Source organism: Glycomyces tritici (assembly GCF_030403505.1).
In genome coordinates, this window is sequence record NZ_JAUEMJ010000002.1 from 227291 (window position 1) to 284961 (window position 57671).

General features: G+C 70.5%; 47 protein-coding genes (2 of these 47 running past the window's edge). 14 read left to right on the top strand and 33 right to left on the bottom strand.

Translation table 11 applies throughout. The features are described 5' to 3' along the window. From QWI33_RS06310 to QWI33_RS06330, 5 genes are all read right to left on the bottom strand, one after another. Positions 1-279 carry the 5' portion of a DUF948 domain-containing protein gene (locus QWI33_RS06310; protein WP_289956010.1) on the bottom strand. 213 nt of this gene lie to the left of the window's left edge, so only the first 279 of its 492 coding nucleotides appear in the window; it begins with the start codon at positions 277-279; the stop codon falls past the left edge of the window. A 270-nt stretch (positions 280-549) separates the two neighbouring features. Next, on the bottom strand, positions 550-1104 hold the full coding sequence (locus QWI33_RS06315; protein ID WP_289956012.1) for a hypothetical protein: 555 nt from the start codon (positions 1102-1104) through the stop codon (positions 550-552). After that, complete coding sequence (locus QWI33_RS06320) at positions 1094-2512, bottom strand: replication-associated recombination protein A (RefSeq protein ID WP_289956014.1); 1419 nt, start codon at positions 2510-2512, stop codon at positions 1094-1096. Before QWI33_RS06320 ends, QWI33_RS06315 begins: the two co-directional genes overlap by 11 nt. Positions 2513-2654: 142 nt before the next feature. Continuing rightward, positions 2655-3545 (bottom strand): hypothetical protein, encoded by an 891-nt coding sequence (locus QWI33_RS06325; protein WP_289956017.1) that lies wholly within the window; start codon positions 3543-3545, stop codon positions 2655-2657. 95 nt (positions 3546-3640) lie between these two features. Further along, entirely contained in the window at positions 3641-5851 is a 2211-nt protein-coding gene (locus QWI33_RS06330) for an immunoglobulin-like domain-containing protein (protein ID WP_289956019.1), read from the bottom strand. Positions 5852-6107: 256 nt separating this feature from the next. On the opposite strand from QWI33_RS06330, the gene QWI33_RS06335 reads away from it, so the two are divergent. Then, positions 6108-7178, top strand: a complete 1071-nt coding sequence (locus QWI33_RS06335; RefSeq protein ID WP_289956022.1) for a PQQ-dependent sugar dehydrogenase — start codon at positions 6108-6110, stop codon at positions 7176-7178. 104 nt (positions 7179-7282) lie between these two features. Here QWI33_RS06335 and QWI33_RS06340 read toward each other — a convergent pair whose 3' ends face one another. The 6 genes from QWI33_RS06340 to metF form a co-directional block, all read right to left on the bottom strand. Next, positions 7283-8662 (bottom strand): protein kinase domain-containing protein, encoded by a 1380-nt coding sequence (locus tag QWI33_RS06340; protein ID WP_353895406.1) that lies wholly within the window; start codon positions 8660-8662, stop codon positions 7283-7285. Between the two features lie 184 nt (positions 8663-8846). Further along, positions 8847-10634: an aspartate--tRNA ligase gene (aspS, locus tag QWI33_RS06345; RefSeq protein WP_289956023.1), complete on the bottom strand. Its 1788-nt coding sequence runs from the start codon at positions 10632-10634 to the stop codon at positions 8847-8849. A gap of 458 nt (positions 10635-11092) precedes the next feature. Further along, positions 11093-11569: an SAV_6107 family HEPN domain-containing protein gene (locus QWI33_RS06350; protein WP_289956026.1), complete on the bottom strand. Its 477-nt coding sequence runs from the start codon at positions 11567-11569 to the stop codon at positions 11093-11095. Between the two features lie 330 nt (positions 11570-11899). Then, entirely contained in the window at positions 11900-12280 is a 381-nt protein-coding gene (locus tag QWI33_RS06355) for a tetratricopeptide repeat protein (protein ID WP_289956028.1), read from the bottom strand. Positions 12281-12522: 242 nt separating this feature from the next. Then, positions 12523-13131, bottom strand: coding sequence for a hypothetical protein (locus tag QWI33_RS06360; protein WP_289956030.1), 609 nt, complete (start codon positions 13129-13131; stop codon positions 12523-12525). Positions 13132-13252: 121 nt separating this feature from the next. Beyond that, complete coding sequence (gene metF / locus QWI33_RS06365; RefSeq protein ID WP_289956032.1) at positions 13253-14158, bottom strand: methylenetetrahydrofolate reductase [NAD(P)H]; 906 nt, start codon at positions 14156-14158, stop codon at positions 13253-13255. A gap of 96 nt (positions 14159-14254) precedes the next feature. Between metF and QWI33_RS06370 the strand changes: the two genes are divergently transcribed. Further along, complete coding sequence (locus QWI33_RS06370) at positions 14255-15307, top strand: polyprenyl synthetase family protein (protein WP_289956034.1); 1053 nt, start codon at positions 14255-14257, stop codon at positions 15305-15307. 148 nt (positions 15308-15455) lie between these two features. Beyond that, positions 15456-16142: a hypothetical protein gene (locus tag QWI33_RS06375; protein ID WP_289956036.1), complete on the top strand. Its 687-nt coding sequence runs from the start codon at positions 15456-15458 to the stop codon at positions 16140-16142. 130 nt (positions 16143-16272) lie between these two features. Here the strand turns inward: QWI33_RS06375 and QWI33_RS06380 are convergent, their stop codons facing one another. From QWI33_RS06380 to QWI33_RS06415, 8 genes are all read right to left on the bottom strand, one after another. Beyond that, a complete protein-coding gene (locus tag QWI33_RS06380) occupies positions 16273-17442 on the bottom strand; it encodes a PrsW family intramembrane metalloprotease (protein ID WP_289956038.1) in 1170 nt (389 codons plus the stop codon). Further along, positions 17439-18032: a hypothetical protein gene (locus QWI33_RS06385; protein WP_289956039.1), complete on the bottom strand. Its 594-nt coding sequence runs from the start codon at positions 18030-18032 to the stop codon at positions 17439-17441. The genes QWI33_RS06380 and QWI33_RS06385 overlap by 4 nt, the downstream gene beginning before the upstream one ends. Positions 18033-18150: 118 nt before the next feature. Continuing rightward, positions 18151-19248: a branched-chain amino acid aminotransferase gene (locus QWI33_RS06390; protein WP_289956041.1), complete on the bottom strand. Its 1098-nt coding sequence runs from the start codon at positions 19246-19248 to the stop codon at positions 18151-18153. Between the two features lie 181 nt (positions 19249-19429). Beyond that, on the bottom strand, positions 19430-20467 hold the full coding sequence (locus QWI33_RS06395; protein WP_289956043.1) for a 3-isopropylmalate dehydrogenase: 1038 nt from the start codon (positions 20465-20467) through the stop codon (positions 19430-19432). Between the two features lie 218 nt (positions 20468-20685). Next, on the bottom strand, positions 20686-22284 hold the full coding sequence (gene serA, locus QWI33_RS06400) for a phosphoglycerate dehydrogenase (RefSeq protein WP_289956045.1): 1599 nt from the start codon (positions 22282-22284) through the stop codon (positions 20686-20688). 248 nt (positions 22285-22532) lie between these two features. Further along, entirely contained in the window at positions 22533-23069 is a 537-nt protein-coding gene (locus tag QWI33_RS06405) for a regulatory protein RecX (protein ID WP_435367560.1), read from the bottom strand. Further along, positions 23044-24096: a recombinase RecA gene (recA, locus tag QWI33_RS06410; RefSeq protein WP_353895422.1), complete on the bottom strand. Its 1053-nt coding sequence runs from the start codon at positions 24094-24096 to the stop codon at positions 23044-23046. Before recA ends, QWI33_RS06405 begins: the two co-directional genes overlap by 26 nt. Before the next feature lie 162 nt (positions 24097-24258). After that, complete coding sequence (locus QWI33_RS06415; protein WP_289956048.1) at positions 24259-24462, bottom strand: DUF3046 domain-containing protein; 204 nt, start codon at positions 24460-24462, stop codon at positions 24259-24261. Positions 24463-24574: 112 nt separating this feature from the next. Here QWI33_RS06415 and QWI33_RS06420 point away from each other — a divergent pair, with 112 nt between their 5' ends. Continuing rightward, positions 24575-25147: a TetR/AcrR family transcriptional regulator gene (locus tag QWI33_RS06420; RefSeq protein ID WP_289956049.1), complete on the top strand. Its 573-nt coding sequence runs from the start codon at positions 24575-24577 to the stop codon at positions 25145-25147. 256 nt (positions 25148-25403) lie between these two features. Continuing rightward, entirely contained in the window at positions 25404-25862 is a 459-nt protein-coding gene (locus QWI33_RS06425) for a DoxX family protein (protein ID WP_289956050.1), read from the top strand. 75 nt (positions 25863-25937) lie between these two features. Here QWI33_RS06425 and QWI33_RS06430 read toward each other — a convergent pair whose 3' ends face one another. The 6 genes from QWI33_RS06430 to QWI33_RS06455 form a co-directional block, all read right to left on the bottom strand. Beyond that, on the bottom strand, positions 25938-27989 hold the full coding sequence (locus QWI33_RS06430) for an Hsp70 family protein (RefSeq protein WP_289956051.1): 2052 nt from the start codon (positions 27987-27989) through the stop codon (positions 25938-25940). 376 nt (positions 27990-28365) lie between these two features. Then, the gene (locus QWI33_RS06435) at positions 28366-30498 is read right to left on the bottom strand and encodes a DEAD/DEAH box helicase (RefSeq protein ID WP_289956052.1); all 2133 of its coding nucleotides are present in this window, start codon (positions 30496-30498) and stop codon (positions 28366-28368) included. A gap of 270 nt (positions 30499-30768) precedes the next feature. Continuing rightward, complete coding sequence (locus QWI33_RS06440) at positions 30769-31794, bottom strand: GNAT family N-acetyltransferase (RefSeq protein WP_289956053.1); 1026 nt, start codon at positions 31792-31794, stop codon at positions 30769-30771. Between the two features lie 68 nt (positions 31795-31862). Further along, positions 31863-32894, bottom strand: coding sequence for a GNAT family N-acetyltransferase (locus QWI33_RS06445; RefSeq protein ID WP_289956054.1), 1032 nt, complete (start codon positions 32892-32894; stop codon positions 31863-31865). 82 nt (positions 32895-32976) lie between these two features. After that, a complete protein-coding gene (locus tag QWI33_RS06450) occupies positions 32977-34014 on the bottom strand; it encodes a GNAT family N-acetyltransferase (protein ID WP_289956055.1) in 1038 nt (345 codons plus the stop codon). After that, on the bottom strand, positions 34011-35039 hold the full coding sequence (locus QWI33_RS06455) for a GNAT family N-acetyltransferase (protein ID WP_289956056.1): 1029 nt from the start codon (positions 35037-35039) through the stop codon (positions 34011-34013). The genes QWI33_RS06450 and QWI33_RS06455 overlap by 4 nt, the downstream gene beginning before the upstream one ends. A 171-nt stretch (positions 35040-35210) precedes the next feature. Here QWI33_RS06455 and QWI33_RS06460 point away from each other — a divergent pair, with 171 nt between their 5' ends. Both QWI33_RS06460 and QWI33_RS06465 read left to right on the top strand, forming a co-directional pair. Further along, positions 35211-35822 carry a SigE family RNA polymerase sigma factor gene (locus QWI33_RS06460; protein ID WP_289956057.1) on the top strand — a complete coding sequence of 204 codons (612 nt, stop codon included), beginning with the start codon at positions 35211-35213 and terminating at the stop codon, positions 35820-35822. Next, on the top strand, positions 35815-36984 hold the full coding sequence (locus QWI33_RS06465) for a TolB-like translocation protein (RefSeq protein ID WP_289956058.1): 1170 nt from the start codon (positions 35815-35817) through the stop codon (positions 36982-36984). Before QWI33_RS06460 ends, QWI33_RS06465 begins: the two co-directional genes overlap by 8 nt. A gap of 60 nt (positions 36985-37044) precedes the next feature. On the opposite strand, the gene QWI33_RS06470 is transcribed toward QWI33_RS06465, so the two are convergent. The 3 genes from QWI33_RS06470 to QWI33_RS06480 form a co-directional block, all read right to left on the bottom strand. After that, the gene (locus QWI33_RS06470; RefSeq protein WP_289956059.1) at positions 37045-37248 is read right to left on the bottom strand and encodes a cold-shock protein; all 204 of its coding nucleotides are present in this window, start codon (positions 37246-37248) and stop codon (positions 37045-37047) included. A 150-nt stretch (positions 37249-37398) separates the two neighbouring features. After that, the gene (locus QWI33_RS06475; protein WP_289956060.1) at positions 37399-39273 is read right to left on the bottom strand and encodes an ABC transporter ATP-binding protein; all 1875 of its coding nucleotides are present in this window, start codon (positions 39271-39273) and stop codon (positions 37399-37401) included. 141 nt (positions 39274-39414) lie between these two features. Next, positions 39415-39681, bottom strand: coding sequence for a helix-turn-helix domain-containing protein (locus tag QWI33_RS06480; RefSeq protein ID WP_289956061.1), 267 nt, complete (start codon positions 39679-39681; stop codon positions 39415-39417). A gap of 104 nt (positions 39682-39785) precedes the next feature. Between QWI33_RS06480 and QWI33_RS06485 the strand changes: the two genes are divergently transcribed. Beyond that, positions 39786-41039, top strand: coding sequence for a hypothetical protein (locus tag QWI33_RS06485; protein WP_289956062.1), 1254 nt, complete (start codon positions 39786-39788; stop codon positions 41037-41039). A 5-nt stretch (positions 41040-41044) separates the two neighbouring features. Here the strand turns inward: QWI33_RS06485 and QWI33_RS06490 are convergent, their stop codons facing one another. Further along, positions 41045-42664, bottom strand: coding sequence for an ABC-F family ATP-binding cassette domain-containing protein (locus QWI33_RS06490; RefSeq protein WP_289956063.1), 1620 nt, complete (start codon positions 42662-42664; stop codon positions 41045-41047). A 417-nt stretch (positions 42665-43081) separates the two neighbouring features. Here QWI33_RS06490 and QWI33_RS06495 point away from each other — a divergent pair, with 417 nt between their 5' ends. Then, a complete protein-coding gene (locus QWI33_RS06495) occupies positions 43082-43825 on the top strand; it encodes a M23 family metallopeptidase (protein ID WP_289956064.1) in 744 nt (247 codons plus the stop codon). An 84-nt stretch (positions 43826-43909) separates the two neighbouring features. Here QWI33_RS06495 and QWI33_RS06500 read toward each other — a convergent pair whose 3' ends face one another. From QWI33_RS06500 to QWI33_RS06510, 3 genes are all read right to left on the bottom strand, one after another. Then, positions 43910-44896, bottom strand: a complete 987-nt coding sequence (locus tag QWI33_RS06500) for a LacI family DNA-binding transcriptional regulator (RefSeq protein ID WP_289956065.1) — start codon at positions 44894-44896, stop codon at positions 43910-43912. Further along, positions 44896-47742 carry a glycoside hydrolase family 3 protein gene (locus QWI33_RS06505; RefSeq protein WP_289956068.1) on the bottom strand — a complete coding sequence of 949 codons (2847 nt, stop codon included), beginning with the start codon at positions 47740-47742 and terminating at the stop codon, positions 44896-44898. The genes QWI33_RS06500 and QWI33_RS06505 overlap by 1 nt, the downstream gene beginning before the upstream one ends. Positions 47743-48024: 282 nt before the next feature. Then, positions 48025-49269, bottom strand: coding sequence for an ROK family transcriptional regulator (locus tag QWI33_RS06510; RefSeq protein WP_289956070.1), 1245 nt, complete (start codon positions 49267-49269; stop codon positions 48025-48027). Between the two features lie 272 nt (positions 49270-49541). Between QWI33_RS06510 and QWI33_RS06515 the strand changes: the two genes are divergently transcribed. The 5 genes from QWI33_RS06515 (at position 49542) to QWI33_RS06535 (ending at position 55200) form a co-directional block, all read left to right on the top strand. Beyond that, positions 49542-51227, top strand: a complete 1686-nt coding sequence (locus QWI33_RS06515; RefSeq protein ID WP_289956071.1) for a type 2 periplasmic-binding domain-containing protein — start codon at positions 49542-49544, stop codon at positions 51225-51227. An 85-nt stretch (positions 51228-51312) separates the two neighbouring features. Then, a complete protein-coding gene (locus QWI33_RS06520; protein WP_289956074.1) occupies positions 51313-52296 on the top strand; it encodes an ABC transporter permease in 984 nt (327 codons plus the stop codon). Then, on the top strand, positions 52293-53225 hold the full coding sequence (locus tag QWI33_RS06525) for a carbohydrate ABC transporter permease (RefSeq protein ID WP_289956076.1): 933 nt from the start codon (positions 52293-52295) through the stop codon (positions 53223-53225). The genes QWI33_RS06520 and QWI33_RS06525 overlap by 4 nt, the downstream gene beginning before the upstream one ends. 185 nt (positions 53226-53410) lie before the next feature. Continuing rightward, positions 53411-54373 (top strand): ATP-binding cassette domain-containing protein, encoded by a 963-nt coding sequence (locus tag QWI33_RS06530; RefSeq protein ID WP_289956078.1) that lies wholly within the window; start codon positions 53411-53413, stop codon positions 54371-54373. Beyond that, entirely contained in the window at positions 54370-55200 is an 831-nt protein-coding gene (locus tag QWI33_RS06535) for an ABC transporter permease (RefSeq protein WP_289956081.1), read from the top strand. Before QWI33_RS06530 ends, QWI33_RS06535 begins: the two co-directional genes overlap by 4 nt. Positions 55201-55203: 3 nt before the next feature. Here the strand turns inward: QWI33_RS06535 and QWI33_RS06540 are convergent, their stop codons facing one another. Next, positions 55204-57671 carry the 3' portion of an ATP-binding protein gene (locus QWI33_RS06540; protein WP_289956084.1) on the bottom strand. It continues 415 nt past the right edge of the window, so the window shows 2468 of its 2883 coding nt (coding positions 416-2883); its start codon lies off the right edge, out of view; the stop codon is at positions 55204-55206.

Below are 57671 nucleotides of genomic sequence, written 5' to 3' on the forward strand. Positions count from 1 at the left end.
CGAGATGTGCGCGGCGTTCCCGGTGATCGTGCCGACCTTCTCCAGCTCGCCCTCGACCTGCGTGAGGGAGCCGTTGACGTTGTCGAGCGTCGTGTTCACGTTCCGCAGGATCGGCCCGATCTCGTGGTCCACCTTGTCGAGCGTCTTGTTGACGCGGTTGAGGGTGGCGGTGGCCTTGTTGATGAGGCGGAAGGCGAGCATCACGCACAGGAGGAAGAACCCGAGCCCCGCGAGCAGGACCCCCAGTTCCCAGACACTCCCGGTCCATCCTGCTGCCACGGTCTCCTCAGGCACGGTCTCCCCCTGTCGCCATCCGGTGGGCCCCACCGGCATTGCTGTGTGGTTGCGTGGTCCTCGCGGACCTGAACGCGCCAGCCGCGCGGTGCCTTCGGCCAGGCCGGGCTCTCGCGCAAAGAGCGGCGCGCTGTCGACCTTACCTTGCGGGACCGGACATCCGGCACAATGGGGCGGTCAGTCCACTCTCCAGTTACCGGGTGCGCCCGACTCGCGAAACCCGCAGGCCGTGCGTGGGGTCCGGTCAGCCGGTCGTCAGGCCGCGAGCCGCTCCTCAGCCAGACGCGGCAGGGCCGCCTGCGCCGCGACCACAGCCGTGACCTCGGCGCCGACGCACAGCTCGTACCGGTCCCCGCAGTCGACCGGCACGACCCACAACTCCAGGTACAGCTCGTCGCGTACGTAGCACCCCTCCTCGCCGACACCGCCCACGCACTGCTCCGGATCGGCCGGAATCCAGCCCGCGTTCAGGACCGCCTGCCAGTACTCGTTCGCCGTGTCGTCCACTGTGCCTTCGGAAGTCCAGGTGCGCATGCGGACCCGGCACTCCCCCACGCACCAGCGGCTGCCGTAGGTCTCGTCGTGCACGCTCACCGCCGCCCACCCGGGCACCGTCAACTCGTCGACCGCCCGGCGCGTCGGGTCCACGGTGAACGCCCGGCCCAGCCACAGGACCGCCGCGACCAGGAGCACCGCGAGGACCGCGATCACCGCCACGGTCATGCGCAGCCGCTCGATGCGCGCGCCCGACCGCTCCAGATCCGCCGTGAGGCGGCTCGACGCGCGCCCGGCGCGGCGGTCAGTGGCCATCGGCCGGCCTGCGCACGATCCGGCGCAGCTTCTCGAGCCGCTCGCCGATCTCGGCCTCGCGGCCGTGGCGGGTCGGCCGGTAGTAGTCGCGCCCGGCCACCACGTCCGGCGCGTACCGCTGCGGGACCACGCCGCGCGGATCGGCGTGCGGGTAGACGTACCCCTTGCCGTGGCCCAGGTTGCTCGCGCCCCCGTAGTGGGCGTCGCGCAGATCGGGCGGGACCGGGCCGATCTTCCCTTGGCGCACATCGCGCATCGCCTCGTCGATCGCGGTGATGACCGCATTCGACTTCGGCGCGGTGGCGAGGTGCGCGACCGCCTGGGCGAGGTTGATGCGGGCCTCGGGCAGGCCGATCCGCTCCACCGCGGTCGCCGCAGCGGTCGCGGTCAGCAGCGCGGTCGGGTCGGCCATCCCGATGTCCTCGGACGCGAATATGACCAGGCGGCGGGCGATGAACCGCGGGTCCTCCCCCGCGACGACCATCCGCGCGAGGTAGTGCATCGCCGCGTCGACGTCCGAGCCGCGCAGGCTCTTGATGAAGGCGCTGGCGACGTCGTAGTGGCCGTCGCCGTCCCGGTCGTAGCGGACCGCGGCCGTGTCGATGGCGGCTTCCACGATCGCGACGGTGATCTCATGCTCGGCACCCTCCGCGTCGCCTGCGGAACCGTGCATCGGCACCGTGCTGAGCGCGGCGGCCTCCAACGCGGTCAAGGCCTTCCGCGCGTCGCCGGCGGCCGTGCGCACGAGGTGGTCGCGGGCCTCCTTCTCCAAGGTGACCGCGCCGTCGAGGCCGCGCTCGTCCGCGACGGCGCGGTCGACGAGTTCACCGATGTCGGTGGCGTCCAGCTCCCTGAGGGTGAGGAGCACGCAGCGGCTCACGAGCGGGGCGACCACCGAGAAGTAGGGGTTCTCGGTGGTGGCGGCCAAGAGCGTGATGGTGCGGTCCTCGACCGCGCCGAGCAGGGAGTCCTGCTGGGTCTTCGTGAAGCGGTGCACCTCGTCGATGAAGAGGATCGTCTGCGGGCCGCCGGTGCGGCGGATGCGGCGGGCCTCGTCGATCGCGGCGCGCACGTCCTTCACCCCGGAGTTCAGGGCGGACATCGCGCGGAAGCGCCGGTCCCCGGACTGGGCGACGAGGTGCGCGATCGTGGTCTTGCCGGAGCCGGGCGGGCCCCACAGGATCACCGACAGCGGCTGGCGGCCCTCCACGACCTGTCGCAGCGGCGAACCGGCGCCGAGGAGGTGGTCCTGGCCCACGAGCTCGTCGAGCGTGCGCGGACGCATCCGCACCGCCAGCGGCTCGTCTCCCGAAGCCGAACCGGTGCCCAGAATGCCGCTGCCGGCGGCAGAGCCCTGCGGCTCAGGCCCCGTCGAACCGGGGGCGTCGAACAAACCTGGAGCGTCCATATCGCCATCAGCGTAAGGCATGAGCATGAGCGCTCCGCAGATCCGCGGCCGAACCGGGAGATTCATCGCGTACCGCCCCGGCGCCGGAACGCGAAAGGGCCGCCGCGCAGCAGCTGCGCGGCGGCCCTACTCGGTGCGGGAGTTACATGCCGCCGCCGAGCGCGGCGGTGAACTCCTCGAAGTCGTGCAGGTTCGTCGACTCGGGGGCCTTGATGTCGTAGGACCCGCCGATCTCCACGATCTCGCTGGTCATCTCCATGGTCATGCCCTCGATCTCGGGCATCGACATGGTCATCGTCTTGAGCAGGCCCTGGTCGTCGAGGGTCACGGTCACCTGGGTGCCGTCGACCATCGCGGCCGCGTCGGCGCCGCCCATCGCGGAACCGGACAGGGCCGACATCGCCTCGGAGTCACCGCTGAGCGTGCCGGTGTAGACGCCGTCGCCGGTCTCCTCGACGTCGGCGAGCTCGGTCAGGATGAGCTCGGTCTGCTGCGCCAGGTCCATGCCGCCGTACTGGGCGTAGGCCTGGGCCATCGCCTCGTCCGAGGTGAGGTCCATGGTGAACCAGGCGTCCTCGCCGTAGCTCTCGGCCATGGCGTCGAACATGCCGCCGGTGAACTGCATGTACATGACCTTGTCGAAGACGACGGTCTCGGTGTGCATGTCGTCGAGCATGCCGCCCATCATCGCCTCTTCCTCGGCGGTCATGGTCTCACCCGAGGCCTCCATCATGGCGCTCATGAAGATGTCGGCGCTGGCCTTGGAGTTCTCGCCTTCGTAGGCGCCGGTCATGGCCATGAACTCGGTGCCGTCGATGGTCATCGAGGCGTCCATCTGGTACGAGGAGGCGCTCAGGTTCTCGACGGAGGCGAGGATGGCGTCCTGGGGGCTGAGCGCGGCGACCGCGCCCTCCTCGGGGGCCTCGGAGGTTTCGGAGGCGGGCTTCTCCTCGGCGCCGCAGGCGGACAGGCCGAGCGCGAGGGCGGGCACGGCGAGGGCGCCGAGCAGACGGGTGGCGGTACGGGAAGACATGGGTGCTCCTGGTTTTCGGGGAGGTCGGTTCCGCTGCCGAGCATAAGGGACGGCCTCCACACCCGGGGTGCGGAGGCCGCCTCATGACCGGATCGTTACCAGGCCTTTTGCAGTCGTTCGTACTCGGCGGCAGTGATCGGCAGCACGGTGCCGTGGCGAGGACTCGACGGCAGGTCGTACGCCGCCACGGGCGTCCACTCGCCCGAGGCGAGGTCGGTGGTCTCGAACGGCACGTAGCCGCGGCCGCCGAACTCGTCGATGAAGAGGTACCACTTCTCCTCGGTGTTCGACTTGAAGACCAGCGGGCCCTCGCCGGCGCCGATGGCGCCCGAGCCGATGCAGTCGGCGAGGAACTGCCATTCGGCATCGGCGGCAAGTGAAGTGGCGGTCTCGGCGAGGATGAACTTGCCGCACGGCGTCGAGGCGGAGTTCGAGCGCTCGTCCTTCGTGAAGCGGTAGTACACGCCGTCGGACTCGATCATGGTCGAGTCGATCGTCGAGTAGCCCTGGTCGACCCAGACCTGCGCCTCCGAGAAGTTGACGAAGTCGCGGGTCGTCGCGTACATCATGCGGTGGTAGAAGCCCTCGGAGTGGTCCGCGGTCGCGAACAGCGGCGAGGCCCAGTAGACGACGTAGGCCTGCTGCTCGGCGTCCCAGTAGGCCTCGGGAGCCCATGTGGCGCCGGCGTTCTCGGGCGAGACCTCGACGAGGCGGCCCTCGGACCAGTTCACCAGGTCGTCGGATTCCCAGACCATGATGGACAGGCTGCCGTGGCGCTGGGCCCGGTTCCAGTCGCCGTTGCCGTTGATCTTGAGGTCGGTGGCGATGAGGAAGAACCGGTCGCCTTCGGGCGAGCGGATGAGGAACGGGTCGCGCACGCCCTGCTCGCCCTGGTCGGAGGTGAGGATCGGCTGGGCGTCATTGAGTTCCGTGAAGCTCAGCGGGTCGTTGCCGTCGCTCAGCGCGCCGTAGACCTGCTCGCCGGTGGGCGTGCCCTCGCCGGTGAAGTAGGTGAAGAAGTAGCCGGTGTAGTCGGCCTCGGCCGGGAGCGGCGGCACCGTCGCGGTGAAGTGCAGCTTCTCCTTCTCGCCGCCGCGCTGGACGGTGGCGGTGAGCTTGACCTTGCGGGTCTTGCCGCCGGGCTCGTCGCGGTTGACGATGCCGTCAGCGGCGATCACGTTCGGGTGGTTGGACTTCCACGTGATCTGGGAGCCGTTGGCGCCCGTGGTGGGCAGGTCGATCGCCGAGCGCACGTCGTCGAGGTTCGGGATCGCGAGGGCGGCGGCGTCGAGGGCGACCGCCTCCTCGTCGTCGTATTCGGCGAGCACGGTCGCCGTGAAGTCGCGTTGCTCTTGCACGGTCCCGAGGTTAACGGTTGCCGTGAGGGTGACCGTCGCGTCGTCGGCGTCCATGGCCGGGCGGGTGACCGTGCCGTCGGTGCCGATGACCTCGGGTTCGCTTGAGGCCCAGGTGATCTGGGAGCCGTTCGCGCCCCGGGTCGGGAGGTCGAGGTCGGCGGTGACGGCGCTCGTGTCGCCGAGGTCGAGCGCGGCGGCGTCCTCGGCGGCCTTCTCGGCGCCGATGCGGGCGGCCTGCTCGCCGATCTCGGACGGGGCGAGGGCCCCGTCGTAGATCCGGAAGTCCGCGAACCTGCCGTGGAGGTACCGGTCGCCGCGGTAGAGCGAGCGGCCGAGGTAGTTGGCGGCGGTCGAACCGGCGCCGATGTCGCCGGGGGCGATGGTGACGTCCTCGTTGCGGTCCACCTCCTGGCCGTTCAGGTAGAGGACGGCCGCGCCGCCCTCGAGGGTGTAGGCGAGGTGGTTCCAGGTGCCGCGCGCGAGGTTCTGGCCGGTCGAGGTGTTCTGCTCGCAGGTCCAGTGGCAGGTGGAGATGGAGGTCTTGTAGCCGTTGCCGGTGGTGAAGAGGTAGCCGTCGCCCCAATCGCCGCTCGAGTTGCCGAGGCCGTAGATGAAGTACGCGCCGGACTGGTCGGGCTCGATGTAGACCTCGGCGGTGACGGTGACCGCGTCGAGGCCGGCGAGGAGGTCGTCGGGCATGTCGACGTAGTCGTCCACGCCGTCGAGTCCCAGGCCGCCTCCCGCGCCGGACCCGTCGTCGAGCCAGGTCCCTCCCACGAGGGTGCCGTCATGGCCGTTGCCGGAGGCGTCGGCGACGACGGTGCCGCCCGCTTCGTCGAACTGGTACCAGAGCAGGGGGCCGTCGGCCGGGGCGGCGACCGCCGCGGCGGCGGGAACCGTCACCGCCGCAATCGCGACGACGGCTCCGATGAATCGCTTAGACGTCACTGTCCAACCTTCTTCACTCGATCGATCATGCAGGCCGGAGGCCGAGTGATCGGTAACCGGCAGGGGTTGCGGCCAGCTTATTCCAACCATCTACATAAGTGAACATGCGAATGTCACGATTCTCGATCGATTCCGGTGGAGCGCTCCGCCTGGACATCCGCCCGAACGGTGCTTACGATGGCAATTCAATTGATATTCGTCTATATCATGATTTCTTCGCTTTCTTACCCGGCACCAAGAGAGACAAGGAGCAGCCATGCGACGCAAGTTGACCGCCGTCGGCGCGATGATCGTCGGCACGGCCCTGGCCCTGGGGACGGCCAGCGCATCCGCAGAGGAAGGGCCCGGCGCCGGGCCCGCGCAGACCCCGGAGTTCGACTTCCGCACCGGCGACACGGTCGCCACCGGACTCACGATCCCCTGGGGGCTCGCGTTCCTCCCGGACGACTCCGTGCTCGTCGCCGAGCGCAACTCGGGCGACGTACTGCGGATCGGCATCGACGCCGACCCGGTGGTCCTCGGAAACCTCGAGGTCGTGTCCGGCGCGGGCCGGTTCGACGAGCGCGGGCTCCTGGGCCTGGCGGTCTCGCCCACGTTCACCACCGACGGGTGGGTGTACGCGTACGTGTCGACCCAGGAGGACAACCGGGTCGTCCGCTTCCACCTCGACACCTTCGACCCCGAACCCGTGCTCACCGGGATTCCCTCGGCGCTCAACCACAACGGCGGGCGCCTCGCGTTCGGGCCTGACGACAAGCTGTACATCACCACCGGCGACGCGAACGACACCGCGAACGCGCAGGACCTCGAGAGCCTCGGCGGGAAGATCCTGCGCGTCAACGCCGACGGGACCGTTCCCGAGGACAACCCGATCGAAGGCTCGCCGGTCTACACCTACGGGCACCGGAACGTGCAGGGCCTCTCGTGGGGACCGGACGGCGCGATGTACGCGACGGAGTTCGGCCAGAACACCTGGGACGAGCTCAACCACATCGAACCAGGGGCGAACTACGGCTGGCCCGAGGTCGAGGGGACGGGCGGCGACCCGGCGTTCGTCGACCCGCTGGTCACGTGGAGCACCGCGGAGGCCTCGCCCTCAGGAGGCGAGGTCGCCGGCGACACCATGTACATCGGAGCGCTGCGCGGCCAGCGCTTGTGGACGGTCCCCGTCGCAGGCGGCGAGGCGGGCGAGCCGGTCGCGGTGCTGGAAGGCGTGCTCGGTCGTGTCCGCACGGTCGAACTGGGTCCGGACGGCTGGCTGTGGGTGACCACTTCGAACGGCGACGGCCTGGACAAGGTGGTGCGGTACCGGCCGATCGGCGGTTAGGGCCGCTTTCGCTCAGCGGACATCGGCATACGTCGGGGTTCGCTGAGCGCAACTCGGAATGCGGAGCGGCCCGCGGCTTGATGCCGCGGGCCGTGTCGTCGCTTTCAGTTGCCTTGTTCCCCACCGCCGCCAGCGGCTTCGGTGGGCGTATCGCTCGGTTCGGGATCGGGCTCAGCGGAAGTCGTCGGGTCCGTGGGTTCCGGAGACTCAGGACTCGGCGATTCGCTCTGAGTTTCAGATGCGGTCTCCGAAGGCGTCTCGCTGGGTGACTCCGAGGTCTCTTCATCGTCGGACGGCTGCCAGTTGTCGTCGTCATCGTCGTCGTCGGAGGTGGTCTCGGCTTCGGAGGTCGGCGCCTCTTCGCTGGTCTCCGCACTCGACGACGTCTCGGAGGGTTCTTTGATCTCGGCGTCGCGGCCGTTGGTGTAGTCCCACCAGATGATCAGTCCGATGATGACCAGCACTGCGACCACGGCGGCGGTGATGAGCCAAGGCGTGGCGCTGCTCTTCTCCTCTTCCTGCGCCATCGCGCCGGTGGGCTGTTCGGCGGTGTTGGCGCCGACGCCGGCGCCGAGGAGCGCAGTCTGATCGGAGCCGAGGTACTGGGTCTGCTGGCCGTCGGGCGGGGTCGCGGGCGAGACGGGGATGCCGCCGGTGACGACGCGGCCTTCGCGGGCGGAGCGGGCCATCTCGGCGGCGGAGGTGTAGCGGGCGCGCGGGTCCTTCTGGAGGGACTGGAGCACGACCTGGGCGATGCCGGCGGGGATGTCGCGGGAGAGCGGCGGCGGGGCCTGGGTCATGTGGCCGTTCATGACCGCGACGGGCGTGTCGGAGACGAACGGCGGGCGGCCCATCAGGGCCTCGTAGGCGACGATGCCGAGCGAGTAGAGGTCGCTGGCGCCGGTCAGCTCCGCGCCGTTGAGCTGCTCGGGCGAGGCGTAGGCGAGGGTGCCCATGACGGTGCCGGTCTCGGTGAGGCCGGAGGCGCCGCGGGCGGCGGAGATGCCGAAGTCGACGATCTTGGTCGCGCCGGTCGCTTCGTCCACAAGGAGGTTGGCGGGCTTGATGTCGCGGTGGATGATGTCGTTGCGGTGGGCGGTTTCCAACGCGTCGGCGGCGGTCGCGACGATCTTCATGACTTCGTCGGGAGGCAGTGTGCCGCGGTCGCGCAGGATCTCGGAGAGCGAGCGGCCGCGCACGAGCTCCATGATCAGATAGGACACCAGGCCGTCGTCGTCGGTGGTCTCCTCGCCGTAGTCGTACAGTCCGACGATGCCGGGCGACTGGAGGGCCGCGACGGCCCTGGCTTCGAGCTGGAAGCGGGTGCGGAACTTGTCGTTGCCGGACAGTCCTGCGTGGAGTATCTTGATGGCTACTTCACGTTGCAGCCGGGTGTCGGTCCCTTTCCAGACCTCGCCCATGCCACCAGCGGCGATCCGCTCATCCAATCGATAGCGACCCGCCACCAAGGTCCCGCTCTGCACGTCGAACCCGCTCCTCTTACTCCTGCATCGGCCGGATGTTACATATAGCAGCCGTCAGCGGACCGCGGCCGCCGCCTTCACGGACTCCTGCCAGTCGGAATTGGCTGAGGGGCAACCGGGCACGCATCGAACGAAGACGGCGGCCCGGGCCGAGGCCCGGGCCGCCCACTACGACATCGTAGGGCTAACCGGCAACCGCTTCGGTACCCGCTTCCTCTTCCGGTACGAAGTCGATACCGGCTTCGGCGCGCTGCTCGGGCGTGATCGTGGTGGGAGCCGAGGTCAGCGGGTCCATGCCGCCGCCCGACTTGGGGAACGCGATCACGTCTCGGATCGAGTCGGACTTGGCGAGGATGCCGCAGACGCGGTCCCAGCCGAGCGCGATGCCGCCGTGCGGCGGGGTGCCGTACTTCAACCCCTCGAGGAGGAAGCCGAACTGCTCCTTGGCTTCTTCATGGGAGAGGCCGAGCAGGTCGAAGACGCGGCTCTGGAGTTTGGCGTCGTGGATACGGATCGAACCGCCGCCGAGCTCGTTGCCGTTGCAGACGATGTCGTACGCGTAGGTGAGCGCGTTCGCCGGGTCGGTCTCGAACTTGTCGACCCACTCCGGGTTCGGCGAGGTGAACGGGTGGTGGACCGCGGTCCAGCCGCCGTTCTCGGTGGGCTCGAACATCGGCGCGTCGACGACCCAGCAGAACGCCCAGGCGTCGGGGTCGATGAGGCCCACGCGTTTGCCGACCTCGAGGCGGGCCGCGCCGAGCAGCTCCTGGGTCTCGCGGCGGTCGGTGGCGGCGGCGAAGAACACGGCGTCGCCGGCCTTGGCGCCGACGGCGTCGGCGAGCCCGGCCAGGTGTTCCTCGGAGAGGTTCTTGGCGACGGGGCCCTTCGGCTCGCCGGTCTCGGCGTTGAAGGTGATGTAGGCGAGGCCCTTGGCGCCGCGCGCCTTGGCCCAGTCCTGCCAGCCGTCGAGCTCCTTGCGGGTCTGCGAGGCGCCGCCGGGCATGACGACCGCGCCGACGTACCCGCCGGCGTCGATCGCGCCGGCGAAGACGCGGAACTCGGTCCCGCGCAGGTAGTCGGTGAGCTCCACCAGCTCCTGGCCGAAGCGCAGGTCGGGCTTGTCGGAGCCGTAGCGGTCCATGGCGTCGCGCCAGGTCATGCGCGGGATCGGCAGCTGGATCTCGTGGTCGGCGAGTTCGGACCAGAGGGCCTTGACGACGCGCTCGCCCAGGTCGATGATGTCGTCCTGGTCGACGAAGGAGGCCTCGATGTCGAGCTGGGTGAACTCGGGCTGGCGGTCGGCGCGGAAGTCCTCGTCGCGGTAGCAGCGGGCGATCTGGAAGTACTTCTCGAAGCCGCCGACCATGAGGAGCTGCTTGAACAGCTGCGGGGACTGCGGGAGGGCGTACCAGGTGCCGGGCTGCAGGCGCACGGGGACGAGGAAGTCGCGGGCGCCCTCGGGGGTGGAGCGGGTCAGCGTCGGGGTCTCGATCTCGACGTAGCCGTCCTCGACCAGGAGGTTGCGCGCGATGTGGTTCGCCTTGGAGCGCAGGCGGATCGCGTTGTTGGGGCCGGTGCGGCGCAGGTCCAGGTAGCGGTGGCGCAGCCGGATGTCCTCGGAGACGTCCACGTGGTCGTCGATCTGGAACGGCAGCGGCGCGGCCTCGGAGAGGACCACGAGGTCGTTCGCGGTGATCTCGATCTGGCCGGTGGGCAGGTCGGGGTTCTCGTTGCCTTCGGGGCGGCGCGCGACGGTGCCGGTGATGGAGACGCAGTACTCGTTGCGCAGCTTCTGGGCGGACTCGGCGGCCGCCGAGTCGCGGAAGACGACCTGGACGACGCCCGAGGCGTCCCGCAGGTCCACGAACTCCACCCCGCCGTGATCGCGGCGACGCGCCACCCATCCGGCGAGGGTGACTTGCTGGTCGACGTCAGCGGCACTCAGCGTGCCGGCGAGGTGTGTCCGATACACGGGTTCAAAACTCCTCGAAGGAAACGGTTGGTCGATTGACCGGCGGAGCCGGTTCGCGGCCCGCAGGTCTCGCCCGGAGTGCCGCGCCGAGGCCCGCTTCGCGGGCCGGGGCCAATGGCATTCTCTCGGGAACCAGGTGCCGGCAGCAATCGTATAACCGCCCGTGCCGCAGCGAGTCGGCCGTGCCGTCCGCCACGGCGGACGTCACGCAGGTCACGCCGCAGCGTCTTCGAGGTGCACTGCGCGGAGCGATGCGCGGGCGCGGCCTGCTCGGCGTGTGAGCGCGCTATGGCGACTCGGCTTCATCGCGCAAGCGCGCCGCGTCGCTGGTTTCAGGGCGCAAGCGCTGCATCGCACCTACTTCGGCGCGCGAGCGCGCTACTGCGCTCCTGCTTTAACGCGCAAGCGCACTACTCAGCGTCTACTTCATCGCGCAAGCACGCTACTCAGCTTCTACTTCAGCGCGCGAGCGCACTGAAGCCGAGGAGCCTCACCACCACGTCGAGGAAGCGGCGGGCGTCGGCGACGATCGCGTCGGCCTCTTCCGGGGTGACGATGTCGGGGATGCCGGCCTGCGCGAGGACCCGCTTGCGGGCGGTGCGGGCGAAGTGCGCGGCCCACTCCTCCAGCTCCGGGGCCACGCCCCGCAGCAGCTCCCAGGTGCTCGACGGACGGCCGGGCCGCCGCCTGCCCGTGGCGTCGCCCGCCCGCACGGCGAGCACGGCCACGGCCACCCTGAGGGCGGCCAGGTGGGCTTCGGCGTAGCGCTCGCCGGGGCGGGTGCGCTCCGCCGCGTCGTCGAGATCGACGCGCGCGGTGGCGAGGAGTTGGAGCGGGGAGCGGTTGGGGAGCTGGTCCGCGGGAATGCGCAGGCGCGAGTTCTGCACGGTGCCCGCTTGCACCAGTCGGGGACCGTTCGCGCCGCGGGTTCCCACGGGTGAGCCCCCTCTGGGGACGGAAGGTCGTCCAGAGTTCATGCGAGATGTGTTCAGTCGAGAAGCTGCCATGACGTGGGCCTCCTTAACCTTGTTCGAACTTGCGTTCGAGAAACATGGAACCACATGGGTCCGACATTTCCAACCCCCATCGTCGCCCGAAATCAGCAAATGGCTACGGAGTGTCGCCCATCCGACAGCATTGTCATTGCACGGCAACAGAAAAGGGGCCGTGAACCATTGGGCTCACGACCCCTGATGTTCGCCTGAGGCACACCGGGTGTTCGAAAGAACGCGGGCGCCTGCGCTTCGCGGCCCGCGCTCGTCGGGCTACTCGGCGATCTCGTTGACCATGCGGAGGTGGCCGCGGGCCTCCTCGGCGCGGCCCAGCCGCTGGAGCGTGCGGCCGAGGAGCAGGCGGGCGTAGAAGTCCGCCGGGTTGGCCTCGACCATCTTCTCGGTGAGCTCGAGCGCCTTGTTCAGCTGCGCCGACTTGAAGTAGGCGCGCGCGGCGACGAGCATGACGTCCGGGTGGTCCGGGTGGTCGCGCAGCAGCGGCGCGAGGAACTGCAGGGCCCCGAGCGGGTCCTTGAGGGCGAGCATCTCCTCGGCGTCGCGCAGACGCCGAGTCTCCTCGGGGATCTGGCGCGGCCTCGAGTCGGAGTCGATGAAGGCGGCGATCTGGTCGTCGGTGATGTTCTCGTAGCGCATTTCGTGGACAACGCAAGTCCGGCTCGGATCATTCCCGGCCCCAACAAGCGCCGCATTTCCGGCGCCGACCTGCAAAACGGGCATCACAGGGCCTCCGATATCAAGGGTGACACCGGGGTACGACACCGGCGCGGCCGGAACCTCCGGTGCGCGCTATACCCGGCCGCGGCGGCTACGCCACCTCGCCATCGCGCGGACGACACTCCCCGCGCTTTGCCCGCGCCGGACGCGGAGAGCGCGCCTCAGTCGTGCCGCAGTGCCGTCGAGACCACGATGACCAGTTGGAGCAGTCCCAGTGCCGCCAGCAGCATCCAGGCCGTCACCGCGATCGTGATCGCGCCGCCGATCCACTGCTCGTACTGCCCGCCGCCCGCGACGGCGATCACGCCCGCCGCGCCGAAGCCGATGGCGACCACGAGTTCGCGGACCGACCGCTCCCCCATCGTCGTCATGCCGAGGTCGCGCAGGCCCACCTGCCGCGACCGGTTGCGGGTGAGCACGTACATCCAGCACAGCGCGCCCGTGACCGTGACGGCCCAGCCGGGCGCGCCGAGGAGCCACAGCGCGATGAGCCATGCCCCCTCCGAGAGGCGCGCAGCGAGCGGTTCGAACACCAGTACGCGCCTGGAGAGGCTCGTCGAGCGGGCCGCCAGGAGCGCGTAGGAGGAGTCGGCCAGCGCGGTGATCGCGATGAGCGGCAGGGAGACCAGGATGACCGGTCCGCCGAGGAGGATGCAGAAGGGGATGAGGAGGCTGGCGACGAGGCCGACGCCGACCACGGCGCCGGGCTGGAACCGGGTGGAGAGGATGACCCTGCCCACAAGGGAGTCGGCGGGCACACGCGTACGCATGGGTGTTGTTGTAGCAGACGGCACCAACCGCGCATTCGCAGCATCGAACATAGAAGAGGACTCTACGTGTTCGTTCGGTGACCGCAATCCCTTGATCGGGTAGCCGACACTCGCCCCACCGCTACGGGCGGAGGTTCTGCCAGACGCGACGGGTGGAGCGGGAGTGGTTCAAGGTGGTGAAGTGCAGTCCGGGGGCGCCTTCGGCGAGGAGCCGGGAGCCCATGTCGGTGGCGACTTCGACGCCGATGTCGCGGATGGCGTCCCGGTCGTCCTCGACCGCGCGCAGGCGCGCGGCGAGCGCTTCGGGGAAGACCATGCCGGTGAGGACCGCGAACCGCTCGATCTGCCTGATGTTGGTGACGGGCATGATGCCCGGCACGATCGGGATGTCGCAGCCGGCGGCGGCGACGGCGTCGCGCAGGCGCAGGTAGTCGTCGACGTCGTAGAAGATCTGGGTGATCGCGAAGTCGGCGCCGGCGCGGCACTTCTCGACGAAGTGGCGCACGCCGGTGTCCCAGTCGGCGTCGCGAGGGTGGCCTTCGGGGAAGGCGGCGACGCCCACGCTGAAGTCGCCGGACTCCTTGATGAGTTCGACGAGTTCGCGGGCGTGGAGGACGCCGTCGGGGTGCTTGACCCAGTCGGCACGCGGGTCGCCCGGCGGGTCGCCGCGCACGGCGAGGATGTTGCGCACGCCGACGTTGGCGAAGTGGCCGATGAGGTTGCGCAGCTCGGCGATGGAGTGGTTCACGGCCGTGCAGTGGGCCATGGTGAGCAGGGTGGTCTCGGAGTTGATCCGCTCGGTGGTCTCGACGGTCTTCTGCCGGGTCGAGCCGCCCGCGCCGTAGGTGACGGAGACGTAGTCGGCGTTCTGGCCTTCGAGGGCGCGGATGGTGCGCCACAGGACGGTGTCGGCGGCCTCGTCGCGGGGCGGGAACATCTCGAACGAGAACTTCGGGAGCCCTGAGCGCAGCAGATCGCCGATCTTGGCGGTCTTCTGCGGCATCACGCTGGGCACTCCGAGAGTCATGCCTGCAAATGTAACGGCATGGGCACACGTGTGCTGACCTGCACTGGCGACCACCCAATAGTTGGGATGGAACGGTGTGAGCCTAGGGTTCGATCCGTGGAGCTCAACGACCGCATCGACGCCGCCCTGACCGTCTTCCTGGACCGGCAGGCCGCCGTGATCTGCGGGATCGATCCAAGTCTCTCGGCGTATGCGGACGCGGTGCGCGACTTCGTGCTGCGCGGCGGCAAGCGCCTGCGGCCGGCGTTCGCGTACTGGGGCGCGCGGGGCGCGGGGCTCGAGGACTCGGATGAGCTGGTGGCGTGCGTGGCCTCGCTGGAACTGCTGCAGGCGTCGGCGCTGATGCACGACGACCTCATCGACGGCTCGGACACGCGGCGCGGGATGCCTTCGATCCACCGGCGGTTCGCGGCGCTGCACGAGAGCGAGGGCTGGTCGGGCCGGCCCGGCGGGTTCGGGGCGGCGGCGGCGATCCTGCTCGGGGACCTGTGCCTGGCGTGGTCGGACGAGCTGTTCTGCTCGGCGGGGATGCCGTTCGCCCTGGTGGCCGCCGCGCGGCACGACTTCGACCTGATGCGCACCGAGGTGAGCGCGGGGCAGTACCTCGACGTCCTGTCGGAGGTGCGCCGGGACGTCTCGGAGTCGACGGCGGCGAAGGTGGCGCGGTACAAGTCCGCGAAGTACACGATCGAGCGGCCGATGCTGATCGGGGCGTCGCTGGCGGGGGCGCCGGAGCGGGTCCGGGAGCACTACTCGGCGATCGGGCTGCCGCTGGGCGAGGCGTTCCAGCTGCGCGACGACGTGCTCGGGGTGTTCGGCGACCCGGCGCAGACGGGCAAGCCGGCCGGTGACGACCTGCGGGAGGGCAAGCACACGTTCCTCATCGCGCGGGCCTCGGCGGCTGCCGATGCGGCGCAGCGGGCGGCGTTGGACGCGGGGCTCGGCGACCCGGAGCTCGACGAGGCCGGAGTGCAGCGGCTGCGGGCGGTCCTGATGGACACCGGGGCACTGGCCGACACGGAGGAGCGCATCGCGTCGCTCGCGGCGGAAGCCGAAGCGGCACTGGAGGACTCGCGTGCCGATGTCGACCCGGCCGCGTTGCAGGTCTTCGCCGGACTGCTGGTCAAGGCCGTGAAGCGGGACTTCTAAGAATTCTCCACATTGGAATTAGGGCGTTCGGCTCGCATCGGTTCACCCGAATGGGCCGATTGACACCCGCACGGGTGACCCAACGGTTACCACCCGTCGCCTCGCTCGTTGATACGAGTGAAGGACATGAAACGGACGGTGGGACACAGTGGGACTCTTCGGCGCCATCGGGCGCGAGACCAGGGGCGCAATCCGTTCCCTCGGTTACGATCTGCGCCAGTCGCGGCGCTTCCGGCGGGCCGGTGCGATCGCGGTGGTGGCGGTCGCGGGCGGCATGATCGCGACCGGGGCGCTGCTCCGCGAGCCGGTGCCGGGCCTCCAGGGCCTGGCCGACGAGGGCTCGGACATCACCGAGGGCTGGTTCGGCCTGGGTGCGGACACGACCGGTCAGGACGCGGAGGCCTCCGAGGAGGAGGCGTCGCAGTCGCCTACGGCCGCAGGCGAAGCCGGCGATCGGGAAGCGTCGGACCCCACGTCGTCGAGTGAGGCGCGGAGCAGGAGCACGGGCGAGGCGCCCGGGCTGGTGCCGGTCGGCGGCGAGACCTCGGACCCGGTCGAGGAGGGCAGCGAGACGGCGACGCCCACGCAGGAGCCGACGGAGGAACCGACCGAGGAGCCGACCACGGACGCGCCGACCGAGACGCCCACCGAGGAGCCCACCACGGACGCGCCGACGACGGAGGAGCCGACGCCGAGCGCTTCGGTGCCGACGACCGACATGCCGACGTCGTCCCCGACCGCGGACCCGGGCGCCGAGCCGACCACCGAGTCGAGCGCCGATCTGGCCCCGCGCGGCTCCGTCGCGCCGATCCCCCGCAAGAGCCGTATCGGCTGAGGCGCCGCCGGCGAACGCCGCCCAGCGCACGGTCGGGCGCGACCGTGTCGAGGATCATGGCTGCGATTGGCAAGGTATCTCCTTGCGGCCCTTGGGTTTGAGGCGCTCCGCTGGACGGCTGCGGCTGCGGCTACGCTTTCGCTTCGGCGAGCTCAGCCCTGATCGCGGCGATGTTGCGCTTCACGGCGGCCACGTCGGGCCCGTCCTCGACCGCCTCACCGCGCCGCTGGTCGCGGGCGACGAGCGTCGCCAGGTTCACCAGCTCCCGATGCAGCTGCCCCATGAGGTGCGAGGCCTCCTTGCCCCACTGCCGGTGCGCGTGCTTCCGGGCCTTGCGCCTGCTGCGCAGCGACCGCATCTCGGTGAGGTCGTCGGCCGTGATGATCCCTTCGTCCTGATCGGACATCGTGGTCACGAACCAGTGCCATTCCGCGCGGGCCGCGAAATGGTAGAGCACGAAGAACAGTCCGAGGATGATCAGGCCCTTGCCGTAGCTCAGCGGGATCCCCAGCGCCGGCGGCATGCTCGAGGGCAGCGGCATGTTCCACAGGCCGTGCATCCCCAGGGCCAGCGCGTACAGGCCGACGGCGACGCCGAGGCGGGTGCTGAGGCGGCGCCGGGTCTGGGTCACGAAGAACGCGATGCCGAGCCCGGCCGCGCCGGTGTACAGCGGGTGGGACCAGGGCCCGGCGACCAGGACCCGCGTGAACGTGACCGTGAGCGCCCCGGTGAGGTCGGAGTTCGGGTTCATGACCGCGTACTTGATGGCGTACGTGAGGTTCTCCACGACCTGGAAGCCCAGGCCCACGAGCGCGCCGTAGATGAGGCCGTCGATGGAGCGGTCGAAGTGCTCGCGCACGATGAGGACGAGCATGACCACGCCCATGGCCTTGAGCCACTCCTCGTTGAGGGGGCCGACGATGGGCGGGCCCCAGGTGCGGGCCCACTGGGCGTCGGTGAACTCGGCGAGGACGACGAGCGCGGCGTCGTTGGCGAACATGGCGAACGCGACGGCCGCCAGGCCGCCCCAGCACATGGCGGCGGCCCGCACGGTGGGCGGTTCGCGCTCGAAGAGGTCGAGGCGGGCGAGGATGTCGAGGAAGAAGAACGCGAGCACGGCGTTCACGCCGATGGAGGCCCACAGGGCGGTCGCGATGTCGCCGTAGGCGGGCGAGAGGACGCGGCCGAGTTCGAGCAGGCCGTAGACGAGGCAGGCGACGAAGAGCCAGTAGGCGGGGCGCCTGATGCGGACGAACGCGCCCTGGCTCTCGACGACGACGCGTTCGGTCCGGACGTTCACTCGCCCTCCAGCCGGAACGCGTCGATGAACGGGTCGGGGTCGACGGTGGCGCTGCCGGGGTCGTCGCCGGGGGCGATGAGGATGAGGATCGCGGCCGCGCCGCCGTCCTTGCCGACGACGGTGATCGACCCGGCGGTGTCGAGGCCGACGATGTCGGCGCGGTAGCCCGAGAGGCCCGATGCGGCGTTCGTGTAGGGCTGCTCGTTGTTGTAGGCGTAGCCGCGTTCGGCGGTGATCGGGTCGGCGCGGCGCACCAGGAGCTTCTCGAGGCTCTCGACGTGGGTGTCGACCTCGACGGCGGCGGTCAGGGCGCCGTGGCGGAAGTTCTGGCGCTGGTCGGCCATGTGGATGCCCGGGGAGGTCCAGCCCTCGCCGGGGAGCTTGAACTCGAGGCTGGCTCCGGAGACGGGGTAGGACTGGAGGTAGAGGGTCTCGCCGGACTCGATCTCCAGCACGGAGTCGCCGAGGGCGCGTTCGATGCCGATCCAGAACGCCAGCGGCAGTGCGATGGCCAGTGCCGCGACCACGGCCTGCCACAGGCGGCCGCGTTCGACCCCGAACCGGTTCAAGTGGATGGTGACGTCGCCCAAAGTCCCCTCCCCGAGCCTTGACACGCGTGGATATCAAGGTACGGGAAGGGGACCGGGATTGGTCCCGGATTCCAGCGACCGGCAGGTGAGCGCCCCTGCCGCGGAAGGAAGGGCCCGGCTAGGCGACCTTGGTGGTCCAGCCGTGGGTGTCCTCGACGCGGCCGTGCTGGAGGTCGAGGATGGTCTGGCGCAGCTGCATGGTGAACTTGCCGGCCTCGCCGCCGTTGACCTTGAACTCGCCGCTGCGGCCCTTGACGGTGCCGACCGGGGTGATCACGGCGGCGGTGCCGCACGCGAAGGCCTCGGAGAGGGCGCCGTTCTCGGCGTCGTCGCGCCAGCGCGCGAGCGAGTAGTCCGTCTCGCGGACCTCCCAGCCGGCCTCGGTGGCGAGCGTGAAGATCGCGTCGCGGGTGATGCCGGGGAGGATCGTGCCGAGCTTCGGAGTGTACAGGACCCGCTCGTTCTCGTAGGCGAAGAACAGGTTCATGCCGCCGAGCTCGTCCACGTTCTCGTACTTGACGGCGTCGAGGAAGACCACCTGGTCGCAGCCGTGCTCGATGGCCTCGGCCTGCGGCAGGAGGCTCGCGGCGTAGTTGCCGCCGCACTTGGCCGCGCCGGTGCCGCCGGGTCCGGCCCGGTTGAACTCCTCGGAGACCCACAGGTTGAGCGGCTTGGGGCCGTTCTTGAAGTAGGCGGCCGCCGGGGAGGCGATGACCAGGTACGTGAACTCCTTGGCCGGGCGCACGCCGAGGAACGCCTCGGACGCGAACATGTACGGGCGCAGGTAGAGGCTGGCCTCCTCCTGGCTCGGCACCCAGTCGCCGTCGACGGCGAGGAGCTCGCGGATCGAGGCGAGGAACCACTCCTCGGGCAGGTGCGGCATGGCCATGCGCTGCGCCGAGAGGTTGAGGCGGCGGGCGTTGGCCTCGGCGCGGAACAGGCCGATGCCGCCGTCGGGGTACCGGTAGGCCTTCAGGCCCTCGAAGATCTCCTGGGCGTAGTGCAGGACCGCCGCGGCCGGGGAGAGCGTGAGCGGGCCGTAGGGCTTGACGGTGGCGCTGTGCCAGCCGCGTCCCTCGGTCCAGGTCATCTGGAACATGTGGTCGGTGAACACGGTGCCGAACACGGGGTCGGCGACGAGCGCTTTGCGCTCGGCGGCCGGGGTCGGGTTCGGGTGCGGCTCGTGCCGCAGGTCGGGAAGACCGTCGCTGGTCATTGATCTGTCCTTCAGTGCAAGTGGCTCGGGTGTGGTGCTGTATTTGGTCCTGATGCCTAACTTACCGCTCGTTCAGGTGGTCGGGCGGCGCGCGGCCCGGTCGGTCTCCGACACGGAAAAACGCCCGGCGAGTCGCTCTTGTCAGAGCGCTGGCCCGCCGGGCGTCGAAGCTGCTTGGGTGCTAGCTGAGCTGTCCGGCGACGTCGGCGGCTACTCGGTCGCCTACCTCGCCGGTGCGGATCTTGGTGCCGGCGTCGCGTCCGGCCAGTTCGCGCTCGACCGCGGCGTTCACCGCGGCGGCGGCGTCGGGGCGGCTCAGGTGCTCGAGCAGGAGCGCGGTGGAGGAGATCGCGGCGACCGGGTCGGCGATGCCCTGACCGGCGATGTCGGGCGCGGAGCCGTGCACGGGCTCGAACGTCGACGGGTGCGTGTGGTCGGGGTTGATCGAGCCGGTGGCGGCCAGGCCGATGCCGCCGGTCACCGCGGCCGCGATGTCGGTGAGGATGTCGCCGAACAGGTTGTCGGTGACGATCACGTCGAACGTGTGGGGCCGGTTCACCAGGAACATGGCGGCGGCGTCCACATGCTGGTACTCGGTGGTGATGTCCGGGTACTCGGCCGCGACCTCGTCGAAGGTGCGCTTCCAGAGGCCGCCGGCGTGCACGAGCACGTTGGTCTTGTGGACCAGCGTGAGGTGGCCGCGGCGGCGCTTGGCGCGCTCGAAGGCGTCGCGGATGACCCGCTCGGTGCCGTAGCGCGTGTTCAGGGACTCCTCGGTGGCGATCTCCGCCGCCGATCCGGTGTGGAGGTTGCCGCCGGCGCCGGTGTACAGCCCCTCGGTGCCCTCGCGGACGACCACGAAGTCGATGTCGCCGGGCTTGACGTCGGCCAGCGGCGTGGGCGCGCCCGGGTACAGGCGGCTGGGCCGCAGGTTCACGTACTGGTCGAACTCGAAGCGCAGCTTCAGGAGCAGCCCGCGCTCGAGGACGCCCGGCGGGACCGACGGGTCGCCGATGGCGCCCAGCAGGATCGCGTCGTGCTCGTCCAGTTCGGACAGGACGCTCTCGGGGAGGACCTCACCGGTGCGGTTGTACAGGCGGGCCCCCAGGTCGTACTCGGTCGACTCGTAGCCGGGAAGGGCCACGGCGAGCACCTTCTGCGCCTCGGCGATGACCTCTTGCCCGATCCCGTCGCCCGGGATGACCGCGATCCTGCTCATGCTGCCTCTCTGGTTTCGTCCTCAGTCGCTGACGCGAACTGGTGCCCCGCTTCCGGTCTGGGACCGGCCGGTTCCCCATCGGTCAGTACTTCCCGGGGAAACGCGGAATGCGGGCGAGTGCGTTCACCTTAACGCACCCGTCCCGCATTCCGACGAACGACTCTCAGCAGGTGGAACCGGTCCGGTGGACGCCGCGAAAGCGACGCACCGGACAGGCGCTAGTCCTGCAGGGTCACCGACTTGACGCCGCTCGCGCCGACCGACTCCTTGATGCGGCCGAGCAGCTCGGCCGGCACCGGGGCGTCGAGGGCCATCGCCATGACGGCCTCGCCGCCGGCGGCCTTGCGGGCCACCTGCATCGCGGCGATGTTGATGCCCAGGTCGCCGAGCGCGCCGCCGATGAGGCCGACGACGCCGGGACGGTCGGTGTAGCGCAGGAACAGCAGCGAGCCGTCCAGGTCGATGTCGAGCTCGAAGCCGTCGATCTCGGTCAGGCGCAGGCCGCCGTGCGGGCCGGGGCTGATCGTGCCCGAGACCGTGAGGCTCCGGCCGTCGACGAGCGCACCGCGCAGCGTCAGCAGCGTCTGGTACTCCGGCGACTCCTTCGAGGCGAACAGGCCGACCTCGACGCCGCGCTGGTCCGCCACGAGGGGCGCGTTCACGTAGGTGACGGAGTCGGCCACGTCCACGAACAGGCCCTTGGTGGCCGCGAGCTGGAGGACGGTGACGTCGTGGTCGACGACGTCACCGCGGACCTCGACGGTGAGCGACTGGACCGGGGCGCCGGTGAGCGCGTTGAACGTGCGGCCCAGGCGCTCGGCGAGCGGCAGGAGCGGGCGCACGTCCTCGTGGACGACACCCCCGGCCTGCACGTTCGCGGCGTCCGGTACGAACTCGCCGGAGAGGGCGAGGCGCACGCTCTTGGCGACGGCGAGGCCGGCGTTGTCCTGCGCCTCGCGCGTGGACGCGCCCAGGTGCGGGGCGGCGACCACGTTGTCGAGCGCGAACAGCGGCGAGTCGGTGCACGGCTCCTTGACGAACACGTCGAGGCCGGCGGCGGCCACGCGGCCGTCCTGCAGCGCGGCGGCGAGCGCCTCTTCGTCGATGAGGCCGCCGCGCGCGGCGTTGACGATCCGCACGCCCGGCTTGACCTTGTTGAACGCGTCCTCGCCGAGGATGCCCACGGTCTCGGGCGTCTTCGGCAGGTGGATCGTGATGAAGTCCGCGGCGGCCAGCAGCGTGTCGAGGTCGACGAGCTTCACGCCGAGCTTCGCGGCGATCGCGGGCTGGGCGTACGGGTCGTAGGCGACCACGTCCATGTCGAAGGCCTGCATGCGGGTGGTGACGAGCTGCCCGATCTTGCCGAAGCCGATGACGCCGAGGGTCTTGCCCTGGATCTCGACACCGGTGAACTTCTTGCGGTCCCAGCGCCCGGCGCGCAGCGAGGCGTCGGCGCGGGCGATGTGGCGGGCGCTGGCGAGCAGCAGCGTGATGGCCTGCTCGGCGGCGGAGACGATGTTGGAGGTCGGCGCGTTGACGACCATGACACCGCGCTCGGTGGCGGCGGGCAGGTCGACGTTGTCGAGCCCGACGCCGGCGCGCGCGATGACCTTGAGCTTCGGCGCGTGCTCGAGCGCCGCGGCGTTGATAGTGGTGGCGGAGCGGACGATCACGGCATCGGCCTCGACCAGTGCGGCGTGGAGGGACTCCACGTTCGTACCGTCGATCTCCCGGACGTCGAAGTCTCCGGAGAGCACTTCGACCGCGGCGGGAGCGAGCTGGTCGGCAATGACCACGACAGGTTTCGGTTCGGTCATGGATACCTCGCAAAGGTGGAGAGACGGAGGACCGGGCGCGGCGCTGCGTCGTCGCGGCCAATGGTATGTCCAACGCGTTAACGGCTCCTTACCGACCTGCCGCATTCCGAATCCTGGAACACCTCTCGCATGTCAGGCCCCACAGGTCACGGCCGAGGCGGCGCGCACCTCACGAGTCGCGTTCCGCTTCGTGAGACCCGGACGGGCGGGCGCCCGCCCACCGCTCCTCCGCGATCCGGGGAGCGCGGTCACTCGAAGTGGGCGTCCTCGTCCAGGAGCTCGGCCGCGTCGCTCTCGGCTTCGGCGAGCACCTGCTTGACGACCGGGATGGCCACGCCGGAGCCGTAGCCCTTGCGCGCGAGCATCCCCACGAGCTTGCGGAGCACGGCGTCGTCGGTCTGGCCCGCCAGGGACCGGTAGCGGCGCCTCGCCAGCTCCAGCGCGGCCTCGCGCTCGTCGTCGTCGCTCACCTGCTCCACGGCGGCGTCCACGAAATCGGGGTCGACGCCCTTGCGGCGCAGCTCCCCCGCGAGGCTCCGCTTCGAGAGGCCGCGGCTGCGGTGGCGGGACTCGACCCAGGCGCGGGCGAACACCGCGTCGTCGATGAGGCCGACCTCGGCGTAGCGCTCCAGGATGTCGGTGACGATCGACTCCTCGAAACCCTTGCGCCGCATCGAGTCACCGAGTTCGGAGCGCGTGCGGGGCCGGCCCGACAGCAGTTGGAGACAGTACTGCCGGGCCGCCTCGGGGTCGTCCGGCTTAGAAGTCGACCGGGGGTTCTTCAATCTCGACCTCGCTCGGGGCGTCGGCCGCGGCGGCGTCGACGCCGAGCTTCTCCTTGATCTTCTTCTCGATCTCCAGGGCCAGGTCCGGGTTCTCCTTGAGGTTGGTCCGGGACTTCTCCTTGCCCTGGCCGAGCTGGTCGCCCTCGTACGTGTACCAGGCGCCCGACTTCTTCACGATGCCGTGCTCGACGCCCATGTCGATGATCGAGCCCTCCTTGGACACGCCGTGCCCGTAGAGGATGTCGAACTCGGCCTGGCGGAACGGCGAGCCGACCTTGTTCTTGACGACCTTGACGCGGGTGCGGTTGCCGACGGCCTCGCCGCCGTCCTTGAGCGTCTCGATCCGGCGGATGTCCAGGCGCACGGAGGCGTAGAACTTGAGCGCTTTACCACCGGCGGTGGTCTCCGGCGAGCCGAACATGACGCCGATCTTCTCGCGCAGCTGGTTGATGAAGATCATCGTGGTGCCCGTGTTGTTCAGGCCGCCGGTGATCTTGCGCAGGGCCTGGCTCATGAGCCGGGCCTGGAGGCCCACGTGCGAGTCGCCCATCTCGCCCTCGATCTCGGCGCGCGGCACGAGCGCGGCCACCGAGTCGATGACGATGAGGTCGACCGCGCCGGAGCGGACCAGCATGTCCGCGATCTCCAGGGCCTGCTCGCCGTTGTCCGGCTGGCTGACCAGGAGGTCGTCGACGTTGACGCCGAGCTTCTCGGCGTAGATCGGGTCGAGCGCGTGCTCGGCGTCGATCATCGCCGCGACACCGCCTTCGGCCTGCACGTTCGCCATGGCGTGCAAGGCGATCGTGGTCTTACCGCTGGACTCGGGGCCGTAGATCTCGATGATGCGGCCCTGCGGCAGGCCGCCGACGCCGAGCGCCACGTCGAGCGCGATCGAGCCGGTCGAGATGGTCTTGATGTTCTGCTTGGGCTTCTCGCCCAGCCGCATGACCGAGCCCTTGCCGAACTGCTTGTCAATCTGGGCCAAGGCGAGATCGAGCGCCTTGGACTTGTCCTGAGCGGAGTTCATCCCGCCTCCCCTGGTTCCTGTCTGCTTAGCCATGGTGAACACGGTAGTCGCACCCACCGACAACCTAGGTCAACGGCTTGTTCGAACAGGGCACATCTGACAGAGATGAGGAGACCGCTGATCCCGGGGGCGGTGCGCCCGGGGCCGTCAGCCCACCGTCCGTCAACGGACGAGGCGGGAGGGAATCCGCTCGGGCCAGGCGCGGCAGACGGCCATCCACACGGCCTTGGCGTTCTCGCCCTCGGCGAGCGCCTGGTCGATCGTGCGGCCGCCGAGCTGTCCGAGGGAGTGGTCGGCGGCGACCGACCGGGCGTACGCGGCCCCGAAGGTCTCGTTCATCCGATCCCAGAAATCGCTCAGCTTCATGCGCCGCTCCCCCGCTTCCCGCACCTTCCGGTGCGCCGTACCCGCCGTTCCACAGGGACAACGGTAGGCGACTCCGTGGGTAGGGGCCGACCACGGGTGGCAAGATTGCCGGGTGCCTCGCGTCAGCCAAGAACACCTCGACTCCCGCCGTCAGCAGATCCTCGACGGCGCCCGCTCGTGCTTCGCCAAATACGGATACGAAGGGGCGACGGTGCGGCGGCTGGAGGAGGCGACGGGGCTCTCCCGCGGGGCGATCTTCCACCACTTCCGGGACAAGGACGCGCTGTTCCTGGCCGTGGCCTCCGTCGACGCGGCGGAGATGGCGGCGACGGTGGCCGAGCGGGGCCTGGTGGGCGTGATGCAGGACCTGACGACGGGCGCGGACAAGCCCGAGACCGCCGGCTGGCTCGGCACGCAGCTGGAGGTCGCGCGGCGGCTGCGCACGGACCCCGAGTTCGCCGAGGCGTGGGGGCGGCGGCGCGAGGCGATCGCCGAGGCGAGCCGGGAGCGGCTCGAGCACCAGCGCGAGATCGGGGTGCTGCGCACGGACGTCGACATCGAGGTCCTGGCCGGGTTCCTGCACCTGATGTACGACGGCCTGGTGCGCTACCTCGCGACCGGACGGGACGACCTCGACATCACCCGCATTCTCAGACTCGTCGAAGAGGCCGTGCGCCGCCACTGATCGGTCCTGCATCGACGGTGCCGGGGGTGCATTGTGCCCGCCTTCCCGGCGTTTGTCACTACTGCGCGGCGACGCAAAACGCGCACAGTATTCCTCGACGGCAGACATTTACATCCATCATTACATTTTGCTAAACTTCTCCCTTAGTTGAAAACTCAACCAATGTCGCTTCCGGACCGCGCCGCGCGGTCGGACGACCGCACCGCAGCGCCTCTCTCCGGCCGGTCGCGACTCCCACCCCTATTGGAGGACATACATGATCACCCGACTCCAACCGATCGGGCTCCTCATCGGACGCGTCGTCCTCGGCGTCGTCTTCATTGCACACGGCTGGCAGAAGTTCAACGAGAACGGCATGGAAGCGACCGCGCAGGGCTTCGAGGGCTTGGGCATCCCGGCACCCACACTCTCGGCCTACTTCACCGTGGGGGCCGAGATCATCGGCGGCGCGCTGCTTATTGTGGGAGCGCTCCTACCGCTGGCGGGGCTCTGGCTCGCCAGCGTCATGCTCGGCGCGATGTACTTCGTGCACCCGCTCGACGGCGCGTTCTTCTCCCAGGAGGGCGGCTACGAGTACGTGCTCCTGCTGACCGCGCTCTCCATCGCCATCGGCTTCTCCGGCGGCGGCGCGCTCGCGGTCGACTCGCTGTGGCTCAACAAGATCGGCGAGAAGAAAGAGGAGGACGAGCCGGTCCGCGCCGAGAGCATGGCCTGACCTCGCCCCACCTGACCCCGGAGCCTCCGAGCGGTGCCCGCTCGGAGGCTCCGGGCGCTCAGGAGCGCGAAGGGCTCAGCACGCCGCCAGTCCCCCGACGGAGTTCAGGTCCGCCGGGTCGATCACGAGCCACACGAACGGAATGTAACCGCGGCCTTCGGAGAGCTCCACCTCGATCATGAGGTCCGACGCGTCCTTGCCGGGGTGGTAGTCCCAGAAGCCCTCCCCGGCCTCCTCGCCCCTCGGGTCGATGACCTCGGCGGCCGTGTAGCAGGCGAGTTCGAACTGCTCGCCGACGTCGGCGTAGTCGACGGCCGCCGAACTCTCAGGGGTGCCGCGGATGCCCGGACTGCCGCCCTGGTTCCGGCAGTACGTGCGCGACTGCGGGCAGTCCCACTGCACGGTCCCCGTGACGACCGCCGTGTCGGCGACCCCCGTGACCGGTTCGCTGCCCTCCTGCGGACTGTGGATGGAGTAGAAGTAGGTGTCCGAGGCGTTGAGGCCCTCCAGGGTGAACTCGGCGCACGACAGGTCCTCCACCGAGCCTTGGGAGCTGGAGCCGGTGAAGTCGACGCGGCAGCCCGTCGAGTCCGGGTCGGCGTCGGTGGTGATGGTCAGCGTGGCGACCCCGGAGACGACTTCGGTGACCTCGCCCGGCCAGGCGGGGAGGGCCGTATCGCTCTGCGCGGCATCGGATTCGGGCTCGATGCGCGTGCCCTCGCCGCTGGCGCCGGTCGGGTCCTCCCCGCCGGTCCCGTCGCCGTCGCGGCTCATCAGCTCGGCGAGGACCGCTCCGGTGAGGACGGCGACGAGCAGCGCGATGACGAACACGGTGAACGGCCGCGGGGAGCGCCGATCCGGTTGCGGCGCAGGAGGCTGCGGCACGAACCCGCTCAGCGGCGCGGTCGGCGGGCCCTGCACCGCAGCCGGGTCCGAGGCGGGCGTCAGGACGCTCGGCGCGACCGGGACCTGCGGGACGGGAGTGTAAGGGGCCGCCGGGGTGACCGGCGGCAGCGGAGCCGCGGGCGTCGGCGTCGGCGCAGCGTGGATCGCCACGGCGCCTTCGCTGACGACCAGCTCGGGCTGCTCGATGAGGGTCGGAGCGATACCCAGCTCCTGATGGATCATGGTGGCGGCCAAAGGCATCCGGCTCGCGCCGCCGACCATGAAGAGCCCTGCGAGCTGCTCGGGTTCGAGTCCGGCCTCACGGATCACGGCCCGCGTGATCGCCACGGCCTGGGTGAGCAGCGGGCGGGCGAGGAGTTCGAGTTCGGCGCGGGTGAGCATTTCGTCGACCGCGAATCCGGGCACCGCGATCTCCGTGCTGGTGCGCCGCGACAGGCGCTCCTTCGCTTCGCGCACTTCGTCGTAGAGCGCGAAGCGCTGGCGGCGGCGCTCCGGTCCGGCGTCGGGGTCGAGGAGGCCGGCCCACTGCTCGGCGCGCTCCTCGGACCCGGCGAAGCGGCCGCCGAGGTATTCCACGAGGGCCTGGTCGAAGTAGTGCCCGCCGATGCGGTCCGAGCCGTCCACGGCGAGCACGTCGTAGCCGGTGCCGGTGCGCGCCACGGCGCTCGCGTCGAAGGTGCCCGCGCCGAGGTCGAAGACGACGAGGGTCTGACCGGGCGCGAGTTCGCGGCCGAGGACGTCGGCGAAGTAGCGGGCGGCGGCGACGGGCTCGGGCAGCAGGACCGGTGACACGGCACCGGCGCCGGCGGCGGCGTCGCCGATGACGTGGCGGCGGGCCGGGCCCCAGCCGGCGGGGACGGTCACGGTGACCGAGCGCGGCACGCCGGCGACGGTGCCGCAGTCCGCGATCACTCGGCGCAGGACCGCCGCGACCGCTTCGCGGACGGGGATCTCCTTGTCGCCCAGGAGGATCGTGGGGACGTCGAGGCGCAGCTTCGGGTTGCGCTCGTAGCGTTCGGGATGGCGGCGGCCCTCGCGGGCGGCGTCGCGCCCCACCGAGATTGATGCCTCGTTGTCGAGATATATCCCTGAAGGCAGCAAGGGCGTGCCCTCGAAGAGCAGCTGGTGGCGGCGACCGTCGTCGCGCAGCACCGTCGCGACCGTGTGGTGCGTGCCGAAATCGATGCCGAGCGCGGCAGCCGTGCGAGGGGCGGAGTCCATGCCGAGCTTTCTGGGGAGGCGGATCGGGACCGCACCAGCGTACTCGGGCCGCCCGACGAGCGCATCGGTCGTCTTCGGCGGCAAGGAGACCGGTGCGGCGGCCACGCGCCCCGGACCATGCCCGGCCCCCCGAACGGTCATGGAGGTCGCCACTCCCGTGCGTGGCCTGAGAGCGGACGGCGGGCGTCCACGTCCACCCGCCGCTGCGATCCCCCTGGACGCTCACCGCCTCGCAGTGCGCCGGCACCAGACCACGCGCACGGCGACGAGGCAGCGAGCGTTCGGGGCGGGCCTTCAAGAAAACGCGAAGCGGCCCTGAGGAAACGAATTTCCTCAGGGCCGCTCGCTCAGTCAGATCGCCGTGATGCGGTGCTGCTTACCAGCGGTCGCGACGCTCACGGTCGCCGCGGAAGCCGCCGCCTTCACGGCTGCCACGGTCGTCGCCGCGGAAACCGCTGCGGGTGCCGCGATCGTCGCTGCGGAAGCCGCCGCCACCGCGGTTGTCGCGGTCGCCGTAGCTGCGACGCTCGCCGCCGCCGGAGTAGCCGCCGCTGCGGTTGTCGCCGCCGCGGTAGCCGCCGCCGTCACGGTTGCCCTGGTAGCCGCCGCTGCTGCGGTTGCCCTGGTAGCCGCCTTCGCGGTTGCCCTGGTAACCGCCGCCGGAACCGCCCTCGCGGTTGCCGCGGTAGCCGCCTTCGCGGTTGCCCTGGTAACCGCCGCCGGAACCGCCTTCACGGTTCCCGCGGTAGCCGCCGCCGTCACGGTTGCCCTGGTAGCCCCCGCCGGAACCGCCCTCGCGGTTGCCGCGGTAGCCGCCGCCGGAGCCGCCTTCACGGTTGCCCCGGTAGCCCCCGCCACCGCTGCCGCCGCGGTTGCCCTGGTAGCCGCCGCTGCGACGCTCGCCGCCACCGCGGTCGTCACGCTCGCGGCGCGGGCCGCGGTCGTCGCGCTCGCGGCGCTTCGGCGGGTCGAGGATCTCGCGCTCGGCCTGCTCGCGCAGACGGGCCGCCTGGGCGCGCAGGCCCTCGGCGTCCTCCTTCAGGCGCTGGATCTGCTGCTCCAGGCGCGCGGCCTCGGCATCGTTCTGCGAGGCCTGGTGGTCCGCCGCCACCGCCCGGAGGTCGGTGAAGTTGCGGGCGCCCATGAGCGCGGCCAGCTCGGTGTCGAAGTTGTCGCCCACGTGGTGGCGCTGGGCCTCCACGCCCGCACGCTCGATCAGGCTGAACATGCTGCGGTTCTGGTGCGGCAGCACCAGGGTCGCGACGTGCCCGGACTGGCCGGCGCGGGCGGTGCGCCCGGCGCGGTGCAGGTAGTCCTTGTGGGTCTTCGGCGGGTCGACGTGGAGGACCATGTCGACACCGTCCACGTGGATGCCGCGGGCCGCGACGTCGGTGCAGACGAGGGCGTCGAGGCGCCCGTTCTTGAAGCGGTCCAGGACCTTGGAGCGGTCGACCTGCGACATGCCGCCGTGCAGGCCCTCGGCCTTGACGCCCTGCTCGCGCAGTTCCTCGGCGATCCGGTCGACGGCGAGCTGCGTGCGGACGAACACCATCGTCAGGCCCGGGCGGGCGGCGACGGCGGCCGTCATCGTGGCCTTGTCGCGCGGGCCGATGAGCAGCAGGTGGTGGGTCATGGTGGTGACCGAGCCGGCCGACGGGTCGACCGAGTGGGTGACCGGGTCCTGCAGGTACTTGCGCACCAGGACGTCGATCTCCTTCTCCAGGGTCGCGGAGAAGAGCATGCGCTGGCCGCCGACGGGGAGCATGTCGAACAGCTCCTCGACCTCGGGCAGGAAGCCCATGTCGGCCATCTGGTCGGCCTCGTCGAGGATGGCGAGCTCGACCGAGTCGAGCGAGCACTCGCCGCGGCGGATCAGGTCGCGCAGGCGGCCCGGGGTCGCGACGAGCATGTCGACGCCGGAGCGCAGCGCGTCGATCTGGCGGTTGAACGCCGTACCGCCGCAGACGACCTTCATGTCGATGCCGACGGCGTCGCCGAAGGTCTGGAGCGACTCGGCGACCTGGATCGCCAGTTCGCGGGTCGGGGTCAGGATGATCGCGCGGGGCCGCTTGGCCTTGGTGCGACCGCCCGCGGCGAGGCGGGCCAGGGTCGGCAGGCCGAAGGCCAGGGTCTTGCCCGAGCCGGTCTGGCCGCGGCCGAGGATGTCGCGCCCGGCGAGGGCGTCGGGGATCGTCGCGGCCTGGATCGGGAAGGGCGTGATGATGCCCTGCTCGGCCAGTGCGGCGGTGATCTTCTCGGGCAGGCCGAGCTCTTCGAAGGACGGGCCGGTGTAGACCGGGACCTCGTCGGCCTCGACGGTGAACTCCGCGTCAGGAGTCGCAACCGCTTCGGTGGTCTCGACGGCCGCAGCGGTCTCGACATCGGCGGCCTCGACGGCTTCGACGGTCTCGACGGCGGCTTCGACCGGGGCGGGGGCCTCGGTCGCGACAGCGGTCTCGACGGCCTGCGCGTCGGTGGTTTCGGGGGTTTCAAGAGTTTCGAGTGCCATGTCGGATTCCTTCATGGCAGCATCGGGCACAATTTGGTCAAGAGTCATGGTTCGCCTTCCGCGAGAACGACTTCGTAAAGTGACGCACGTTCCGCGGAGCTTTGGTTCACCATGAGCCGACGGTGATGGGGCGGGACGCGCCTGATCGGGCCACTAAGAGGGCCAGCTATTGACAATAGCGGACCGCGGAGGGGGCTCGCCACCTCCGCGGTCGTCTTGTGCCTAGAGACACCATTTCGCGGCCGTGTCCCCAGGCGTGTCCTACTCGGTTCAGGCCTCGAACTTGCGCTGGAACTCGCCGCCGGCGTCGACGATCTCGTACCCGAGGGTCACGTTGATGTCGATCATCGGGGCGTTGACGTCGGCGTTGTCCGTCCAGATCGCACGGACGTGCGGGAAGTTCTCGCGCACCAGCCGCACGTTGACGATCTTGAGGAGCAGGCCCAGGCGGTGGCCGCGGTGGTCCTTGTCGACGATCGTGATGCCCTGGTAGGCGTCCGGGAACTCGCCGTCGTCGTGAATGAACACGCACGTGTTGGCGACGACCTCGCCGGTGCCGCGGTAGCGGGCGACGGTCTGGACGGTCTTCATGCCCATGGCCTCGCTGCGGTCCTGCTTGGCGGTCTTCAGCTCCGCGTCGATGGTCTCGGGTTCGAGCGCGAGTTCGCCGAGCGGGACCTCCGCGAGGATCGTGGAGTCGATGCGCGCCATCGTCTCGATGAGCTCCGCGGGGGTGCGCCCGACCCACGAGATGATCTCGTAGTCGTCGCCCGCGGCGGCCTCGGCCTTCTCGAGGAGGGCCTGCTCGGTGGCGGCGTCGAGGGCGTCCACGGCGCAGCGGCGGTTGATCCAGGTGAGCGCGAGCTTGAAGCCGTGCTTCTCGTTGAACAGCTGCCCGGCCTTGGAGCGCTCGTGCCCGCCCTCCCAGCTCATATGGGTGTCGAGGGTGAGGTCGGTGCGGCCGCGCTCGCGGGCGTACGCGATGTACGTGTCGACCAGGGCCGAGCCGATGCCCTTGCGGCGGTGGTCGGGGTGGACGTTGATCCAGGCCCAGGCGAAGTGCAGGTTGCCGCGGTTGGGCATGCCGATGCCGAGGAGGCCGACGACCCGGCCGTCCTCGACGGCGACGAAGTGGGCCTCGTCCTCGTCCGGCGGCGGGTAGCTCAGTCCCGCGACGAAGGTGGCGCGGTGCGGGGAGGGGTTCTCGGGGTGGTCCGCCGCGTGGACGGCGCACATGACGTCGAATGCGCCGGAGACGAGATCGCCGTCAGCGGGGTCGAGTTCGATGATTTCCATCTCGTCAGTGTGGACACCGGCGGTGACCTGGGCAACCGAATTTCGGATTCGGCGCGCGAGGTCCCGGCTCAGACGTCGGGGCCGCCTCCGACGGCCCTCTGGTGGATCCCGATGCGCTCCACCGGCGCAAACCCGAGGCGCTCGTTGACGGCGATCATCGGGGCGTTGGAAGCGGCGTTGGCGGTCCACAGCTCGGTGACGTCCGGGTGGTGCTCGCGCAGGTGGCGGAGGTTGGCGAGTTTGGCGAGGAGGCCGAGGCGGTGGCCGCGGTGGGCCGGGTCGACGAGGGTGATGAGGACGTGGCCGTGCCGGGCGTCGGGGACGTCGTACACGTCGACGCGGGTGTGCGCGACGACCTCGCCGGTGGCGCGGTGGACGGCGACGGTGTGGACCGGGGTCATGCGGTGGGCGGCCAGGACGGCCTCCTTGGCGCGGAACCGCGCGGGGTCGACCCGCTCGGGCGCCATGTCGAGGTCGCCCATCGGCACCTGCGTGAGGATCATCGCGTCCATGCGGCACATGGCGTCGAGGAGCTCGTCCGGGACCGGGCCGGTCCAGCTCCGGACCTCGTAGTCGCCGGACGCGGCCAGCGCCTCGTCCCAGAGGCGCTGCTCGGCGGCGTCGTCGGGGGTGTGGACGGGGAGGCGGCGGCGCACGAGGTCGAGGGCGAGGGTGAAGCCGTGGCGTTCGAGGAAGCGGGTGCCGTCGCCGGAGCGCTGCGGGCCGTCGTCGAGGGCGTAGATGGTGCTGAAGGTGAGGGTGCGGCGGTCCTCGGCGCGGCAGACCGCGAGGGCGTGGTCGAGGAGGGCGGTGCCGTGGCCTTCGCCGCGGTGGGCGGGGTGGACGAGGAGTTCGCCGGAGGCGGTGCCGGGGTTCTCGGGTGCGACGTCGAGGCGCAGGTAGCCGATGACGCGGTCGTCGATGGCGGCGGTGTAGTGGTGCACGCGGTGGCCCGGCCGCGGGTGGGCGATGGCGGCCGCGAAGTGGGCGGCGATGATCGGCTGGCCGCCGGGGGCGTCGGCGGCCCTGACGGTGGCGGCGAGGCCGGCGGCTTCGGTCATGCGGGCGTGGTCGTCGGGTCCGATCTCGGCGATGTCCATCGGGCGAGTATAAGAGGACGATTGCGAACGATTGGGGTGCAATCGATGTCGGGCCGGACTCGCGCCCGGCCCGACGGGTCGGTCAGGCGAGCTTGCGCTGGTAGCTGACGCAGGCGTCGACGGGGCGGAAGCCGAGCAGCTCGTTGATGGCCGCCATGTGGACGTTGGTGTCGGCGTTGCCGGTCCAGACGGTGGTGACCTCCGGGCGGTGTTCGCGGAGCCGGCGGTGGTTGGCGAGTTTGGCGAGGAGGCCGAGGCGGTGGCCGCGGTGGGCCGGGTCGACGATGGTGATGGCCTGGCGGGCGTGCGCCTCGTCGCCGTGTATGTAGATGACGGTGTTGGCGGCGATCTCGCCAGTGGGCCGGTGGACGGCGACGGTGCGGATCACCGTGTCGCCCTGGGCTTCCGCGCGGTCGTCGCGGGCGATGACGTACGCGGTGTCGATGGTGCGGGGGCGGAGGTCGACCTCGCCCAGGGGGATCTCGGTGAAGATCTGGGAGTCGATGCGGCTGAGCCCTTCCAGGTACTGCTCGGGGGTGCGGCCGGTCCAGGAGACGAGTTCGTAGTCGGCGGCGGCGCCGATCGACTCGTCCCAGAGGCGGGTCTCGGCGGCGGGGTCGACCGTGTCGAGGCGGAGGCTGCGGTCGATCTCGGCGAGGGCGGCGGTGAAGCCGCGCTTTTCGAGGAACCGCGCGCCGGTCTCGATGCGGGCCGGGCCGCCCTCGACGGCGATGCGGGCCAGGACGACCACTTCCGTGCGGACCTCTTCGCGGGCGGTTTCGAGGAGGCGTTCGAGCAGGGCCGTGCCGACGCCGCGGCGGCGGTGGTCGGGGTGGACGGCCATCTCGGTCTCGGCGTAGTGCGCGTTCTCCTTGCCCAGCAGGTGCATGACGAGGACCCCGGCCGCGGTGCCGCCGATCTCGGCGAGGTAGCAGCGGACCTGCGTGTCCTGCGGCGGCTGGGCGAGGAATCCGCCGAACCTGCGCCGGCCCTCGGGCGCGGTCTCCGGGTGGTCGAAGGCGCGCGCGGCTTCCTGGACGGCGTGGGCGCGGTCGACCGCGGGCTCGTCGGCCGGGTCGACGAGGCGGATCTTCAGGTCCGCCGGTCCTTTCCGGTTCATCGTGCCTCCAGCTTGAGCTGGTACTCGGCGTTGGCGTCCATGGTGGTGTAGTTGAGGAGTTCGTTGATGGCGATCATCGGGGCGTTGACGTCGGCGTTGTCGGTCCAGATGTACTCGACGCGCGGGAAGCGGTCGCGGATCTGGCGGAGGTTCGCGAGTTTGAGGAGCAGGCCGAGGCGGTGGCCGCGGTGGCCGGGGTCGACGATGGTGATGGCCTGGTGGGCGTCGCGGTAGTCGCCTTCGTCGACGGCGACCTCGGTCCATGCCACGATCTCGCCGGTGGCGCGCTCGATGGCGACGGAGTGGGCGATGATCCGCCCTTCGGCGGCGTAGACGGCCTCGCGGCCGCGGAGCTTCTCGGGGGTGACCTGCTCGGGCTCCATCTCGATCTCCCCCAGGGGGATCTCGCTGATGATCATGGTCTCCATGCGGCACATGGTGTCGAGCAGGTCGTCGGGGACGGGGCCGATCCATTGGCGCACTTCGTAGGCGTCGCCGGCGGCGGCGAGCGCCTCGGCGTACTGCTCGGCTTCGCGGTCGGGTCCGAGGGGGTCGACGGGGCTGCGGCGGTTGACGGTGAGGAGGGCCTTGCCGTAGCCGCGGGATTCCAGGAGCCGTGCGAAGTCCTCATTGCGCGCGGGGCCGTCCTGCCAGTAGACGGGGGCGCTGGTGAGGACGGTGGTGCGGCCGTGCTCGGCGCTGAAGCGCTCGGCGTGGTCGAGGAGGGCGGTGCCGATGCCGCGGCCGCGGTGGTCGGGGTGGACGGCGCTGAAGCGCAGCATCGCGAGTTCGCGGTTCTCGTCGGTGAAGAAGGTGAGGCGGGTGTGGCCGAGGAGGGCGCCGTCCTCGACGCAGGCGAACCAGTGGTTCTCGCGGCCGGGGAAGGCGTGGGTGAAGAGGGTCTTGAAGAACCGCTCGACGGGGACGGGGTTCTCGGGGGTGTCCGCGCGGTGGGCGGCGGTGAGCACGGCGAACGCCTGTTCCACGAGCTCAGGGGATTCGGGGTTCATTTCGATGATTTCCACTGGGACAGTGTGCCGTGTACCTCCGACTGTCTCAATCCGATATCGGTGGACGCCCGCGTACTGTCCGTTCGGTCAGTTGTGGCTGACCGTTCGTACGATGCGGACTCGTGGCGGTTTTCCCGTCTCTACAGATATCTCCACCTGTTCTCCCTTATAGAAACGGAACCGACCGTGACCGGATCGTCTGTCCCCGCTGGGGAGCCGCCGGGTCCCCCACCTTCTGGGGCGCCCACGAGGCAGAGCGAGTTCGAGGATTTCGTGCGGGCGCGGTCAGGGGCGCTGTGCGCCTCGGCGTACCTGCTCACCGGCGACCGGGGCCTCGCCGAGGATCTGGTGCAGGACGCGCTCGCCCGCACGTGGCGGTCGTGGAAGCGCCTGCACCGCACCGCGAACGCCGAGGCGTACACGCGGCGCACCATGTACCACCTGCATGTGAGCATCTGGCGGCGGTCGAAGGTCGCCGAAGTCGCGACCGAGGCCGTGCCGGAGCGGGCGGACGAGGAGCCCGACACGGCGCTGCGGCTGGCGGTGCACGCGGCGCTGCTGTCGCTGCCGGCGACCCAGCGGGCCGCGATCGTGCTGCGGTACTTCGAGGACCAGACCGAGGCCTCGGCCGCGGCCATCCTGGACTGCCCGGTGACGACGCTGCGCGCCCGCGTGCAGCGGGGACTGCGGCGGCTGCGCAACGGGTTCCCCGAACTGGTGATCGGAGGCGATCCGGGCACGCACCTGGCGCGCTGGGAGTCTGAATTCGCGAACACGAGGGGAGAGGCCAATGCCTGACTCGATCCGCGAAGTGCTGCATGGCATCGCCGGCGACGAGGGTCCTTCCCGGGACCTGGCGGCGGGCGCGTACCGGAGGGCCCGGACGATCACGCGGCGGCGGCTCGCCGCGGTCGCGATCACCGTCGTCGCGGGACTGGCGATGGCGGGCGGCGCGACCGCCTCGATCATCGACCGCGACAGGGTCGAGACGCCGCCGGTGGACGACCCCACCAGGGAGGCGACCGGGGCGCCGACCGATCCAGAGACGACGCCCGAGGAGGTGGCGCCCACTGGGGAGGAGACCTCCGGGTGCGAGGTTCCCGAGGACTGGTCGGGTTGGGGCGCTTCGGAATCGATGGGTGATCTCGACACGCTGCCCGACGGGCTGGTGTTCGAGGTGCGCTCGGACGGCATGGAGGCGGAGCCGGTCTTCGTGCGCTTCGAAGGCGAGGAGCCCCTGCAGGTCCTGCAGGACGGCGAGTACGCCGTGGCGCCCGACGGGAACCGGTTCGCGGTCGGGAGCGCCGACGAGTGCACCGGGACGCTGGCGACCCTCACCGGCGAGAAGCTCGACGAGCTGCCGATATTCACCGTGCAGTGCGCCCCGTCCTGGTCCCCCGACTCGGACCGGGTGGTGCTGAACATGGCGGACGCAGCGAGCACCGGGGGGTACCTGCTCGACGTGTCGACCGGCGAGGCGTCGTTCGCGGTGCCCGACGAGGTCGGCTGCTCGCCCCGCTGGTCGGCGGACGGCGAGTACCTGGTGAACTCGCGCGGCGAGGTCGCGATGCGGCCCGACGGGAGCGGCCGGGTGGAACTGGCCGGCGCGGCGGTCTGGCAGGAGGACGCGGAGTTCACCGGCCTGTCGTCGATCTCGGCGGATCTGAGCCGGGCGTGCCTGCAGTACGACGACGCCGAGACCGCGGAGGCGGGCCACACCCAGGCGAGCCGCTGCGACCGGTACGTGGACACCGCGACGGGCGAAGAGCTGGACCTGCCCGTGGCGGCGCAGAACCCGAACGTGGTGTTCCTCGCGGACGGCTCGATGATCGTCTGCGACGACCAGTACGGCCAGATCGTGCTGACCCTTGTGGACGGCGACGGGAACGTCGCGGACACGCGGACGCTGCCGGGCCAGAGTTCGGGCGGGACGATCCTGCGGGGCTACTACACCGGCTGACCCCGGACACCACAGAAGCCGCTGTCCTTCAATGAAGGGCAGCGGCTTCGGCCAGTTGCGTTAGAGCGCTCGCAGGTTGGCCGCCTGCGGACCCTTGTTGCCTTGCTCCACGTCGAACTCGACCCGCTGGTTCTCCTCGAGCGAGCGGTAGCCGCTGCCGGTGATCGCGGTGAAGTGAACGAAGATGTCCGGTCCGTCGCCATCAGGAGCGATGAAGCCGAAGCCCTTTTCGGAGTTGAACCACTTGACAGTGCCTTGCGCCATTACTGCGTTTCCTTGCGATGTTGATTGTCAGACCCGCCGTTGCACCCGCGCCGCGGAACGGCGCGGCCTGCGGCGGCGAGGCCTGTGCGTGCTGCCATTGCTGGCCTTTCACCACTTCGGCGAAGAATACTCCGAAACAGTTGCTGCACTCTACAATACTCCGGCTCCCTCGAACTGGGTCCTGTACAGCTCCGCGTAGAGGCCGCCGCGCTCCACCAGCTGCTCGTGCGAGCCCGACTCGGCGACGCGCCCGTCATCGAGGACGATGATCGTGTCCGCCCGCCGCACGGTGGAGAGCCGGTGGGCGATGACCAGTGAGGTGCGGCCTTCGAGGGCCGAGTCGAGGGCGCGCTGGACGGCCGCCTCGGACTCGGAGTCGAGGTGGGCCGTGGCCTCGTCGAGGATGACGATCGGCGGGGCCTTGAGCAGGACTCGGGCGATCGCGAGGCGCTGCTTCTCGCCGCCGGAGAACCGGTAGCCGCGCTCGCCGACGACCGTGTCGAGCCCGGATTCGAGGCGGCGCACGGTGTCGCCGATCTGGGCCCGGTCGAGGGCCTCCCAGATCTGCTCGTCCTCGGCGTCCGGCCGGGCGTAGCGCAGGTTCTCGCGCACGGTGTCGTGGAACAGGTGCGCGTCCTGGGTGACCATGCCGATGTGCCCGGCCAGCGAGGCGGCGCTGAGGTCGCGCACGTCGACGCCGCCGACCTCGACCGCGCCCTCGGTGACGTCGTACAGGCGCGGGACCAGGGTCGCGGTGGTGGTCTTGCCGGCGCCGGAGGGGCCCACGAGGGCCACGAGCTCGCCGGGGGCGACCTCGAAGGAGACGCCGTCGAGGATCTGGCGGCCGTTGTCCGAGCGGTCCGGCCGGGCCAGGTCCTCCAGGCTCGCGAGCGAGACCTCGTCGGCGCCGGGGTAGCGGAACCGCACGTCGCGGAAGCGGATCGAGGCGGCGCCGGCAGGGAGCTCGCGGGCGTCCTCCTTCTCGCGGATGAGCGGCTGGAGGTCGAGGATCTCGAAGACGCGCTGGAAGCTCACGAGGGCGCTCATGACGTCGACGCGCACGTTCGACAGGGCGGTGAGCGGGCCGTACAGGCGCGTCAGCAGCAGTGCGAGGGTGACGACGGTGCCGGCGCTGAGCTCACCGGCGAACACGAGCGCGCCGCCGAGCCCGTACGCGAGGGCCTGCGAGAGCCCGGCGACGAGGGTGAGCGCGACGATGAACGTGCGCGCGTACATCGCGGTGGTGATGCCGATGCCGCGCACCCGGTCGGCTTTGTCGGCGAACTCGCCGGACTCGGTCTCGGGGCGGCCGAAGAGCTTCACGAGCATCGCGCCGCCCACGTTGAACCGCTCGGCCATCTGCGTGTTCATGGCCGCGTTGAGGTCGAAGCCCTCCTTGGTCAGGGCCGCGAGCTTGCGGCCGACCCACTTCGCCGGGATGATGAACACCGGGACGAGCACCAGCGAGAGCAGCGTGATCTGCCAGGACTGGAAGAACATGACGCCGATGATGAGCGCGACCGCGATGCCGTTCGAGACGAGCCCGGAGAGGGTGCTCGTGAACGCCCGCTGCGCCCCCATCACGTCGTTGTTCAGCCGCGAGACCAGCGCGCCGGTCTGCGAGCGGGTGAAGAACGCGACCGGCATCGACTGGACGTGGTCGAACACGGCCCGCCGCAGGTCGAAGATGATGCCCTCGCCGAGCTTCGCGCCGTGCCAGCGCATGGCGAGGTTGAGGACGCCCTCGACCGCGGCGAGCCCGGCGATGATCGCGGCGATCGTGACGACGCCGCGCTGGGTGCCGTTCGCGCCGGTCAGCTCGTTGACGATGTCACCGGCGAGCACCGGGGTGGCGACGCCGATCGCGGCGATGAGCGTCACGAGTCCGATGAAGAACCCGATGTCGCGCCGGTAGGGCCTCGCGAAGCGGAGGATGCGGCGCTTCACGCCGCGGGAGAGTGTGACGCCTTTGAGGTCGTCCGCGCGCCGCATGGAGCGCATGGCGTCCCATCCGGCAGGTCCCATCGATGACACTGGGCCTCCTGTGTTCAGGTGTGCCCAAGTGCGTTCGTCGGCCGCGCTCGTCGTCTGCCTGCAAGGCGGAGCGGGGGGGCTTGGGCTGAAGCTGGTTCCTAGTCGAACCCTCAACGCCGTGCCCGGCCCGTTTTATTTCCGCGGGCCCTTCCGGGCGCCTCCCCGGGTGCGCAGCTCGGTGCCGGACTCGGCGAGGAGCCGGTGCACGAAGCCGTAGGAGCGCCCTATGGTTGAGGCGATGTCCCGGATGCTCTGCCCTTTCTCGTACTCGACGCTCACGAACTCCGTGAGCTCGCGGCGTTCGATGCCCCGGACCTGCCGGTTCGGGTCGGTCCTGGTCGACTCGGCCGCGGGGAGGCCGGACGCACCACTGCTGCGGGGTGGAACCTCTGGTGCCATGTGTCCTTTCCTATGCACGGAGGGTAATGAAGGTGCGTTGTGAAGTTTGCCGGAGTTTTCTCGCCCGGCGGTCGCTTGTGTCGGATACCCGATAGTTTCGTAACGTGACCGCACCGCAGACCTCACTCACCGACCGGGTCGAAGCCCTCGCCCCGGCCCGGCACCGCCACGGCCGCGTGCGTGACACCGGCATCTGGATCACGCTGCTGGTGGCGACGCTGACGCTCGCGTCGGTCGCGGTCGAGACCTCCTCGGAAGTGGTCGGCCCCTCGACGCTCCCCTGGTGGCCCGCGCAGCACCTCCAGTTCCATGTCACCGCAGGCATGGTGGTCGCGCCGCTCACCGCCGCGGCCGTCCTCGCGATCGCCTCGCGGCCCATGGCGGCGCGCATGTCCTGGAACACGCTCCTGGTGCTCTCGTACCTGGCCTCCATCACCTGGTCGGCGGCCCTGCACACCAATGTGGACCCCACGACGATGACGACGGCCACCGCCGGCGCGCGGCGGGCGATCGCACTCCTGGTCTCCTACACCGGATCCCAGGCGGGCCTGGCGATCACGGTGATCGCGATCTCCTGCCTGGCGGTGCCGCTGACGCTCGTCGCCGTCAAATCGGTGGCCGGACCCGTCGCGGCGCGGTCGCTCTCACCGATCCTCATCCTCGGGCCCTGGGCGGCCTGGACCACCCTCGGCATCGACGGCATCTCGGCGGCCGCCTGCGCGGCCGTACTCGCCTGCGGCGCAGTGGTATCGGAGCGGAAGGTCCGCGGCTCGGACGCGTTCTGGGGCGCGGCGGCGGCCGGCGGCATGCTCGGCATCGCGGCGCTGCTCTCCTACGGCGCGGCCTGGTTCGCGGTCTCGCTGCTCTGCATCTTCTTCGCGCGGCGCCGGTCCGCGCAGATCCTCACCGCGGCGGCATCGGCGCTCGCGGTGCTCGGTCTCGCTGCGGCCCTGGGCAACTCGTGGCCGTACGGGCTCGTCGACACCTACAACGCGGCGATCGGCGAGATCGCGGCGCACCCGGGCCAGCTGTGGTGGCTCGCGCTCATGCCCGCGCTCGTGTGCGTGGCGTGCGGCCCGGCGATCATCGAGAGCCTGCGGCGCTTCGGATCGAGCGCGGCGTGGCCGCTCATGATCGGGCCGCTCCTGGCGCTGATGATCGCGCCGCTGAGCGGATCGAACCCCGAGCAGCCCGAGTACGGGTGGATCGCCTTGTGCCCGTGGCTGATCGTCGCCGCCACCGCCCCGCAGACCCACGGCGCCCACGCCGGCAGGGCGCGCACCCGCTCGGCGCGGGTGCCGCTCGTGACGGCGGGCGCGGGCGCCTGCGCGGCGATCGTGCTCATGTACTCGGGCTGACCCGCTTACGCCAGCTCGACCAGTTCCATCAGATCGTCGGACCAGAGGTCCTCGTCGCCGTCCGGCAGGAGGATCGCGCGCTCGGGGCGCAGCGCCTCGACCGCGCCCGGGTCGTGCGTCACCATCACGATCGCGCCGGTGAAGCCGTCGACCGCGTCGAGCACCTGCTGGCGGCTCGCCGGGTCGAGGTTGTTCGTGGGCTCGTCGAGCAGCAGCACGTTCGCGCCCGAGCACACCAGGCTCGCCAGCGCGAGCCGCGTCTTCTCCCCGCCCGAGAGCACGTGGACGGGCTTGTGCACGTCGTCGCCGGGGAACAGGAACGCGCCGAGGATCTTGCGCAGGTCCGCGTCGGGGATGTCGGCGCCGGAGTCGGAGGCGGCCGACTGCATCTGCTCCAGCACGGTGCCGGTGTGGTCGAGCGTGTCGTGCTCCTGCGCGAAGTAGCCGATGCGCAGGCCGTAGCCGGGTTCGACCTGGCCGGTGTCGGGTTCGAGGGTCCCGGCGAGCATCCGCAGCAGCGTGGTCTTGCCCGCGCCGTTGAGGCCGAGGATGACGACGCGGGAGCCGCGGTCGATGGCGAGGTCGACGCCGGTGAAGATCTCGAGCGAGCCGTAGGACTTCGAGAGCCCCGAGGCGGTGAGCGGGACCTTGCCGCACGGGGCGGGCTGCGGCAGGCGCACGTCGGCGACCTTCTCCTGCAGCAGGTCCTCTTCGAGGTTGTCGAGCATCTCCTCGGCGCGGCGGATCATGCCCTTGGCGGCCTTGGCCTTGGTGGCCTTGGCGCCGAGCTTCGCGGCCTGCTTGGTGAGGGTGGCGGCCTTCTTCTCGGCGTTCGCGCGCTCGCGGCGGCGCCGTTCGGCGTCTTCGGCGCGCTGGCGCTGGTAGGCCGTCCAGCCGAGGTTGTAGGCGTCGATGACCGAGCGGGTGGGGTCGAGGAACCAGACGGTGTTGACGACCTCGTCGAGCAGTTCCACGTCGTGGGTGATGAGGACGAGGCCGCCCTTGTGGCCGGCCAGGAAGCCGCGGAGCCAGTTGATGGAGTCGGCGTCGAGGTGGTTGGTGGGCTCGTCGAGCAGGAGGATGCCGTCGCCGTCGTCGGAGAAGAGGATGCGGGCGAGTTCGACGCGGCGGCGCTGGCCGCCGGAGAGGGTCTCGAGCGGCTGGGCGAGGATGCGGTCCTCGAGGCCGAGCTTGGAGCAGATGCGGGCGGCCTCGGACTCGGCCTGGTAGCCGCCGCGGGAGGAGAACTGCTCTTCGAGGCGGGAGTAGCGGTTGACGAGCTTGTCGCGCTTGGCGTCGTCGGCGACCTCGGCGAGCGCGGCCTCGGTCTTGGCGAGGTCGGCGATGAGCTGGTCGAGGCCGCGGGCGGAGAGGACGCGGTTGGAGGCGGTCTGCGTGAGGTCGGCGAAGCGGGGGTCCTGCGGGAGGTACCCGAAGGGGCCGTTGTTCTCGATCTTCCCGGCGTAGGGCTGGGTGAGCCCGGCGAGGACGTTCATGGTGGTGGTCTTGCCGGCGCCGTTGCGTCCGACCAGCCCGATCCTGTCGCCGGGCTGGATCCGCAGATCGGCCCCGGACACGAGGATGCGCGAACCGGCGCGCAGCTCAAGACCGGTGGCAGTGATCATGTGGAGACTCCTTCAGGCGATGGCGGCCTTGACGGCGACCGGTGAGATGGCGGGCTGGTCTTCGAAGCGACGCTGCCGCAGACCTTCCAAGTTTAGGCGGCGTCGTACGTCACGGTCATGCCGATATCAGCCGCCCTGACAAATGTGAACGAGCACTCACTCCCGGTGATGCACCTCGTCCTTTCGGAGGAGGCGCGGCCGCCCCGGGGTGCCGACCTCTGCCGCAAGAGGACCAGTTCCGGCGTTGTATCGCCTGGTCGTGGGCTTGTTGTCCAATTCGGGTCTGTTACGTTTCCCCGCGCTATGGGCAAACATGACGACACCAGCGAATCCGCTGGCAGAGAAATGACCAGCCGCCGGCTTCGGGCCGTGCTTCGGCGCCGCCGCATTCGTCGCGAACGTCACAGTTGGGGCTTCGTGAACGGCGGGCTCGCCGCCGCGATCCTCGTCGGCTCCGGACTCGCGGCCCTTTCGGGGCAGAACGCCGCGGCGCAGGCCGCCGAGGCCGAGGACCAGCAGAACGACACGGTCGTCCAATCCGAGTGGCAGGTCGACTCCGTCCTGGCCGGGATGGAGACCGAGTGGGTGGCCGAGCAGGAGGCCCGCGAGGAGGCCGAGCGGGCCGCCGCCGAAGAGGCGAAGCGGGCGGCCGAGGAGCAGGCCGCGAAGGAGGCCGCCGAGCAGGCCGCCGCCGAGGAGGCGGCGCGCGTGGCCGCTGAGGAGGCCGAGCGGGCCGCCGCGGAGGCCGCTGCCGCGGCCGCTGAGGCGGCGAACCCGTGGACCGCCCCGTCCGACGCGCCCATCACCTCGTACTACGGGATGCGCGACGGCCGGCTGCACGGCGGCACCGACTTCGGCAACTTCGAGGGCGACGAGATCAAGGTGGTCGGCGACGGCACCGTGACGTACGTGGGCTTCGAGGCGGGCGGCTACGGCAACGTGGTCTACGTCGACCACGGCGACGGCCTCGAGACCCGGTACGCGCACGCCTCCGAGGTCCCCGTGAGCGTCGGCGACAAGGTCTCCAAGGGCGACACGATCATCCTCTCCGGGAACACCGGCGGCTCGACCGGCCCGCACCTGCACTTCGAGGTGCTGGTCGACGGCGAGAAGATCGACTCCCTCGCCTGGCTCGAGGAGCAGGGCCTCGAGGTCGGCTGACCCCGCGAGGACTTTCCTCTCCTGACAAGTGAATAGCGCGGCGGCCCCGGGGACATCTCCCCCGGGGCCGCCGTCCTGTCCGTGTCAGCGCAGGGTGAGCTGCGGTTCGATGAGGGTCGAGTCCGGGACGTCGAACCCGTCGAGCTTGCGCATGAGGTGGCGCACCGCGGTCTCGGCCAGGGTCTCGGCCGGGACGAGCACCGAGGGCAGCTGCGGGTGGGTGCGCTCGGCGACCTCGTCGGGGCCGATGACGACGACGTGGAAGTCCTCCCCCACCTGCTTGCCCGCGTCCGCGAGGGCGTGCATGACGTGGCCGACGGCCGGTTCGTTGTGCACGGCGAGGCCGGTGAGCTCGGGTTTGGAGGTGAGAAGCTCCTTCACGGTGCGCTGCACGGAGACCGCGTCGTCCGGGCAGGGCCAGACCTCGGCGCGCGAGGCGTTGCGGCTGAGGAAGCCCTCGCGGACGCGCTCGGCGAAGCCGGTGCGGCGGGCGTAGACGGCTTCGGAGGCGCCGAGGAGGGCGATGTCCCCGCAGCCGCGCTCGATGAGGTACTGCGCGCATACGCGCCCGGCCGCCTCGAAGTCGAGGTCGACGCAGGTGAGGCCTTCGGCGTCCGCCGGGAATCCGATGAGGACGCTGGGGAGTCCCAAGCGGCGCAGGGTCTCCACGCGCGGGTCGCGGACCTCCACGTCCATCAGGATCAGGCCGTCCACTATGGCCGACGCGGCGACCCGGGCGAGTCCGGCCGGGCCCTCGTCGGCGGTCATGAGCAGCACGTCCTGATCATGGCGGCGGGCCTCGGTGACCGCGCCCGAGGCGAACTGCATGAGCACCGGCAGGTGCATGCCGTCGCGCAGCGGGAGCATCATCGCGACGACCCCCGCCCGCCGGGAGGCGAGCGAGCGCGCCCCGGCGTGCGGGTGGTAGCCGAGGTCGGCCACGGCCGCCATGACGCGGTCGGCCGTCTCGGGCGAGATCGACCGCTTCCCGCTCAGCACGTAGGAGACGGTGCTGGCGGCGACGCCGGCCCGCGCCGCGACGTCGGCGATCGTGACGCCCCGGCCGGCCACTACGCCTCTCCGAACGAGAGCGACGCGAGGCGCACGGGCCCGGACTCGAAGGACACGTACAGGTCCTTGACGCCTTCGATGCGGCCGAGTTCGACCGTCACGTCGGTGTAGTCGTACACGCCGTTCGTCGCGGGCGTGTCGATCTTGGCGAGCACGTCGCCGTCGAGCGGGTCGTCCACGCGGAGCTGGAGCTGGGAGGCCTGGCCCGCGACGCGGGCGGTCACCGTCGCGTACCGCCCGGCTGCGCCGAAGTCGCAGTCGCCCAGCATGATCCAGCCGCCGGCCTGCTCGGCGGCGATCACGTCGCCGCTGGTGCGGTTCTCGTCGCGCCACAGCACGCCCTCGTAGAGGTCGTTCGCGGTGGCGGCCAGGGGCTGCGAGAGGTCGCGGGCGCCCACGGTCTCGCCGTCGACCCGCACCGAGGCGGAGAGGACGATGTCGGTGGCGGAGCGGCCGACCATGAGGCGCTGGCGGGACTTCTCCACGATCATCCGCCCGGTCACGTTGTCCCAGTGGGCGAGCTCGTCCACCGGGACGGTGAACGCCACGGTGCGGGTCTCGCCCGCGGCCAGGCGGACCTTCGCGAAGCGGCGGAGCTGGCGCAGCGGCTGCTTCACGCGGGAGCCGCACTGGTGCGTGTAGAGCTGCACCACCTCGACGCCGTCGCGGTCGCTGGAGTTGGTGACGTCGACGGTGACGGTGAGTTCGTCGCCGGGCCTGGCGTTCTCCTTGTCGGCCTTCAGGTTCGCGTACTTGAACTCCGCGTAGGAGAGGCCGTGGCCGAACGGGTAGAGCGGCTGGCCGAGGTAGTAGAGGTAGGTCGCGTCGGAGGCCACGATGTCGTAGTCGAGCATCGCGGGCAGCTCGGCCGCGTCGGTGTACCAGGTCTGCGGGAGGCGGCCCTCGGGGTCGCGGTCCCCGTAGAGGACGTCGGCGAGGGCGTTGCCCCACTCCTGGCCTCCGTGGCCGGACCACACCACGGCGCGCACGTGCTTCTCGGCCCAGTTGGCGGCGTAGGGGTAGGAGGAGGACATGACCAGAATCGTATTCGGGTTCGCCTCCTGGACGCGCCGCAGGAGCCACTCCTGGGCGTTGGCCAGGCGCAGGTCGGTGCGGTCCTCGGTCTCGCGGCCGTTGACGAGCGGGTGGTCGCCGAGGACGACGATCGCGATGTCGGCGTCGCGGGCGAGCTCGGCGGCCGTGTCGTGGCCCTTGACGACGAGCTCGATGTCGAGCTCGACGGCGTCGGTCCGGTCGCCGCTCAGCACGATCCGGCCGTCCTCGAGGGCGTACCACTTGCCGCCCTCGGCGCCTTCGGCCACGTGGATCTGCTGCAGGGCGACCTTGCCGCCCTCCAGCTCGACGATGCGGAAGGTCTCGTGCACGTCGAACTCGTGCGGGCCGACCGAGTCGGCGCCGACGGTGCCGTCGAGGCGGCCGTCCACGTACAGGCCGGTGGCGGCGTTGCGGGCGGTGTAGGACCAGCCGCCCCAGTCGAACAGGTCGTACTGGGCCGCCGCGCCCGTGGCGTCGGTGATCTCGAGGGCCTTGCCGTCCTCGACGGCGGTCACGTAGCCGGTCTTGTGGCGCAGGCGGACGCGGTCGACGGCCTCGCTGCAGACGACCTCGGCGCGCTCGCCGAGGGCCTGGCGGGCGGTGACGGCGTACGGCAGGGTCCCGGAGTACCAGTCCTGCATCTGCACGTCCGCGAACGGTCCGAGGACCGCGATCTTCTTGGGGGCCCGGCCGCCCGGGCCGCCGAGCGGCAGGAGCCCGTCGTTCTTGAGGAGCGTGATCGACTGGGCCGCGGCCTCGCGGGCCAGCGCCTGGTGCTCGGGCGAGTTGACCACGTCGTCGCCGATGTGCGCGTACGGGTCCTCGGGGTCGAACTCGCCGAGGCCGAAGCGCACGTGGAGGTTGCGGCGCACGGCCGTGTCGATGTCGCTCTCCTCGAGCAGGCCGCGCTCGAGGGCGGTCTCCACGTGGACCAGCACGTCGCGGGAGTTCTCGTCGTCCTGCGTGAAGGAGTCGAGGCCGGCCTTCACGGCCGCCGCGTAGGCGGTCGGGAGGTCCTCGAAGTAGCCCTGAAGGTTCGCGAGGTTGTTGGGCGCGTAGGCGTCCGAGACGATGTACACCTCTTCGTCGGTCCAGGTGCGGAGCTCGTCGTTGACCAGGGGCGTGACGTGCGCCGGGCGGCCGTTGACGAGGTTGTACGAGAGCATGACCGCGACCGCGTCGCCGCTCGCCAGTGCCGGGCGGTGGGCGGCGAACTCGTATTCGCGGAGGACGCGCGGCGGCATGTTCGACGACGTGGTGCAGCGGTCGGCCTCGTTGCCGTACGCGAGGAAGTGCTTGACGGACGGCGCGGTCTTCCACACGGAGCCGTTGTCGCCCTTGAGGCCCCGCGCGTAGGCGGCGCCCATGAGGCCGGCCATGCCGGCGTCCTCGGAGTAGCCCTCCTCGTTGCGGCCCCAGCGGGGGTCGCGCAGGGGGTTCACGGTGGGGGCCCAGACGTTGCGGCCGACCTTGACCGGGTCGTTGTGGTTGAAGGCCAGCACCTCGTCGGCGACGGCCGCGCCGATCTGCTCCACGAGCTCGGGGTTCCAGGTCGCGCCCAGGGCGACCACCTGCGGGAAGACGGTGGCCTCGCCGAGCCACGCGAGACCGTGCAGCGCTTCGGTGCCGGTCTTGAAGGGGCCCATGCCGAGGCGTTCGACCGGACGGTGGTACTGGTGCAGCAGGCCGATCTTCTCGTCGAGGGTGAGGCGGGAGAGGAGATCGGCGACGCGCTCGGCGCGAGGCAGGTTCGGGTCGCGGAAGGCGGGACGCGGGTCGATGTCGCTCATGGGTGGACTTCCTTGCTTACTCGGACGTCGCTGTCGTTGTGAGGCTGTGCTCCTGGAAACCCGTGTCGAAGCGCTTCGATGACCAGGGCATGACATCCGTGATCTGAAACTGGAAATTGTCTTGTCGAAGCGCTTCGATTGAGGATGCAAGATTTCTACACCTTGGCCGTGATCCAAGTCAAGCCAGGCGGCGGGCGACAACGTACGCGATTGACGGGTTTCAACCGTTTCGCAGGTGTTTAACCTGCGGAAACAAGCGGGGTAACAATCGTGAAACAGACGCTAGGCGCCCAGCGGCGTGGGCATCCTTCCGGCGTCGATGTCGTTGAGGATGCCCGTGGCCGCTCCCAGGGCGGGGGCCTCGTGGCCCAGGGCGGACACGACGATCTCGGCGCCTCCGGCCCCGGAGGCGTGGGTGCGGGCGGCCAGCTCGCGCTCGGCCGCAGGGGCGATCCAGGGGCTCAGCGCCTGGTAGTGGCCGCCGAGGACCACCGCTTCGGGGTTGAGGAGGTCCACGGCGAGCGCGATGCCCGCGCCGAGCGCGCGTCCGATGCGGTCCAGGGCCTCGAGCACGCCCGCCTCCTCGGCGCGGGCGCGGGTGACCACGTCCTCGACCTCGGCCTCGACTTCGGCTCCGGCGATGTCCTCCGATTCGGACAGCGTCTTGAGGACGGCGCTGATGCCCGCGAGGTCCTCGACGCGGCCGACGCGGCCGTCTACGTCGATGAGGAGGTTGCCGATCTCGCCGGCGAATCCCGTCGCGCCGCGGCGCAGTTCGCCGTCCACGATGAGGCCGGCGCCGAGGCCGATCTCACCGGTCAGGTAGATCATGTTGGACACCCCGGCCCAGGAGCCGAAGCGCTGCTCGGCCACGGCGCCGAGGTTGGCGTCGTTGTCGGCGGTCACGGCGTACTTGGGGTCGCGCATGGCCTGGCGCAGGCGCCCGGTGAGATCGAAGTCCTCCCAGCCGAGCATGGGGGCGCGCTGGACGACGCCGCCGTTGTCGATCAGGCCGGGGACGGCGACGGCGAGCCCGAGGATCTGGCGGCCCTCGGCGTCCATCTTGTCGACGGCGCGCTTGGCGAGGCCCGCGAGGGCGGAGACGGAGCGCCCGGGGGTGGAGCCGGCGCCGTCGTGGGCGCGGCGCCACGACAGCAGCCGATTGCCGGCGAGATCGACGGCGACGAGCGTCATGTAGTCCACATTGACTTCCACGCCGAGTGAGGCGTAGTAGCCGCTGTCGACGCTGAGCAGCACTGCGGGGCGGCCGATGTTGCCGATGACCGAACCCGATTCGCGCAGTACGCGCCGCTCGATGAGCTCGGCCACGAGTGAGGAGACCGTGGCCTTGTTGAGGCCGGTCTTCGCGGCGAGATCCGCACGGGAGCAACGCCCTTCGGCGCGCACCTGGCGCAGCACGAACCCGAGGTTGTTGGCCCGCACGTCGGTGAAGTCGGCGCGTTTGGCCCGGACCCGCGCTTCCTCGCCGACAGCCCCGGCCGACTTCGACGCTATGCGCATCGCCATGTGTTCCTCCTGTGCATGTCCCGGCTTATTCTGATAGATCGCGACAACCGGTTCTCGGGCGGTCCCTGACCGTTGCGCAGCGAAGCGTTTCACCACAAGGGCCGTTCCCGAATCGTGATCAATCCGCGCCCGTTTCGCCTGACCCCCGGCTTGTGCCGGGTGTCACCGTGCGCTACTTTAGTTTATCGAATAGCCGAACTAATTATCGGCCAGACCCCCCGCAAGACCCAGTAAGACCCTCACATGTGCAGTACGACCGAAAGGACAGCATCGTGGCTACTCCCTCAGACGGGTCGATCTTCCGGCGCCGCTCCCTCCTCAAGGCAGCCGGCCTCGGCGCGGCTGGTGCCGCGGGCCTTCCCTTCATCGCCGCGTGCAGCGACATCGAATCGGGCGCAGGCACCTCGCAGACGACCGACGGCTTCGACTTCCTGCCCGAATACAAGGAATGGCCGCTCCCGGTCGAACCCGACCTGATCGGCGAGCCGCCGAACCACCCCTCGGGCTTCACCACCTACCCCGAGCCCGTGCCGGCCATCGAGAACCTCCCCTCCAACAGCGGGACCTTCGAGATCACCATGCCGATGTGGGGCGAGGCCCCCTCGAACGACGACCCCTACTTCCAGGCGGTCGCCGAGGCCAGCGGCGGCACCCGGGTGAACCTGCGCCAGGCGGACGGCAACACCTACGCCGAGACCTCGGTGCAGTGGCTCAACGCCAACGAGTTCGGCGACGGCATCATGTTCTTCGCCTGGATGATCGCCTCGCACCCGAACTTCCAGGAGACGGTGGTCAACACCTTCTACGACCTGACCGACATCGTCAAGGGCGACATCTCCGAGCGCTGGCCGCTGCTGGCCGGCCTCCCGACCGCCTCCTGGGGCCAGTCGGTCTGGTCGACCGACCCGAACGACCCCGAGACGGCCCGCGTCTTCGCCATCCCCGGCTCCTTCTCCGGCGGTTCGAACAACGCGATGTTCGCCCGCACCGACCTGCTCGAGGAGAAGGGCCTGGCCCTGCCGACCTCCGTCGAGGAGCTCCTCGAGGTCGCCCGCGCAGTGAGCGACGACGCCGGCGGCCGCTGGGCCTTCGGCGGCACCGACTACCTCACCCCGGCCTGGTTCGGCCTCGCCGGCGGCGACGGCTGGGCCTACATCGACGGCAAACTCGTGCACAACTGCGAGCGCCCCGAGTACACCGAGTGGCTCGAGTTCCGCCGCACCATCTGGGACGAGAAGCTGGTCCACCCCGACCTTCCCTCGGGCACGCTCGACGGCCAGGCCCTGCACAAGGCCGGGACCATCGTCTTCCAGCTCGACGGCATCTCCTGGTGGCAGGGGTTCATCGACCAGTCCACCGCCGAGGGCACCGGCGGCACCATCGCCCCGCTCGGCGCGCTCGCCGCGAAGGGCCGCAAGCCCCTCGTGCACGTCAACACCAGCGTCGACTCCTGGACCTTCCTCAACAAGGACCTCTCCAAGGAGCAGGTCGAGGAGTTCCTCGACTTCTGCAACTTCGCCTCGGCGCCGTTCGGCACCACCGAGTACGAGATCCTCAACTACGGCATCGAGGGCACGCACTTCACGTACGGCCCGGACGGCGTCCCGGTCTTCAACGAGGTCGGCACCACCGTCGTCCAGGCCCCGGTGAACCACAAGACGATCTCCGGGCACGTGCAGCAGTTCCTCTCCGGCACGCCCGACATGGTCCAGGCCCGCTTCGAGTACAACGCCTCCTTGAAGGAGTTCGCCGAGGTCAACATCTTCGAGGGCATGCGCGTCGAGGGCCCGGCCGACTTCAAGTCCGCCGGCCAGGTGCTCATCGACCAGCAGAACGACATCGCGTTCGGCCGCGCCGACCTCTCGTCGATCCCCGACATGGTCGAGACCTGGAAGGCCAACGGCGGCGACGCCGGCCGCGAGCACTACACCGCCGCTTACGAAAAGCTGCACGGCTAAGGCGCCCGGCCGGGTCGCGACACTCGTCGCGGCCCGGCCTCCCCGTCCCCGCACAGGTACTCACTGACTGGATTTCACACAAGCGATGGCAGCTCTCCAGACCTCAGCGCCCCCGGCTCCGTCCGGGCAGGACCGCCGCACCATTGTCAAGCGCAAGCGGACCGTGGCCCAGCGGTTCCGGTCCGACTGGCCGCTCCTGCTCATGACGCTCCCGGCCATGGCCCAGCTCGCGGTGTTCTTCTACTGGCCCTCGGCCTGGAACATCATCGCGTTCATGGACTACAGCCCGCACCGCCCGTTCTGGGAGAACCCCCTGGTGGGCTTCGCCTGGTTCGAGCGGCTGTTCGACAACCCGTACTTCCTGCCGGCGCTGCTGAACACGCTGAAGTACTCGTTCGCGAACCTGCTGTTCCTGTTCCCGCTGTCGATCGTCCTGGCGCTGGTCATGCACTCGGTGGTCTCCACCAAGGTCCGCAGCGTCTTCCAGTCGGTCGTGTACCTGCCGTACTTCTTCTCCTGGGTCCTGGTCGTCACCGTGTTCGTCCAGACGCTCGGCTCCGACGGCCTGGTCTCCAACTGGCTCCTCGGCTTCGGCGGCGAGCGGCTGACGTTCACCTCGAACCCGGACACGTTCATGTTCCTGGCCTGGCTGCAGTGGGCGTGGAAGGACGCGGGCTGGGGCATGATCATCTTCCTCGCGGCCCTCGCCTCGATCAACCCGAGCCTGTACGAGGCCGCGGCCGTGGACGGCGCCAGCCGCTGGCGGCGCATGTGGCACATCACCCTGCCGGGCATCCGGCCCGTGATCGTGCTGCTGCTGATCCTCCACATCGGCGGCATCCTCTCGGTCGGCTTCGAGCAGTACCAGCTGCAGCGCGACGCGATCGGCTACCAGACCACGGAAGTGCTCGACACCTTCATCTACTACCGCAGCGTCATCGGCACCGAGGGCCCGTCCTTCGGCACCGCGGCCGGCCTGTTCAAGGGCGTGATCGGGCTGATCCTGGTCCTCATCGCCAACAACGTCGCGCACCGCCTCGGAGAGCAAGGGATCTACCAGAAGTCATGACCGCCATCGACACCAAGCTCAAGCCCCGCAAGAGTGCGCGCCCCGTCTGGGACGAGGAGCCCTCGTGGTTCGGGAAGTTCGTCAAGGCGCTCTTCCTGATCGCCTACGGCGCGGCCATCGTCCTGCCGATCTGGGCGGTCGTGGCCACCAGCTTCGCCAGTGAGGAGTCGCTCGCCAAGGCGGGCGGGAACCTGCTGCTGATCCCCACCGAGTTCAGCCTCGCGGCCTACCGGGAGATCTTCGACGGCGGCGCGCTCACGAAGTCGCTGATCCTCACGATCGGCCTGACCGCGGGCGGGACCGCGCTGAGCATGGTCCTGACCATCGGCGCGGCCTACGGCCTCTCGCGGACCGGCTCGCTGCTGCACCGCCCGCTGCTCATGCTCGTGCTCTTCACGTTCCTGTTCGCGCCGGGCCTGTACCCGAGCTTCCTGGTCGTGCAGAAGCTGGGCCTGTTCAACAACTACCTGTCGATCATCCTGCCGATGGCGCTGAGCGCCTTCAACCTCATCGTGCTCAGGGCGTTCTTCATGAACAGCGTCCCGACCGAGCTGCTCGACGCGGCGCGCATGGACGGCGCGGGCGAGTTCCGCACCCTGTTCAAGATCGTGCTGCCGATGTCGAAGGCGATCCTCGCGGTCATCGCGCTGTTCTACGCGGTCGGCTACTGGAACATCTACTTCTCGGCGGTGCTGTACATCCCGGGCCTGGAGACCCAGCCGATCCAGGTCGTGCTCCAGCGGATGCTCATGTCCACGCAGGGCCTGCCGGGCGCTGCGGCGAACGTGAGCCAGTACCAGTCCGCCGCGCCGGACGCGGCGCTGAAGATGGCCGTGGTCGTCTGCACGATCATCCCGATCGTCATCATGTACCCGTTCATCCAGAAGCACTTCACGAAGGCCGTCATCACCGGCGCCATCAAGGGCTAGCAGCCCGCTCGATCTCCCCCTGGTGCAAAGGGCCGCCTCCGCATTGCGGAGGCGGCCCTTTCACGTGTCCGAGGGCGTGCAGGCGCGGCGTGAAAGTGCAGTGGGACCGGAGTGAAAGCCGGGCCGCGCATGCTGGCGGCACAGCAAGCAGACCAGTGATGTGCAGCAGCCAGAGAGGCGCACCCATGCGATACGCCATCGAAGTCCGGGGACTGCAGAAGTCCTTCGGCGAGGTCCACGCCCTCAGCGGCGTCGACTTCGCCGCGGCGCCCGGCACCGTGCTCGGGGTCCTCGGCCCCAACGGCGCCGGCAAGACCACGGCCGTCCGGGCCCTGTCCACCCTCACCAAGCCCGACGCCGGGACCGCCCGCGTCCTCGGCCTCGACGTGGTCGGCCAGGCCGCCGAGGTGCGCGAGCGCATCGGCCTCACCGGGCAGTACGCCGGGCTCGACCCGAACCTGTCGGGCGAGCAGAACCTCGTGCTCGTCGCCCGGCTCCTCGGCGCCTCGCGCCGCCAGGCGAAGGCCCGCGCGAACGAGCTCATCGAGCGGTTCGACCTCGCCCACGCCGCCACCCGTGCCGTCGGCAAGTACTCCGGCGGCATGCGCCGCCGCCTGGACCTCGCCGCCTCGATCGTGCGCCGGCCCGAGGTCCTGTTCCTGGACGAGCCCACGACGGGCCTGGACCCGCAGAGCCGCAACGGGCTCTGGGAGGTCGTGCGGGACCTCGTCGCCGCCGGCACCACGGTGCTGCTCACCACCCAGTACCTGGAGGAGGCCGACCAGCTCGCCGACTCGATCGCCGTCATCGACAGCGGGCGGGTCATCGCGTCCGGCACGCCTTCGCAGCTCAAGCAGGCCGTGGGCGGCCAGATGCTGCGCCTGTCCCCCACCAGGCCCGACGCGGCCGAGCAGCTGGTCCAGCTCGCCGAATGGGCGGCCGGTGTGCAGGCCCGCATCGAGGACGGGGACGTGCTCGTCCCCGTCGCCCATGCCGGCGAGGCGCAGGCCGTCATGGCCCGCGTCGGCCAGGCCGGGGTCGACCTGGCCGGGTTCGGGCTCCACGAGCCGACCCTCGACGAGGTCTTCCTCCAACTCACCGGGCACCGCACCCCCGCCGACACGACCAAGAAGGAGGTGGCGGCATGAGCGCCGTCGCGACCGGAACGCCGAACACGAACGGACTGCGCGCGGAGACGACGTGGACGACCAAGCGCGGGACGCTCGCGCAGTCGGCCACGATGGCGGCCCGCTCGCTCGCCTCGATCAGGCACGCGCCCGCCCAGCTCGTCGACTTCTTCATGATCCCGCTGATGATCCTGCTGTCCGTCACGTTCTTCATGGGCGGCCAGATGATGGGCTCCTGGCAGGACTTCCTGCAGTACGCGGGGCCGACCATCATCGCGATGGGCCTCTTCTTCGCCGTCACCGCAACGGGTCTCGGCCTCTACGGCGACATCAAGGAAGGCGTGTTCGACCGCCTCACCGCCATGCCCGTGTCGCGGTTCGCGCTGCTCGCCGGGCGGGTCGCCGCGGACATGGTGAAGTACGCGTGGGCGATGCTCGTCGTCGGCGGCGTCGCCTTCGCGATCGGCTACCGCGCCGAAGCGGGCGTCCTCGGCACGGCGGCCGCCGCGGGTGCGATGCTGCTGTTCCTGTTCGCCGCGTCCTGGTCGATGGTCCTGGTCGGGCTCACCGCCAAGAGCGAGGAGCAGATCCAGACCTGGATGATCAGCCTCCTCATGCCGCTCGCGTACACCTCCACGATCTTCGTGGAGATCGACTCGCTCCCCGGCGCCGTGCAGTGGTGGGCCGAGATCAACCCGCTCACCGCCCTCGCCGACTCGATGCGGGTCTTCCTCGACGGCGGGGACCCGGGCGGCGAGGTGCTCGCGCTCCTCGGCTGGTGCGCCGCGCTCACCGCCGTGTTCGTGCCGCTGTCGCTGCGGGCCTACCGCCGCAAGCTCAGCGACTGACCGCTAGGAACTGAACGGCCAGGTGCTCTGCTCGAGCATCGAGGCGGCCCGGGCCTCCAGGTCCGGGTCGCCCTTCTCGCGCGCGATCGACGCGAGCTGGCGGTACAGCTGCATCGTGACCTCCGAGAAGCCCTGGAAGCGCGGCAGGTCCCGTTCGGCGTCGAGCAGCTCGCGCAGCGCCTCGTCGACCCTTCCCATGCGGCGCAGGCAGATCGCTGCGACGTTCCGGGTGGCCAGGGCGTTCTCGGCGTTGCCCGCGCGCTCGGCCCGCTTCCGCTGCACCCGCATCCGCTCGAGCATCGCCTCAGGGTCGTCGCCGTGCTCGGCGTCGATCCGCCACAGCTGGTCGGCGATCACCGAGTCGGCCAGGTCCGCGCCGAACTCCGCTTCGGCCGCGATCGCCCGCAGCAGCAGCTCGCGCGCGCCCGGGTAGTCCCCCGCGCTCATGCGGTCGGCCGCGAGGCCCTGCCAGGAGAGGATGAGCCCGAAGCGGTCGCCGAGCGAGGCGAAGATCCGGTTCGATTCGGCCAGTTCGGCCGCGGCGGCCTCGGCCCGCCCGGAACGGTACGAGAACTCGGAGACGAACAGCAGGCCGATCCCCCGCACCCACGCGTGCTCCTCGGTGGTGAGCCCGGCCATGATCTCGCGCATGCGGGGCGCGTCCCCGGCGATCATCGCCCGGATCATCGGGATCATCTGCAGCAGCGGCTCGACCGCGAAGAGGTCGTGCTCCTCGCTGATGCGCTGCGCCGCAGCGAACTCAGCGTCGATCTCGACCGGGTCGATCCGCCCGGACCACAGGCCCCAGCTGCCGGCCATCGCCACCTTCGCGCGGTGCAGCGGGTCCGCGTCGGCCGGGTCGCACGGCATCGCGCGGACCTGCCGGGCCAGCTCCATGCCCTCCTCGCGGTAGCCGCGCATCCACCAGTACCAGGAGAGCGGCGCGATCGCGCGGTAGGCGACGCGGGCGTTGCCGGCCGCGACCATGCGGCGGATGGCCGCGAACAGGTTCGCGTGCTCGGCCCCGAGCCGGTCGAGCCATGCGACCTGCTCGCCGCGCATCAGGTGCGGCTCGGCCTCCTCGGCGAGGGCCGCGTACCACTCGGCGTGGCGCTCGAAGCGCTCGGCGGTCTCCCCGGCCTCGGCCAGCCGCGCGGCGGCGTACTCGCGCACGGTCTCCAGGAGCCGGTAGCGTCCGCCGGGCAGGCGCTGCACCAGCGACTTCTCGACCAGGCCCGTGATGTCGTCGGCGTCCGCCGAGCAGACCTCGCACGCGGCGGCGAGGTCGGCGCTGCCGCTGAAGACGGACATGCGGGCGAGCACGAGCCGCTCCCGCGGGTCGAGGAGGTCCCAGCTCCAGTCGACCACGGCGCGCAGCGTCCGCTGGCGCGGCTCGGCCGTGCGCGGACCCCGCCCGAGGAGCCCGAACCGGTCGTCGAGCCGCGCGGAGAGGTCCTCGAGGCTCATGGACCGCAGACGGGCCGCCGCCAGTTCGATCGCGAGCGGCAGGCCGTCCAGCGCGGCGCAGACCTGCAGCACCGCATCGGCGTTCGACGCGTCGACCCTGAACTCCGGATCGCTCTGGCGGGCCCGCTCCTCGAACAGCGCGATGGCCGCGTGCGAACGCAGGTCCGCGACCGGGTCGGCGCCGGTCGCAGCGGCACTGTCGGGCAGCGGCAGCGGCCCGACGCCGAGCACGGCCTCCCCGGTGATGCCGAGCGCTTCGCGGCTGGTGGCGAGCACCCGCAGGCCCGGCACGCGCCCGAGGAGGTGGGCCAGCAGCTCGGCGGCGTCCTCGATCAGGTGCTCGCAGTTGTCCGCGGCGAGCACGAGCTCGCGGCCCCGCAGGGCCTCGGTCAGGCGGGTCCGCGGGTCCTCGCTGCGCCGGGCGAGGATCGATTCGCCCAGGCCGATCGCGTCGCCGAACACCTCGGGCAGGCGGCCCGGATCGGTGACGGGTGCGAGTTCCACCAGGCGCACCTCGCGGCCCCCGGCGGCGAGCCGGTGCGCGGTCTCGACGGCGAGCCGGGTCTTGCCGGTGCCGCCGGGTCCGGTGAGGGTCACGAGGCGGTTCGATTCGAGCAGGCCGGTCACGGCCGCGATCTCGGATTCGCGGCCGATGCACGCGGTGAGCGGTTCGGGAAGGCCGTGCTGCTTCTGTTGGGCCGCTTGCGGTTCCACGCCGCGGAGGACGTCCAGGTGCGCGTCGCGGAGCACCCTGGAGGGGTCGACGCCGAGTTCGTCGGCGAGCCGGTCCCGCACGGTGCCGTAGACGGCGAGCGCGTCGGCGCGGCGGCCGGCGGCGGCGAGCGCGAGCATGTACCGGGCGGCGTCGGGCTCGTTGAGCGCGTCGGCGCCGTGGCGGGCGGCGAGCTCGGCGAGTACCGCGTCGGCGCCGTCGAGGCGCATCCGGGCGTCGAGGCGCAGGGCGGCGACGGCATCGCGGCGCAGGGCGAGCCGGGTGCGGGCGG

Excerpts from the sequence above, each read along its gene's own strand:
- QWI33_RS06315 (WP_289956012.1), bottom strand. The coding sequence starts at position 1,104 with ATGGCCACTGACCGCCGCGCCGGGCGCGCGTCGAGCCGCCTCACGGCG.
- QWI33_RS06320 (WP_289956014.1), bottom strand. The coding sequence starts at position 2,512 with ATGGACGCTCCAGGTTTGTTCGACGCCCCCGGTTCGACGGGGCCTGAG.
- QWI33_RS06325 (WP_289956017.1), bottom strand. The coding sequence starts at position 3,545 with ATGTCTTCCCGTACCGCCACCCGTCTGCTCGGCGCCCTCGCCGTGCCC.
- QWI33_RS06335 (WP_289956022.1), top strand. The coding sequence starts at position 6,108 with ATGCGACGCAAGTTGACCGCCGTCGGCGCGATGATCGTCGGCACGGCC.
- QWI33_RS06355 (WP_289956028.1), bottom strand. The coding sequence starts at position 12,280 with ATGCGCTACGAGAACATCACCGACGACCAGATCGCCGCCTTCATCGAC.
- QWI33_RS06360 (WP_289956030.1), bottom strand. The coding sequence starts at position 13,131 with ATGCGTACGCGTGTGCCCGCCGACTCCCTTGTGGGCAGGGTCATCCTC.
- metF (WP_289956032.1), bottom strand. The coding sequence starts at position 14,158 with ATGACTCTCGGAGTGCCCAGCGTGATGCCGCAGAAGACCGCCAAGATC.
- QWI33_RS06390 (WP_289956041.1), bottom strand. The coding sequence starts at position 19,248 with ATGACCAGCGACGGTCTTCCCGACCTGCGGCACGAGCCGCACCCGAAC.
- QWI33_RS06395 (WP_289956043.1), bottom strand. The coding sequence starts at position 20,467 with ATGAGCAGGATCGCGGTCATCCCGGGCGACGGGATCGGGCAAGAGGTC.
- serA (WP_289956045.1), bottom strand. The coding sequence starts at position 22,284 with ATGACCGAACCGAAACCTGTCGTGGTCATTGCCGACCAGCTCGCTCCC.
- recA (WP_353895422.1), bottom strand. The coding sequence starts at position 24,096 with ATGAACTCCGCTCAGGACAAGTCCAAGGCGCTCGATCTCGCCTTGGCC.
- QWI33_RS06415 (WP_289956048.1), bottom strand. The coding sequence starts at position 24,462 with ATGAAGCTGAGCGATTTCTGGGATCGGATGAACGAGACCTTCGGGGCC.
- QWI33_RS06425 (WP_289956050.1), top strand. The coding sequence starts at position 25,404 with ATGATCACCCGACTCCAACCGATCGGGCTCCTCATCGGACGCGTCGTC.
- QWI33_RS06430 (WP_289956051.1), bottom strand. The coding sequence starts at position 27,989 with ATGGACTCCGCCCCTCGCACGGCTGCCGCGCTCGGCATCGATTTCGGC.
- QWI33_RS06435 (WP_289956052.1), bottom strand. The coding sequence starts at position 30,498 with ATGGCACTCGAAACTCTTGAAACCCCCGAAACCACCGACGCGCAGGCC.
- QWI33_RS06440 (WP_289956053.1), bottom strand. The coding sequence starts at position 31,794 with ATGGAAATCATCGAACTCGACCCCGCTGACGGCGATCTCGTCTCCGGC.
- QWI33_RS06445 (WP_289956054.1), bottom strand. The coding sequence starts at position 32,894 with ATGGACATCGCCGAGATCGGACCCGACGACCACGCCCGCATGACCGAA.
- QWI33_RS06450 (WP_289956055.1), bottom strand. The coding sequence starts at position 34,014 with ATGAACCGGAAAGGACCGGCGGACCTGAAGATCCGCCTCGTCGACCCG.
- QWI33_RS06465 (WP_289956058.1), top strand. The coding sequence starts at position 35,815 with ATGCCTGACTCGATCCGCGAAGTGCTGCATGGCATCGCCGGCGACGAG.
- QWI33_RS06470 (WP_289956059.1), bottom strand. The coding sequence starts at position 37,248 with ATGGCGCAAGGCACTGTCAAGTGGTTCAACTCCGAAAAGGGCTTCGGC.
- QWI33_RS06475 (WP_289956060.1), bottom strand. The coding sequence starts at position 39,273 with ATGGGACCTGCCGGATGGGACGCCATGCGCTCCATGCGGCGCGCGGAC.
- QWI33_RS06480 (WP_289956061.1), bottom strand. The coding sequence starts at position 39,681 with ATGGCACCAGAGGTTCCACCCCGCAGCAGTGGTGCGTCCGGCCTCCCC.
- QWI33_RS06490 (WP_289956063.1), bottom strand. The coding sequence starts at position 42,664 with ATGATCACTGCCACCGGTCTTGAGCTGCGCGCCGGTTCGCGCATCCTC.
- QWI33_RS06505 (WP_289956068.1), bottom strand. The coding sequence starts at position 47,742 with ATGAGCGACATCGACCCGCGTCCCGCCTTCCGCGACCCGAACCTGCCT.
- QWI33_RS06510 (WP_289956070.1), bottom strand. The coding sequence starts at position 49,269 with ATGGCGATGCGCATAGCGTCGAAGTCGGCCGGGGCTGTCGGCGAGGAA.
- QWI33_RS06520 (WP_289956074.1), top strand. The coding sequence starts at position 51,313 with ATGGCAGCTCTCCAGACCTCAGCGCCCCCGGCTCCGTCCGGGCAGGAC.
- QWI33_RS06525 (WP_289956076.1), top strand. The coding sequence starts at position 52,293 with ATGACCGCCATCGACACCAAGCTCAAGCCCCGCAAGAGTGCGCGCCCC.
- QWI33_RS06530 (WP_289956078.1), top strand. The coding sequence starts at position 53,411 with ATGCGATACGCCATCGAAGTCCGGGGACTGCAGAAGTCCTTCGGCGAG.
- QWI33_RS06535 (WP_289956081.1), top strand. The coding sequence starts at position 54,370 with ATGAGCGCCGTCGCGACCGGAACGCCGAACACGAACGGACTGCGCGCG.